Origin of the sequence: Nocardiopsis sp. NPDC101807 (assembly GCF_044766605.1) — a bacterium.
Taxonomy (GTDB): Bacteria; Actinomycetota; Actinomycetes; order Streptosporangiales; family Streptosporangiaceae; genus Nocardiopsis; species Nocardiopsis tropica.
This window is the reverse complement of the sequence record NZ_JBIWMK010000001.1, coordinates 815434-872723: the sequence shown is the minus strand read 5'-3', so window position 1 is coordinate 872723 and position 57290 is coordinate 815434. Positions and strand designations below refer to the sequence as shown.

Below are 57290 nucleotides of genomic sequence, written 5' to 3'. Positions count from 1 at the left end.
CCTCGTCGCCCGCCCCGGTGAGGGGGACGACGGTGTGCTCGGCGTACACGGTCGGCCCCGGGTAGAGCACCACCACGCCGTCCGCCGGGGCGGGGCCCTCCACCATGGCGTGGACGTACTGGGACTCGTAGACCCACACCAGCGGCGTGTGGCCCGCGCCCAGGTCCCGGAACTGCTCGAAGGGCTGCTGCGAGGACTCGGGCGGCTGGCCCTGGGCGAGGAAGAGCCGGGAGAGCGTGTCGACGATCTCCCGGTCCGCCGGACCCGGGGACACGGTCTCCTCACCGTTGAGCAGGTAGGAGAGGACGGCCACGTACATGGCGGCCGAGTTGGAGGTGCGCGGGTCGGTGGTCCGGATCAGGACCTCGTTGCGGTTGCTGGAGCTCACCGAGTCGCCGGGCAGGTCGCGCCAGCGGGTCCGCTCCTCCGCCAGCTCCAGGTAGGCCGCCATGTCGAACTCCCACGCGCCGTCCTCGGCCCGCCGGGCGACCCCGGCCCCTTCCAGGGCCCGGACCATCGGCTCGTAGGCGAGGAGGACCATCGGGGTGCTGAACGGCTGGTACTCGGCGGTGACCCCGTTGAGCTCCCTGGCGCGCTCGGCCAGGTGCCGGGAGCCGGGGGAGACGAAGTCCGCGTCGCCGGGCTCCTCCGCCAGCAGGCGCGATCCGCGCGGACGCACCCGCACCTCGTACCCCAGCTCGCCGAACCTCTCCACGACGCGCTCGTCCTCGAAGAACGCGACCTTCTCCGATCCGACGATCCCCTCGACCGGTCGCCGGTCCCCGAGGAAGCGGTCGACCAGGACCACGCCGATGGCCGCGAGCAGCGCCGCGATGACTGTTCCGGCGGCCACGACGAACAACGTCCTGGTGCGGCCGGGCCGGTGGGGGATGCCAGGCACCGCGTCGTCCCTCCTCGGTTGGACCGGTGGTGGTCGCACCCTCCCAGGCCCGGCCGGCGGGGAGCCGACCCGCCGGTGTCAGGGGCGTGGACGGCGGGAGAACCCGCGGCGTCCCGGACGGCGGTCGGAACGTCCCGGGGGAGAACTACCCTGGGGACCGTGGCAGGCCGGATCAGAGACGAAGACATCGCGCTCGTACGCGAACGCGCGCCCATCGCGGACGTGATCGGCGAGTACCTCCAGCTCCGCAACGCGGGAGGCGGCTCGCTGAAGGGACTGTGCCCCTTCCACGACGAGAAGTCCCCCTCCTTCAACGTCACCCCCTCCAAGAACCTCTGGTACTGCTTCGGCTGCGGGGAGGGCGGGGACACCATCTCCTTCCTGCAGAAGATCGACAGCCTCAGCTTCGCCGAGGCCGTCGAGTCGCTCGCCCGCCAGGTCGGCGTCACACTGCGCTACGAGGAGGGCGGCCGCAGCACGGCGCGGCACGACTCGGGCAAACGGCAGCGCCTCCTCGACGCGCACCGCGCCGCCGCGGAGTACTTCGCCGAGCAGCTCCTCACCGCCGGGGCCGTGACCGCCCGCCGCTTCCTCGACGAGCGCGGCTTCAACCGCGTCCACGCCGAGCACTTCGGCCTGGGCTACGCGCCCGCCGGATGGGAGAACCTCACCGCGCACCTGCGCCGCAAGGGCTTCACCGACCAGGAGCTGATCGAGGGCGGGCTGGCCAGCCAGGGGCGGCGGGGGGCCTACGACCGCTTCCGCAACCGGCTCCTGTGGCCCATCCGCGAGGTCACCGGGGAGGTCGTCGGCTTCGGCGCGCGCAAGCTCGACCCGGCCGAGGACGGGCCCAAGTACCTCAACTCGCCGGAGAGCCCCATCTTCCACAAGGGGCGGCTGCTGTACGGCCTCGACCTGGCCAAGCGCGACATCTCCCAGAAGAGCCAGGCGGTCATCGTCGAGGGCTACACCGACGTCATGGCCTGCCACCTGGCGGGGGTGACCACCGCGGTCGCCACGTGCGGCACCTCCTTCGGCGAGGACCACCTCAAGATCCTGCGCCGCATGCTCCTGGGCCGCTCCAACCAGGGCGGCCGGGTCGTGTTCACGTTCGACGGCGACGCGGCCGGCCAGAAGGCCGCCGTGCGCGCCTTCGCCGAGGAGCACGGCTTCGCCTCCGAGACCTTCGTCGCCGTCCAGCCCGACGGGCTCGACCCCTGCGACCTGCGGCTCCGCCACGGGGACCAGGCGGTGGCCGACCTCGTCGACAACCCCGCGCCCCTGTACGAGTTCATGATCCGCAAGGTCATCGAGGACTACGACCTCTCCGCGCCCGAGGGCCGCATCGCCGCGCTGGACGCCGCCGCGCCGGTGGTCGCCAGCATCCGCAACGCGGGGGTGCGCAGGCTCTACGGCACCAACCTGGACCGCTGGCTCGGCATCCTGGACGAGTCCTTCGTGCTGCGCCGCGTCAACCAGCACATCCGCAGGGGAGGCGCGCAGGAGGGGCGGACGGCCGCGCCCGCGGCGCGCCCCGTCCCCACCCCCGACGCGCAGGACGCCCCGTACAACCTGAACGACCAGTCCCTGCTCCGCGAGCGCCAGGCGCTCAAGATCGCCCTCCAGTACCCGTCCCTGGCCGTCGGCTTCGACAAGTTCACCGACGAGGACTTCACCGTCCCCCAGCACAAGGCGGTGCTCCAGCTCATCATCGCCGCGGGGGGAGTGGCCGCCGCGCACGACCCCGCCGCGTGGGTGAGCGCCCTGCGGGAGGCCGCCCCCAACGAGACCCAGCGGGACTTCCTCACCCGGCTGGCGGTCGAGCAGGTGGAGTTCTACGGAGAACTCGACGAGCATTACGCGCGGCAAATGCTGAGCACAATCAGAACTCATTCCATCAACCGGCGCGAGTCAAACCTGAGATCAGAGCTGTCCCGCCTGGGATCGGGTTCCCAGGTCGAGGAACAACAGCGGGTATTGACCGAACTCATGGCGCTCCAGCAGGAAAAACGTGCCTTCCAGGACGAGTTGGCGGACGGTATGTAGCACCGGGGTGACAATAGTAGTTCTCCCTTTTCCTGTGCCCGAAAGGGCACAATGGGATGGTGTCTCCCACGGTTGCGACCAACGAAATGCCGCCCATTCGCCAGGTGGCCGGACTGCTCCCCGACACCGGTGGCGGGGCGGTCAGCCGGAGCGAGGTCGCCTCGGCCCTGGAGCGGTTGGACGCGCCGCCGGAGTCGCTGGACCGGACGGTCGCCCACCTCACCCGGATCGGCATCGAGGTCTCCGACCCCGACGAGGCCGCCCAGCCCCCCGACGGCGCGCGCCGCTCCGGATCGGACCTGGTGCGCCTGTACCTGCGCGAGATCGGCCGGGTGCCGCTGCTCACCGCCGAACAGGAGGTCGAGCTCGCCAGGGCCGTCGAGGTCGGCCTGTACGCGCAGCGCCGGTCGTGCGCCGACGGCGCGTGCTCGCCGGAGGAGCTCGCCGTCCTCGTGGAGGAGGGAGGGCGGGCCAAGAGACGCCTGATCGAGTCCAACCTCCGACTGGTCGTGTCGATCGCCAAGCGGTACATGGGGAGGGGCCTGCTCTTCCTCGACCTCGTCCAGGAGGGCAACCTCGGACTGATCCGCGCCGTCGAGAAGTTCGACTACGCCAAGGGGTTCAAGTTCTCCACCTACGCGACGTGGTGGATCAGGCAGGCCATCACCCGGGCGATAGCGGACCAGGCGCGCACGATCCGCATCCCCGTCCACATGGTCGAGACGATCAACAAACTCGTCCGGGTGCAGCACCAGCTCCACCAGCAGCTCGGGCGCGAACCGAGCACCGCGGAGGTCTCCTCTGCCGCCGGATGCGTCGGGGCCCGGGTCGTGGAGATCCAGCGGATCGCCCGGGAGCCCGTGTCGCTCCAGGCGCCGATCGGCGACGAGGACTCCGACTTCGGCGACTTCATCGAGGACTCCGACGCGGTCGTCCCGGTCGAGGCGGTGGCCTTCACCCTGCTCCAGGAGCAGCTGCACGCCATCCTCGGCGACCTGTCCGACCGTGAGCGGCGCATCATCCGACTGCGCTTCGGGATGGCCGACGGGCACCCGCACACCCTGGAGGAGGTCGGCCGCGAGTTCGGGGTGACCCGCGAACGCATCCGCCAGATCGAGGCCAAGACCCTGGCCAAGCTCCGGCACCCCTCCCGGGCCGGCGCCCTGCGCGACTACATCACGGGCGACTGACCGCCGCGCGCCTCCTGCCCGTCCACGCCCGGGACCCGGAGATCAACGCACGGGCCGCCCCCAGGGTTCCCCGCCGCGGCGGGAACGGCCTCATGTGGCCGACATGGGCCGAACCTCCGGTGCCCGCCGCCCCCGGCCCCTAACGTCGAGGGGTGACCGCCACCCCGAACCAGCCGCACACCCCGGACCTCTCCGGGCGGCGCTCCCCGCTCCTCGCCCTGGGGGCCGTCGTCACCGCCGGAGCACTGGTCACGGGGCTCTTCGCGGTCGCGACCGCGAAGAACCCCGAGCGCATCGGGTACTTCGCCGACTGGAACGTGGCCAACCGCGGATACACCCTCAAGGAGTTCGAGGACAGCGGCTCCGCCGACCGCCTGACCCGGCTCATGTGGGCGTTCGGGGCGGTCAGCCCGGAGGGGCTCTGCCACGTCCCCGACACCCACGACCAGCCGTGGGAGCTGTACCAGCGCAGGTACGAGGGGGACGAGAGCGTCGGCGGCGAGCCCGACGAGTACGAGCAGGAGCTCGCGGGCGGGCTCAACCAGCTGCGCCGGCTGCGCGAGCGCCACCCGGACCTGGGGGCCAGCCTCTCCCTGGGCGGCTGGAACTGGTCGACCCACTTCTCGGTCGCGGCGCGCACCGAGGAGTCCCGCGAGGCCTTCGCGGCCTCCTGCGTGGACCTGTGGCTGCGGGGCGACCTCCCGGTCCGCGGCGGCGAGCCCCAAGGCGGCGACGGAGTGGCCGCCGGGGTCTTCGACGGCATCGACCTGGACTGGGAGTGGCCCGGGGGAGCCGGGCACCCGGACAACGTCGAGCATCCCGACGACGCCGCCAACTTCACCCTGCTGGTCGCCGAGTTCCGCCGCCAACTCGACGAGCTGTCCGCGGAGACGGGGGAGGAGTACGTCCTGTCGGTGTCCCTGTCCGGCGCGGCGGGGACCAGCGGGACCTACGACCCCGCGATCTTCGGGGAGGTGGACTTCGCCACCGTGCAGGGCTACGACTTCGCCGGGCCGTGGAGCGACGGGACCGCCCACCACTCGAACCTGTTCGCGCCCGCCTCCCAGCCGGACGCCAACAGCGTCGACGCCGCGATCCGGCGCTACCTCGACATGGGGGCGCCCCCGGAGAAGCTGGTGATGGGCGTCCCCGCCTTCGGCCGGGGCTGGCAGGGCGTGCGCTCCGACCGGGACGGAGGGCGCGGCCAGACGGCCTCGGGGCCCGCCGACGACCACTACGACGGCCCCACCATGGCCTTCGGCGACCTGGAGGAACTGGAGGGGCGCCGCCACCTGGACGAGGAGGCCGGCGCCTACTGGGTCCACGACGGCGACGAGTGGTGGACCTACGACAACCCCGACGTGATCGCCCTCAAGGGCGAGTACGTGCTCGACCGGGGCCTGGGCGGGCTCATGGTGTGGAACCTCGACATGGACCCCGACGGAGCCCTGGTGCGCGCCATGGACGCCTCGCTCGGGGGCTGACCGCCGGCCCGGACGAAGGCCCCGCCCGCCCGGGCCCGCGCCCTGTCCTCCGCCCGTGTACCCTTCCCGCTCTCCTGGGCCCGCGCCCTGTCCTCCGCCCCCGGCCCCCGCGGCCCCCGCCCGCCCCGCCGGCACGGATCCGCGCGGCACGGTTGCGGGGCCGCCGCCGGCCGCGCCACCCTGGGCACCATGGCCGACCCGCACAGCAGTACCAGCGCCCGAACCGACGTCGCCGGACTCCGCCTCGACCTGGAGAGCAGCATCCGGGGCACGGTCTCCTTCGACGCGGGCGCCCGCGCCCTCTACACGTCCGACGCCTCCAACTACCGGCGCGTCCCCCTCGCGGTGGTCGTGCCCGAGACCGTCGACGACTGCGTGGCCGCCGTCCGGGCCTGCGCGGCGCACGGAGTACCCGTCATCCCCAGGGGCGGCGGCACGTCCATCGCGGGCAACGCCATCGGCACCGGCGTCGTCATCGACACCTCCCGCCACCTACGCGCCATCGAGCGCATCGACCCGGGGGCCCGCACCGCCACCGTGCAGCCCGGCGTCATCCTCGACGACCTGCGCGCCGCCGCCGCCGAACACGGGCTGACCTTCGCGCCCGACCCCTCCACCCACAGCCGCTGCACCATCGGCGGCATGGTCGGCAACAACGCCTGCGGCTCCCACTCCGTGGCCTGGGGGACCACCGCCGACAACATCGTCTCCCTCGACCTGCTGCTCAGCGACGGCACCCGCCTCACCGTCGGCTCCTCCGACACCGCGGAGGAGTTCGAGGCCCTCACCCGGCGCCCCGGGCGCGAGGGAGAGATCCACGCCGCCCTGGCCCGCCTCGTCGACGCGCACCGGGCCGAGCTGCGCACCGCCATGCCCGAGTTCCGGCGCCGCGTCTCCGGCTACGCCCTGGACCGGCTGCTCCCGGAGAAGGGCCGCAACGTCGCCGCCGCGCTCGTCGGCACCGAGGGCACCTGCGCGTTCGTCCTCGGCGCCACGGTCCGCCTCGTCGAGTCGCCGCCGGCCCGGGCCCTGGCGGTCCTCGGCTACCCGGACGCCGCCTCGGCCGCGGACGCGGTCCCCGACCTCCTCGGCCACGCCCCCCTCACCGTCGAGGGCATCAACGACCGCATGGTCGCGGCCCTGGACCTGCACGGGACCCGCGCCAGGGTCCCCCTCCCCGAGGGCGGCGCCTGGCTCCTGGTGGAGATCGCCGGGCAGGACCCCGCCGGAGCCGCCGAGGCCGCCGAACGCATGCTCGCCGGCCTTCCCCCCGCCTCCCGACCCCAGGACGCCGGCGTCGTCTCCGACCCGGCCCACCAGAGGGCGCTCTGGCGCATCCGCGAGGAGGGCGCCGGGCTCACCCAGCGCACCCCCGCCGGGGCGGACGCCTGGTCGGGCTGGGAGGACGCGGCGGTCCCGCCGGAGAACCTCGGCGCCTACCTGCGCGACTTCGACGCCCTCATGGAGCGCCACGGCCGCTTCGGGGTGGTCTACGGGCACTTCGGCGACGGCTGCCTCCACGTGCGCATCGACTTCGAGCTCACCCACGAGCGCGGCCGGCGGGAGTACCGGGCGTTCATGGAGGAGGCCGCCGACACGGTGGTCCGGCACGGCGGCTCCCTGTCCGGCGAGCACGGCGACGGCCAGGCCCGGTCCGAGCTCCTGGCCCGCATGTACCCCGAGGGGCTGATCCGCGCCTTCGGGGAGTTCAAGCGCGTCTGGGACCCCGCCGGCCTCATGAACCCCGGCATCATCGTCGACCCCCTCCCGCTCGACGCCGACATCAGGGTGGCCGCCGACACCGCCCCGCCCCGGCAGGCACCCCCGGAACGGGGCGCGACACCGCTGCCGCTCCTGTCGCGGGCGACCCTGGCCTACGGCGACGACGGCGGCGATCCCGCCGGTGCGCTGCGCCGCTGCTCCGGGATCGGCAAGTGCCGCCGCCAGTCCGGGCCGGGCGTCATGTGCCCCAGCTACCAGGTCACCCAGGAGGAGAAGCACTCCACGCGGGGCCGCGCCCACCTGCTGTTCGAGATGGCCAGGGGTGAGGTCGTCACGGACGGGTGGCGCTCGGAGGAGGTGCGCGAGAGCCTCGACCTGTGCCTGTCCTGCAAGGGGTGCCTGAGCGACTGCCCCGTCAACGTGGACATGGCGAGCTACAAGGCCGAGTTCCTCCACCAGCACTACCGCAACCGGGTGCGCCCGGCGGCCCACTACTCGATGGGCTGGCTGCCGCTCTGGGCGCGGATGGCGGCCCTGGCCCCGGCCGAGGCCGACCGCGCCGCCCGGCTGCCGGGGGTCTCCCGCCTGGCGAAGAGGGTCGCCGGCGTGGCGGCCGAGCGCGACCTGCCGTCGTTCGCCCGCACCACCTTCACCCGCGCCTTCCGCCGCCGGGCCGCCCGGGGGGAGGCGCGCCGCGGGGGGCCGAGGGTGGTGCTGTGGCCGGACACCTTCGGCAACCACATGAACCCGGGCGTGCCCGCCGCCGCCGTGCGGGTCCTGGAGGACGCCGGGTTCACCGTCGTCCTGCCCCGGGGACAGGTGTGCTGCGGACTGACATGGGTGTCCACGGGGCAGCTCGACGTGGCGCGCGCCGTCATGCGCCGCGCGGTGCGCGCCCTGGCCCCGCTGGTCGAGGAGGGGCTGCCGGTGGTGGGCCTGGAGCCCAGCTGCACCGCGGCGCTCCGCCACGACCTGCTGGAGCTGCTGCCGGGCCCGGAGAGCGAGCGCGTGGCCGCGTCCGTGCACACCCTGGCGGGCTTCCTGGAGGAGTACGCGCCCGACTGGCGGCCGCCCCGGATACCGGCCTCCGCGCTGGCCCAGGTGCACTGCCACCAGCACGCGGTCATCGGGTTCGACGCCGACCGCGCGCTCATCGCCAGGGCCGGGATCGACGGGGAGGTCCTGGACTCGGGCTGCTGCGGGCTCGCGGGGGACTTCGGGTTCACGGAGGGCCGCTACGAGGTCTCCAGGGCCATCGGGGAGCGCGAGCTGCTGCCCCGGGTGCGGGAGGCCTCCCCGGAGACCCTGGTGCTCGCCGACGGCTACAGCTGCCGCACCCAGATCGCGCAGGGGACGGGGCGCAGGGCGCTGCACCTGGCGGAGGTCCTCGCCCGAGGGCTCGACCGGCGCCCGTCCCGCCCCGGCGGCACGTCTTAGGGCGTGTTCCGTGGATGCTGTCCGTCGCGAGCGGCGCATCCGGTGCGTTCATCGCAAGGCCGACGAGGGAGTCAGGGTGGGGTCCTGTCGACGGAGGAGAACGCCGCGAGGGGCGTGCCGGGGCGACGCGCAGCAGGGCGAGTGTCCGCGGAACACGTCCTAGACGCCCATCTGGTCGTGCAGGGCCGACAGCGCCCGGGAGACGGCGTCGGACAGGCGCGGGTCGTCCGGGTCGACGCCCTCGCCCAGGTGGACGCGCCAGTCCACGTCGGCGCCGCCGGGCGGACGGCGCGCCACCAGCCGGAAACCGGTGGTGGAGCCGGCGCCGGGGAACGGCACGAAGCGGTTGACCAGGATGGTCGCGGTGACGCGCTCGGCGACGGTCTCCGCCAGGCGGCGGTAGTCGACGCCGTCGGCGGCCGGGTCGGAGCGCAGGCGGACCGTGTGCTCGCCCGCCCCCTCCTCCGTGAACCTGAAGGTGTCGGGGGTCCAGCTCGCCCGGTCGATGTCCTCCCAGGGCACGGCCCGCCCGCCGGGCAGGTACAGGGCGCGCGTGGTGGTGACGAGCACCTGCTCGCCGGCGTCCCGCCCGGCCGGAACGGCGACGGGCGCGTGCGCCAGCACGCGCTCGCCCCGCTCCAGCCCGGCGCGGACCCCCGCGGGGACGCCGCGGCGGAACAGCGTCACGGGCGGTCCGCCCCGTCGTCGGAGCGCCCGTTCTCGGGCTGGGCGCCGTTGGACGCCCGGGTCTCCCACTCGACGAGTTCGATCTCCTCGTCGGTGGGCCGGGCGAGGAAGTCGCGCAAAGACGTGATCGGCATCTTGTCCACCGTCTTGTCGTAGACGGTGCGACCCGCGTTGCCGACCTGGGCGCCGACGAGTCCGGCGACCTCCTGGACGACGGGGCTGTCCGCGACCCTGCGGGCCGTCCGGGCGAGCTGCTCGTAGCGGGCCCTGCCCGCCTTGGCGCCCAGGACGTATCCGATGGCGAGTCCGGCGACGAACGTGATCCGGTAGCGCATGGGTCCCTCTTCAGACCTTGGAGACGATCGGCGTGTTCCGTGCCTGGCACGTTACCCTGTCGTCGCTCCGCCACACGTGCCGACACCGGTCACGAGCACTCTCCGGGGGCGCTACGCTAGTGGTGTCGCCACGGCCCGGGTCGCGGGGGCGCACGATCCCGCGTAGCTCAATTGGCAGAGCAGCCGGCTGTTAACCGGCAGGTTATTGGTTCGAGTCCAATCGCGGGAGCGTACCGGGAAGGGCCCGTCGGAGAGATCCGGCGGGCCCTTCCCGCGTGTCCGGGCCCCGCGGACCGCTCCCCACGGTGCGGGCCCCGGAAAACACGTCGCGAGCACCCCGGGGGAGGCGCTAGGCTTGTCCTGTCGCCACGGCCCCCGGGTCGCGGGGGCGCACGATCCCGCGTAGCTCAATTGGCAGAGCAGCCGGCTGTTAACCGGCAGGTCATTGGTTCGAGTCCAATCGCGGGAGCCCACACGAAGAGGGCCTCTCCCACGGAGAGGCCCTCTTCGTCTCGTTCCACGGACCGTTGCGGGGGACCGCCGCGACGCGGTCCCCGCGGACACCCGCCGCGCGGTGTCGGGGTCGACCAAACACACGGGTCCGTCCTGGCGCTCCGGCGCCTCCCGCCCTGTGGGGCGGCCCCCTCCCGCTGCCGGGCCGACGGCTCCAGCGCGGGCCAGGGGGAGCGGAGGCGGTCAGATCCTGCCGATGCCGCCGATGATGAGCCGCCGGTTGCGCTGCGGCATCTGGTAGCAGCCCGGGACCGGCGGGGCCACGGGGAGCGTGCGCCAGCGCTGGACCTCGATCAGACCGGGTTCGGGGATCCGCCAGCCCTCGAAGAAGACCTCGATCTCCTTGCGCGTGCGCCAGCGGCCCGAGCCGAGCCGGTCCAGGAACACCCTCTCCAGCTGTTCGGCCCGCGCGTGGTCCTTGGGGAAGAAGGACTGGTCGGGGCGGCAGTAGTGGCTGAGGACCATGTGGCTGCCGGGCGCGAGGGAGTCCCGCAGGGCCGCGATGTGCTCGGCCGGGGAGTCGGCGTCGGACGTGTGCGAGACCACCCCGGTGAGCAGCAGCCCCACGGGTCGCTCCAGGTCGAGGAACGCCCGGGTCTCGGGGTCGTCCAGGAGCCTGCGCGGGGTGGTCAGGCCGGCCCGCACGGCGGTGGTGGTGTGTCCGTCGCGGAGCAGGGCCAGGTGGTGGGTCAGCACCACGGGGTCGTCGGTGGCGTAGAGGACGCGTGCGCCCGGCGCGTGCTCCTGAGCGATCTGGTGGGGGTCGCCGGGGGCGGGCAGGCCCGCGCCGACCTGGATGAACTGCCGGATGCCCTCGCTCTCGGCCAGGTGGCGGACGGCCCGTTGGAGGAAGGCGCGTTCGCCCAGGACCAGGTCCTGGAAACCGGGTGCGGTGCGTTCGGCCATGCTCGCCAGGTCGCGATCGACCTCGAAGTGGTCCTTGCCCTTGAGGTGGAAGGAGCGGAGCCGCGCCAGGCTCGGACGAGCCAGGTCGACGGCGGGCGGAGGGTTGGCCCGGACGTTTTTGCCCCCCGCCTGCCTCAGGAAATCGGGGGAAGTGAATCGAGACATCGCCGTCCTCTTGTCTGAGGTGGGGAAGTTTGGTCGACCCCTGGATTCTATTCGCGGTTGACGTGGTTGTTAACCGAGTCACGGACTCGGGTGGTAAAAAACGGCGTCCGCGCGGTCCCGGGCAGACCCGGCGTGTACGTTACGGCACACTTGGGTTGGCTAGGACGTATATGCGTAATGTCCTTTATGTGAGGAATCAAGGCGGATGCTCGGTCCCTGCAACGCCTGCCACGGTGGGCTGCGGGGAGGCTTCCGAGCCCTGATGGTGCTCCGGTGGCGTGCGGGAAGGGTTCACGGGAAGCGCCCGTCGCAGGTGGCCCGGGCCCCGTCCGGGATAAGGGATGAGTACTACGAATCGAACGCCAATTTATCGTGCGTGCCCACTGCCTGCGGAAATCAACGGAGGCGGAGAGGAATGCGGCACACTTCGCAAACGGATTGCGCCGTCGAAAGGCACGGTGGCCGGGGGGCGTCTTCCTCCGGCGCGGGTCCCGCACCCCGATCCGCCGCCGGACGGCCTCCTCCGGCCCCGTCGAAGGCGCCGCCGCCACCGCCGCGGCGGTGCGCCCCGGGCTCCGGAGCCTCGCTAGCCTGGGGGCATGGACCGTCCCCACACCATCCTGAGCTGCGCCATGTCGGTCGACGGGCGCATCGACGACACCACCCCGGACCGGCTCCGCCTCTCCAACGAGGCCGACTTCGCCGAGGTGGACGAGTTGCGCGCGGGATGCGACGCGATCCTCGTGGGGGCCGGCACCCTGCGTGCGGACAACCCGCGGCTCCTCGTGCGCTCCCCGGCCCTGCGCGCGCGCAGGCGCGGGGAGGGCCGCACCGAGGCCCCGCTCAAGGTCCTGGTCACCCGCAGCGGAAGGTTCGACCCCCGGGCCCGGTTCTTCTCCACCGGCGACGCCGGCGCGGTCGTCTACACCGGCGGGCCCGGGGTGGACGCCGCCAGGGCCGTCCTGTCCGGCAGACCCTCCTCGGACCCGCCGGCCGAGGTCGTCGACGCCGGGAGCCCCCCCACCGCCGAGTCCGTCCTGGCGGACCTGGCGAACCGCGGGGTGGGCCGGCTGCTGGTGGAGGGCGGCGGCCACATCCACACCATGTTCCTCACGTCGGGCCTGGTGGACGAGATCCGACTGGCGGTCGCGCCGTTCTTCGTGGGGGAGGAGGACGCGCCGCGCTTCGTCCTGCCCGGCGCCTACCCGTACTCCTCCGCCGCGCCGATGCGCCTCGTGGAGGCCAGGGCCCTGGGGGACGTCGCGGTCCTGCGCTACCGCCCCGACAACCGCGGCCCGCAGGAGCGGGAGGCCGGGGGCGGGAGCGCCGTGACGGGCGCGCCCCGGACCCGCGGGGAGGACCGGTGACCCCCGGGCCGCCGCCCGCCGAGGGCGGCGCGGACGCGCACTGGCTCCGCCGGACCGTGGAGCTGTCCCGGTCGTGCCCGCCCTCCGACACGGCCTTCTCGGTCGGCTGTGTCGTGGTCGCCGCGGACGGCACGGTCCTGGGCGAGGGCTACTCACGCAGGGACGACCCGCGCGACCACGCGGAGGAGGTCGCGCTGCGCGGGACCGATCCCGGCGACCCCCGCCTGCGCGGGGCCACCCTCTACTCGTCGCTGGAGCCGTGCAGCTCCCGGGCCTCCCGGCCGGCGGCGTGCAGCGCGCTCGTCCTCGCCACGCCGATCCCGCGCGTGGTGTTCGCCTGGCGGGAGCCCGCCGTGTTCGTCGACTGCGACGGAGCCGAGCGGCTCCGGGCGGCGGGCAGGACCGTCGTCGAGCGCCCCGACCTCGCCCGGGGGGTCCAGGAGGTCAACGCCCACCTGCTCGGCTGACCGGGGCCGTCCCCGGGCGGGGAGAGGGGCCGGTGCGGCGGTGCGTCTCCCCTGGCCCGGGAGGGCCCGGCGCCGGCCGGCCCGGGCGTGCCCGACGGCCCCGTGCCGACCCCGCCCGGGCCCCGGCGGTCACAGCCGGTTGACGTCCACCACGTGCACGACCGCGTAACCCTCCGCGTCGGACGCGGCCAGGTCCACCTCCGCGCTGATGCCCCAGTCGTGGTCCCCGGCCGGGTCGGCGAAGATCTGGCGCACGCGCCACAGCCCGGTCTCCTCCTCGATGAGCAGCATCTTCGGTCCGCGCGCGTCGGGTCCGGTCCCGATCTCGTCGTGCTCGGCGAAGTACTCCTCCACGGCCTCGGCCCACTCCTCGCCGCTCCACTCGCCGTCCTGGGACAGCTTGCCCAGGTCCCCGTAGCGGCGGCGGGAGGCCAGCTCGACGCGGCGGAACATCTCGTTGCGCACCAGCACCCGGAAGGCCCGCGCGTTGGCCGTGACCGGCCGCACCTTCTCCTCGGCGGGCTCCTGCCCCTCCGGGGCCTCCTCCTCGGGGTTGGTCAGCTGCTCCCACTCGTCCAGCAGGCTGGAGTCGACCTGGCGGACCAGCTCGCCCAGCCACTCGATGAGGTCGCGCAGCTCCTCGGTCTTGGCGTCGTCGGGCACCGTCTGGTTGAGCGCCTTGTACGCGCTGGCCAGGTAGCGCAGGACCAGGCCCTCCGAGCGCGCCAGCTCGTAGTAGCCGACGTACTCGACGAAGTTCATCGCCCGCTCGTACATGTCGCGGGCCACGGTCTTGGGCCGGAGCGGGTGGTCGCCCACCCAGGGGTGGCCGCGCCGGTACACCTCGTAGGCGTGGTGGAGGAGTTCCTCCAGCGGCTTGGGGTAGTCGACCTCCTCCAGCAGCTCCATGCGCTCGTCGTACTCGACGCCGTCCATCTTCATCTGCTGGACGGCCTCGCCGCGGGCCTTGTTGAGCTGGGCGCCGAGGATCTGCCGGGGGTCGTCCAGGGTCGACTCCACGACGGTGAGCACGTCGAGCGGGTAGGTCGGCGACTCCTTGTCCAGCAGCTCCAGCGAGGCCAGCGCGAACGTCGAGAGCGGCTGGTTGAGCGCGAAGTCCGCCTGGAGGTCCACCGTGAGCCGGGCGGTGCGGCCCTGGTCGTCGGGTTCGGGCAGGGTCTCCACGATGCCGCCGTCGAGCAGCGACCGGTAGATGGCGATCGCCTCGTGGATGTGGCGGCGCTGCGAGGGCCGGTCGTCGTGGTTCTCGGTGAGCAGGTGGCGCATCGCGGTGAAGCAGTTGCCCGGCCGGGCGATCACGCTGAGCAGCATGGCGTTGCTCACCCGGAAGCGCGAGGCCAGCGGCTCGGGGTCGGCGTCGATGAGCTTGGTGAAGGTCGCCTCGTCCCAGGAGACGAACCCCTCGGGCGCCTTCTTGCGCACCACCTTGCGGCGCTTCTTGGTGTCGTCGCCCGCCTTGGCCAGGGCCTTCTCGTTCTCGACGACGTGCTCGGGGGCCTGCGCCACCACGTGGCCGACCGTGTCGAACCCGGCGCGCCCCGCCCGGCCGGCGATCTGGTGGAACTCGCGGGCGCGCAGGCGGCGCACGCGCACCCCGTCGTACTTGCTGAGGGCGGTGAACAGCACGGTGCGGATGGGGACGTTCACCCCGACCCCCAGGGTGTCGGTGCCGCAGATGACCTTGAGCAGGCCCGCCTGGGCCAGCCGCTCGACCAGGCGCCGGTACTTGGGCAGCATGCCGGCGTGGTGCACGCCGATACCGTGCCGCACGTACCGGGAGAGGTTGCGGCCGAACTTGGTCGTGAAGCGGAAGTTGCCGATCTCCGCCGCGATCGCCGCCTTCTCCTCCTTGGTGGACATGTTGATGCTGGTCAGCGACTGGGCGCGCTCGACGGCCTGCGCCTGCGTGAAGTGCACGATGTACACGGGCGCGTTGCCGTCGCGGAGCAGCTCCTCCAGCGTCTCGTGCAGCGGGGTCACCCGGTAGTCGTAGTAGAGGGGGACGGGGCGCTCGGCGGAGGCGACCACGGCCGTGGTGCGCCCGGTGCGCTTCTCCAGGTCCTCCTCGAACCGGCTGACGTCGCCCAGGGTGGCGGACATCAGCAGGAACTGCGCCTGCGGCATCTCCAGCAGGGGCACCTGCCACGCCCAACCCCGGTCGGGCTCGGCGTAGAAGTGGAACTCGTCCATGACGACGGTGTTGATGTCGGCGTTCGCGCCCTCGGCGAGCGCGATCTGGGCGAGGACCTCGGCGGTGCAGCACACGATGGGGGCGTCGGCGTTGACGCTGGCGTCGCCGGTCATCATGCCGACGTTCTCGGTGCCGAAGATCTTGCACAGGTCGAAGAACTTCTCCGACACCAGCGCCTTGATGGGCGCGGTGTAGAACGCGCACTCGTCGCGGGCCAGGGCGGCGAAGAGCGCCCCCGTGGCGACCATGCTCTTGCCGGAGCCGGTGGGGGTGTTGAGGATGACGTTCGACCCGGAGACGACCTCGATGAGGGCCTCCTCCTGGTGCGGGTAGAGGGTGAGGCCCCGCTCCTCGGCCCACAAAGCGAACGCCTCGAAGAGGGAGTCGGGTTCTGGTTCGGCCGGAAGCACATCGATGAGACTCACAGTCTCTATACTGCCCGCTCCCGAGCCCCCTTCGGGACGCGGCGGGCGACCACCGACCCGCCGAGGCGCTCCGGGCGCCCGGTCCCGCCCGCGCACGGCGACGGGCACGCCCCCGTGGGAAGCGTGCCCGTCAGCGGCCCTGCGGCCCCTCGCCGGTCCTACACGAGGCCGAGCTTGCGGACGGTGTCGCGCTCCTCGACGAGCTCGGCGACCGAGGCGTCGATGCGGGAGCGGGAGAACTCGTCGATCTCCAGGCCCTGGACGATCTCCCACTTGCCGTCGCGGGACACGACCGGGAAGGAGGAGATGAGGCCCTCGGGCACGCCGTAGGAGCCGTCGGACGGGATGGCGGCGGAGGTCCAGTCGCCCTCCGGGGTGCCGTTCACCCAGTCGAAGACGTGGTCGACGGCGGCGTTGGCGGCGGAGGCGGCCGAGGACGCGCCACGGGCCTCGATGATCGCGGCGCCGCGCTTGGCGACGGTGGGGATGAAGTCGTTCTCCAGCCAGGCCTGGTCGCCGACGGCCTTGGCGGCGTTGCCGCCGTTGACCTCGGCGTTGAACAGGTCCGGGTACTGGGTGGCGGAGTGGTTGCCCCAGATGGTGAGCTTCTTGATGTCGTTGATCGACACGCCGAGCTTCTTGGCGAGCTGGGTGAGCGCGCGGTTGTGGTCGAGGCGGGTCATCGCGGTGAAGCGCTCGGCCGGGACGTCCGGGGCGTGGCTCTGGGCGATGAGGGCGTTGGTGTTGGCCGGGTTGCCGACCACGAGTACACGGATGTCGTCGGCGGCGCCGGCGTTGATCGCCTCGCCCTGGGGCTTGAAGATGCCGCCGTTGGCCTGGAGCAGGTCGCCGCGCTCCATGCCCTTGCCGCGCGGTCGGGCGCCGACCAGCAGGCCGACGTTGGCGCCCTCGAAGGCCTTGGTGGCGTCGTCGAAGATGTCGATGCCCTGGAGCAGGGGGAAGGCGCAGTCGTCGAGCTCCATCGCGGTGCCCTCGGCGGCCTTGACGGCCTGCGGGATCTCCAGCAGACGCAGCTTCACCGGGGTGTCGGCGCCGAGCAGCTGGCCGGACGCGATCCGGAACAGGAGGGCGTAGCCGATCTGGCCGGCGGCGCCGGTGACGGTGACGTTGACGGGTGCTTTGGACATGACGTGAACTCTCCTGACGACGATGTGCGACCCGCGATGTTACCAACGGGTCATACGCGGCGTCGGTGCCGGGCGCTGGGGTCCGTCCAGTCGCGCGCCGCACTCCACCACCCTAGACCGAGCCCCCTCGGGGCCCGGGACCCAGGTGCGGTGTTCGCGACGCGCCTGCGCACCCGGTTCCGGCAACGCCTGTCCTGTAACGGATTTACGGCGCGGAAACGCCGGACACACCCTGTTAGGATGACGTTTGCCGACGACGGCGGGCCGGTAGCTCAGTTGGTTAGAGCAGGGGACTCATAATCCCTGGGTCGCGGGTTCGAGTCCTGCCCGGCCTACCCCCTCCAGGCACACCAAAAGCGCCGCCGACCTGCGTACACAGGCCAGCGGCGCTTTCTCGTGCCCTGCGGTCGGCCACGGGCTTCCACGGTTCCGTCCGGGGGTCTGCGGGGAATACACGTTGAAGTTTCAGAAGCCCTCGAACCCGGCCCCGGCCCGGCGCCGGGATTCCGCTTCGCCCCGGTCCGAGCACCTCGCGCCAATCCGAAGTGGGACATCGAGGTCTCGTAAGACCCATTCTGTAACTTTTGGGGGATTAGTCCTTGAATCGGATGGTCGCTCCACCGTGCCCCTCGGAGGGGGAGTGCGGCGGGCGGGCCGGGGCCTCCTGTCGGGGAGGGGGCCGGTGGGAGGGGGCCCGGCCCCTTCCGTCCCCGTGTGCGCCGGAACCCGTCCCGGGCTCTCGCGGGCCCCGCGGCCGGGAGGCGTCCGGTGGCGGCGGGTTCCGTGGGATAAGCGCCGAAGATCCCGGTATCCTCGGTGGCGGTAACGCCGAGGTGCGGTCTGCGGGGCGCTCGTCGGGGTCGGCCGGTCCGTGACCCGCCGGTCCCCGGTCACGGGTTCGGGCCCCTCCGTCCTCGGCCGGTGGAGAACCCCTTCGTCCGCAGGGGGTGGGGGCGGACCCGTGTCCGCCCTGGTGAACTTCGTGGACTTCCGGCGCTCATGTCTTTTTTCGCGCTGATTCCTCCACGTGCCGTTCGGGGAGGGACCGCTCGGTCCCGCCGTCCGTCCGGCCGCCGGGCAGGTGTCGTGTGAGACGGGGAACCCCTGTGTCCTCCGGACTCCGGACCGCCCGGAAGTGCCCACAGGCGCGGTCCGGAACATGCTCCGAACGGCCGTGTCAGCGGGGGCGGCTCGTCTAAACTGGCGGCCGTCCGGGGCGCAGTGGTGTCCCACGTCTCACAACCACCGTGCTCCCGGCGTCGTCCGACACGTCGGTGGAACTTCATCGGGAAGGGCGAGCGTTGGGCGCTGATGGGACCGGGGGGCGCGGCGCGCACCGCCGCAGACGTGACGACCTCGCCCCGCACCTGCTCCGCGGTGCGGCGGCCGCCCTCGTGGCGACGGTCCTCGTGGCCGCCTTCTACGTCGTGACCTCGCGCGACGGGGACGCGGGCGTCCAGGACCGGCAGGAGCAGGCGGCGCCGCGGGCCGTCGGCACCCCCTTCGCCAGCCTCGTGGACGAGATCGGCATCTCCCGGGACAACTCCGCCGCCAACGTCGACCTCGACGGGGCGGGCAACAGCCTCTCCTCGCAGGCCCTGGCGGCCGCCGGGTGGACGCCCGGCCGCGAGGTGGTCCTCCTGGGCACCGAGCTCGAACTCCCCGACTACGCCCCCGGGCGCCCCGACCACGTGGTCTCCGACGGCCAGCTGCTCCGGTTGGACGAGGACCGCTACGGATCGCTCACCTTCCTGGCCACCGCCACGCGGACCGGCGGAGCCGGGGGCGGCCCCGCGGTCCACGGAACGGGCCGCGTGGTCTACACGGACGGCGCGGAGCAGGAGTTCGTCCTCTCCGTCCCCGACTGGGTCGAGGGGCCCGCGGGGGACGCGGCGCTCTCGCTGCCCTACGCCAACTCCGCCGGCGTCGGCGGACCGAGTCCCGTCCTCGGCTCCGTGCGCCTGTACGCGCGCAGCGTGCCCGTCGACCCGGCCCGGGAGGTCTCCCACGTGGTCCTGCCGCGGGTGGACGGGAACGAGGGCCGCCTGCACCTGTTCTCCGTGGACGGCCGCCCCTCCTCCGGCTGGACCGGCTCCTGGGCGCGGGCCACCTCCGGATACCTGGAGGTCGGCCCCTGGCAGGACCAGACCCTGCGCCTGTCGGTCCGCACCACCGCCGGAGGGCACGTCGCCAGGATCCGGCTCGACAACACCTTCGCCGCGGAGCCCGTCACGGTGGGCGCCGCCTCGCTGGCGCTCCAGGGGGACGCCGCCGGCACGCGCGGGTCCGCGATCCCCCTCACCTTCGACGGACGCGCCGACACCGTCATCCCGGCGGGCGGACAGGTGTTCAGCGACCCGGTGGAGATCCTCCTGCCGCCGCACACCGACGTCCTGGTGAGCTTCCACCTCCCCGAACTGGTGACCGCGGCCCCCGTGCACTACGCCGCGGTGGACACCAACTACAGCAGCGCACCGGGCAGCGGCGACCAGACGCTCGACACCACCGGGGCGCCGTTCACCGGGCGCGTGGCGCAGTGGCCGTTCCTGACCGGTATCGAGGTCGCCGACGGCCCCGGCGCGATCGTGGCCTTCGGCGACTCCCTCACCGACGGGACGCGGTCCACCCGCGACGCCCACAGCCGCTGGCCGGACGTGCTGAGCACACGCCTCGCGGCCCAGCCCGGCGTGCTCAACCCCGGTGTGCTCAACGTCGGCGTGGCCGGGAACCACGTGGTCAGCGACGGGTACCCCGGGGAGGGGGTCTCCACCAACCCCAGCGGTGTCGCCATGGTCCACCGGGTCCAGAGGGACGTGTTCGCGCAGAGCGGCGTGGAGACCGCGGTCGTCTTCGCGGGGATCAACGACCTGCGCTGGGGCACCTCACCGGACGCGGTGATCAGCGGGCTCGGCCAGATCGCCCGGCTGGCCGAGGCGCACGGCGTCCGGGTGTTCGTGGCCACGCTCGGTCCCTGCGGGGGGGAGCGGCGCTGCACCCCGGAGGTCGAGCAGGCACGGCAGCAGGTCAACGCCTACCTGCGCACGCAGATCGGTGATCCGGCGTCGCCGTTCGACGGGGTGTGGGACTTCGACGCGGTCCTGCGCGACCCGGCCGACCCCGCCCGCCTCCTGCCCGCCTACGACTCCGGTGACCACATCCATCCCGGGGACGCGGGGCTGCGGGCGCTGGCCGAGTCCGTGGACCTCCAGCAGCTCGTCGGCGGGTGACCTCCGACCCCCGCCGGGGGAGCCCGCGCGGGGGCGGACGACCGGGCCCGCGCGGACGGCGCCGAGGCCGTCCGGGCCAGGACCCGCCTACGGGCCGTACCGGTACGGGAGCGGGTCGAGGGGCTCCGGCGCCTCGACGGCGGACCGGCGGGGCCGCGGGCGCCGAACCCCGCGGGCGCGGCGGCCCCGCGCCGGAACGGCCCCCGTCGGGCCCCGGGAACGCGCCCTCCCGCCCGTGACCGGGGCCCGGGGCTCAGACGGCCCCGACCGCCGTCGCCCCTCCCCGGCCCCGGCCGCTCGTCAGCGACACGAGGTCGGTGATCCGCTCCGTGGCGAGCGCGTCGACGCCCATGCCGATCAGGCGCGCCATCTCCGGGAACTCGTTCACGGTCCAGGCCGTGACGCGATACCCGAGGCGGTGCATCTCGTCGACCGCTTCCCGGGTCACGAGCGTGTGGTGCGCGCCCAGGAACTCCGGCCCCAGGGCGCGGACGGCCTCGTCCGGAGGCATGTCCGGCTGCTCCCAGGCCGCCAGGAGCCGTGCGCGCGGGCTCTTGGCCCGGAGCGCGCCGAGGGTCTCGGTCGAACCGGTGAAGAGCACCTGGTCGCCGAACCCGCGTTCGCGCAGGAGCGTGTCCGCGGCCAGCGCGGCCCTCGGCGTGTCCGCGCCGACGAGCAGGGGCGGGGGCCCGTGGACGCCGAACTCGGCCAGGACCTCCATCAGGGTGGGTATGCGCCGTTCCACGTCCTCGCGCGCGCCGGCGAGGTCGGCCAGGGTGAGTCCGTCCACGGGACGGGGCGGGAAACCGGGGAGGGCCACGAGCCGTTCGTCGACCAGGACGGAGTAGCCGTCCGAGGTCAGGTGGACGTCGACCTTGACCAGATCGGCCCCGGCGCGCCAGGCTGAGCGCAGGGCCGGGAGCGTGTTGCCCGGGAAGCGGGCGGTGTCTCCGCGCAGTGCGATGGACAGCGTCATACGGTCAAGGGTGGCAAATTCCGCCGCCCCACGTGGCGCAAACAGGAAAAACATCCACCCAGAAGGTCCACGGCGGTGGCGGTCCGGGTCGGCGCCGGCCGGAGCGGCCGGGCCCCTTCGCCGCGATTGCGAGAGGACTCACGTCCGGAGAGCACCGTTCCGGGCGCGATGAGCTGGGAAACTTTGTTACATGGCGTCGTGATCGCACGGTGTCCCCATGGCCGGCCCCCGAGTGTGAGGCGAACGATGATCCCGGACCAGCGACGAGAGCACATCCTGAAGCTCCTCCAGGAGCGTCACGTGCTGAGTATCAACGAGCTCACGTCGATGCTGTCCGTGTCCCACATGACGGTCCGGCGCGACATCCAGGCGCTGGAGAACGACGGCAAGGTCCTGTCCGTCACCGGTGGGGTACGGCTCGCGGCGCGGCTCAAGAGCGAACCCTCCTACCTGGCCAAGGCCCAGCTGGAGGTCCCGGCCAAGCGCGCCATCGCGCGCGCCGCCGCGGAGCTGGTCAGGGAGAACTTCACCATCTACCTGGACGCGGGGACGACCACGCTCCAGATGGTGCCGCTGCTCACCGACAAGGTCGGCCTGACGGTCATCACCAGCGACTTCAACGTCGTCGGGCACCTGATGGAGTACCCGGGGATCGAGCTGATCCACACCGGCGGCGTCGTCTCGCACTCCGACCACTCCTCGGTCGGCCGGTTCACCGCCGACTTCCTGCGGCAGGTGAACGTGGACCTGGCCTTCATCGCCAGCAGTTCGTGGGACGTCGACCGCGGCTCGACCACGCCCTCCGAGGCCAAGGTGGTCGCCAAGCAGGCGCTGCTGCGGATCGCCTCCAAGAGCGTGCTCACCGTCGACAGCACCAAGTACGGCAAGTTCGGCACCTTCAGGGTGGCCAGCCTGGAGGAGTTCGACCTGATCATCACGGACGACCGGCTCCCGCGCTCGGCCGTGGACGAGCTGGGCGACCGCGACGTGCGCCTCAAACTGGTCGAGACCGACTGACAGGGGCCCTCCCGGCCACCGGGGGAGCGGAGCCGGCGGGGGCCGGGTCAGCCCTCGTCGGCGTCCGGCTCCGCGGGGCAGAACAGCCCGAGCTCGGTGCCGTCCGGGTCGTAGAACAGCAGCGTCGACCCCTCCTCGCGGTGCATGACCGGGGAGTGCTCCACGTCCATGTCCGCGAAACGCTCCTCCCACGCCTCCAGCTCGCCGAGGTTGTCGACGCCCAGGGTGAGCCGGTCCAGGCCGCAGTGCCTGCGGTCGAACCGGTTCTTGAAGTTGTCGCGGTGTTGGATGAGGGCGACCATCAGGCCCGACGCGGGGTGTCGGCACTCGCTGCGCAGCGTGCCGTCGTGGTCGCGTCGTCCGAGCACCTTGAAACCCAGGACGGAGCGGTAGAAGCGCACGCTCTCGTCGCGGTCCCGTACGGAGAGGGTGACGCGGGCGAGCCCGTTGAGCTGTGGCACGGGCACCTCTTTGCGCCGGGGATTGATGCTGGTCAGTAGTTCGAGCACGGTCCACAAGCCTAGGTGGGTGTGTAGGGGGACGGGTCCCTCTTTAACGCGGGCTTAACGCCCGATGTTCCCAGGATCACCCGGCTCCGCGAGCGGCGCCGCCCGGGTCCCCGCCGAGGGGGCGACGGGGGGTTCCACGCCCTCCTGCGGCTCGTCCCGTGCCCCGCCGGTCCGCGTGTACCAGCGGGCCCGCATCACCAGGACGGCGACGGCGAACGAGACCAGCCCGCCGAGCGTGGCCAGGGCGAACGCCCCCTGGTGGCCGTACGCGTCGGCGACGGCGCCCGAGACCACGGACCCCAGGGCCTGGCCGAGGATCAGGCTGCTCAGGACGACGGCCATCGACTGGGAGAGGCGGCTGGGCGGGGCGGCCCGCTCGATGAGCCCGAAGAGGCTCACGATGTGCGGGCCGATCGCCGCTCCCAGCACGAAGACGGCCGCCGCGAGCGTGGCCGGCCCGTGGTCCAGGTACAGGGGCAGGCTGAGCACGAACAGGCCCCCGGCCGCGACCCGTGTCCGGGCGGTCAGGGAGAACCCGGCGGGCAGGGAGGCCATGAGCAGCCCGGCCGCCGCGCTGCTGGCGCCCATCACCGCGTACATCAGGCCGGACAGGTCCCCGTACCCCGAGGCCGCGGCGAACGCGGTCACGCCGGTGGACATGCCGCCGAAGAACAGCCCCTGGCAGAACATGGGGGCGGTGAGCACGAGCAGGGCGGGCGTGGCGATCCGCCCCTCCGAGCCGCGCGCCGGCGGGGTCCCGGCCGGGGCGGTCCGGTGGAGGGCGAACACGGCCCCGAACACGCCGATGAGCGCGGCGGCGCCCAGCACGCCGGCCGACGGGGAGAGGGCCACGGTGAGCACGCCCACGAGGGCGGGGCCGAGGACGAACGCGGCCTCGTCGAGCACGCCCTCGACCGACATGGCGGCCGACACCGAGCGCTCCCGTTCCGCGCCCCGGTCGGGGCCCCGGCGGATCAGCACCACCCACCGGGTCCTGGCCATGGGCCCCATCTGGGGCAGGCACATGCCGGTGACCGCGGCCAGCGCCGCGAGGGCGGGGGCCGGGGCCCCGGACCGGACCGCGAGGACCAGCAGGACGATCAGGACGGCGTCGACCAGGGCCATGACGAGCACGGGGGTCCGCTGCCCGTACCGGTCGGCGAAGCGGGCGATGACCGGGCCGCCGACGGCCTCGCCGAGGGCGAAGGCACCGGCCACCGCACCGGCGACCGCCACGCTGCCGGTCGTGGCGGTGACGAGGGTGAGCATGCCGATCAGGGCCATGGAGATGGGCAGGCGGGCCAGGAAACTGGCGAGGAGCAGCGGCCATCCGGCGATCCGGTGCATCCGCCGCAGTGTCTCGATGGGTGACATCCCGACCCCGTCCCGCTCGTGGTTCCCGCTCCCCGGATTCCAGCACGGCGGTCCTGCGCGGGCCATCAGTGGAGACGACAAAATTCATCCCATGATATGGCTGGGAATCGTCGCGATGTCCGGTTGCGCACCGGACGTCCGCGGGGCGCGGCCTCCGCCCCCCTTCCACGGGGCGGGAACGGCGGGCACCTCCGACACGTGATCCGGCCGGGTGGCGAAGCGCCCGGGTGGGAAGGACTGTGGACGTCCGAGGTACCCACGCGAACGGTGACGAGACCTTGCCACTGAACGAGGACGAGGCGGTCCTGCTGGCCGCCGCCTGGCGGAGGCTGGCCGGGGACGGGCCCGAGGCCGCAGCGGTCGGGGTGGAGCTCCTGGACCGCTGGAACGAGCCGCACCGGCGCTACCACACGCTCCTGCACCTGTGGGAGACGCTCCGCGCCGTCGACGTCCTCCAGGGGGAGGCGCGCGACGCCGACTGCGTCCGCTACGCGGTCTGGTTCCACGACGCGGTGTACGAGGGGCGCCCCGGACGGGACGAGGAGGAGAGCGCCGAGCTCGCCGGGCGCCTGCTGTCACTGGTCGGCGTGGATCCCGAGCGGGTCGGCGAGGTGGTGCGCCTGGTGGGTGTGACCGCGGCGCACCGCCCCGAGGAGGGGGACGCGGACGGCGCGGTCGTCTGCGACGCCGACCTGTCGGTCCTGGGCGCGCCGGCCGACGAGTACCTCGCCTACACGGCGGCGGTCAGGGCCGAGTACCGCCACGTCCCCGACCGGGCGTTCCGGGAGGGCCGCACCGCGGTTCTCCGGTCCCTGCTGGAGGGTCCCCACCTGTTCCACACCGCGTTCGGCCGCGAGCACTGGGAGGCCGGGGCCCGGGCCAACATGCTCGCCGAACTCGACCGGCTGGCGTCGCCGGCGCCCCTGGACGACCCGCCGCCCTGACCCTCCGCCGGGGGAAAGCCGTGCGCCTCCCCGGGCGGGCCCTCACGGCGGCCCGGCGACCCGGGGGGCCTTGCGCCGCCGCAGGCCCGCCGCGCGCAGACGGGTGACCAGCTCGCGCCCGGTCACGTGCTCGGCGCCCAGTGCCAGGGCGTGGGCGTGCAGGTGGCCGGGGATGTCGTAGTGGTCGCGGTCGAACGCCCGCGGGTCCACCCCCATGGCGCGGGCGAAGGCGTGCAGCTCCTCGAAGGAGCGGTCGCTCACCAGGTGCGCGAAGAGCAGGCCGCGCGGCCCGGGCCAGACCGCGGAGTCGATGAGGACGCTCATGGCGTGCGGGGCGCGCTGACGGCCCGCCACGGGACCGGGCTGGACATGACCATGGTGCTGGAGGGGCGACCGTGCTCGGCGAGCTTGTCGATGACCTCCTCGAAGTGCTCCATCGAGCGGACCGCGATGAGCAGGACGCAGCAGTCGTCACCGGTCACCCGGTGCACCTGGAGGATCTCGGGCAGCTCCAGCGAGGAGCGCTCCCGCAGCAGGCAGTGCGCACCGAAGCACTCCATCCGGACCAGGGCGGTCACCGGGAGCCCGGCGGCGGCCGGGTCGACGTGCGCGTGGTAGCCGGTGATCACCCCGCGGTCGGTCAGGCGGCGGACGCGGTCGGCGACGGCGGGCGCCGACAGGTTGACCCTGCGGGACAGCTCGTTGAAGGACAGCCGCCCGTCCTGCTGCAGTTCGGAGAGGATGCGCTGGTCGACGCCGTCCAGCGGGGTTGCCAGTCGTGAGGCCATGCTTTGCGTTCCCAAAGTCGAAGCTCGTTACCCATGACGAATGCTAGGCCAATGCCCGACTTGCGTGTTCGTCGGCCCTTCCTTCCGTGGTTGCCTCTGTCCGATGATGTGACCTCACGTACGCGGGGCCGTGTGCCGGGGCGGTCCCCCGCGCCGCGCGGCGCCCGCGCAGCCGCTCACGCAGTACCGACAAGGGGTCGTCATGCTCTCCACCACCGCCCAGCAGTGTCCGTTCGCCCCCGGCGAGGACGCGGACGGGGCCGAGGCGGCCCGGGCGCGCCGGGCCGCGGCCGACGGTGGGCGGCCGACGCTCTCCTTCGAGAAGAACACCCCCTACGTCGACTACGTCGGGGTCGACACCCTGCTCGGCCTCAGCAGACCGCGCACCGCCGAGCCGGCCGAGTCCGCGTTCATCATCGCCACCCAGGTGATGGAGCTGCTCTTCGCACTGGTCCAGGAGCGCTGGGAGGCGGCCCGCGACGCGCTGGAGGAGGACGACGTGCCCGGTGCGCTGGCGTGGCTGCGCAGGGCGTGCAACGCTCAGGACGTGCTCAACGACTCCTGGGGCCTGCTCGGGGACATGACCCCCACCGAGTTCAACCGGTTCCGCGACTCCTTCGGCGAGGCCTCCGGCTTCCAGTCCTACGGCTACCGCAAGCTGGAGTTCCTGCTCGGCAACAAGTCGGCCGCCATGATCCGCCCGCACAAGGCCATGGCCGGGGTGGCGGACCAGCTCAGGGCCGTGCTGGAGAGCCCCGGCCTCTACGACGCCGCGCTGCGCCTGCTCCACCGCCGCGGCCTCCCGGTCCCCGCCGACCGCGTCGAGCGGGACTGGACACAGGACTACGAGCCCAGCGACGGGGTCGAGGCGGCGTGGAGGGCCGTCTACGCCGACGACGTGCCCGGGAACGACCTGTTCCTGCTGGCCGAGGCGCTTCTCGACGTCGCCGAGAGGGTGACGCGGTGGCGCCACCGCCACCTCGTGGCCGTCAAGCGGACGATGGGCGGCAAGCCCGGCAGCGGAGGCTCCAGCGGTCTCACCTGGCTGGCACGCAACGCCGAGCAGGACGTCTTCCCCGAGCTGTGGTCCCTCCGCAGCACCGTCTGACCAGTACGCCGCACCCCGCGCACGACCAGGAAGCAGGAACCGATGACGCCCACCACCCGTGAGGACTGCGTCGCGCTCGACGCCGCCGACCCCCTCGCCGCGTTCCGTGAGGAGTTCGTCCTCCCCGAGGGCGTGATCTACCTGGACGGCAACTCCCTGGGCGCGCTGCCGCGCTCCACCCCGGGCCGGGTGGCCGACATGATCGAGCGCGAGTGGGGCCAGGACCTCATCCGCAGCTGGAACGACGCGGGCTGGTGGGACAAGCCGCGCACCCTGGGCGCCAAGGTCGCGCCGCTGGTCGGCGCCGCCGCGGACGAGGTCGTCGTCGGCGACGGCACCTCCGCCAACCTCTTCAAGGTCCTGGTCGCGGCGCTGCGGATGTCCGACCGCTCCGTCGTGCTGGGCGAGGCCGGCAACTTCCCCACCGACCTGTACGTGGCCGAGGGCGCGGTCGCGCTGGCCGGGGCCGTCCAGCGCAGGGTGGACCCCGACGGTCCCGGGCTGGAGGCCGCCCTGGCCGGGGGCGACGTCGCCGTCCTGCTGCTCAGCCACGTGGACTACCGCAGCGGAACCCTGCGCGACATGCCCGGCATCACCCGTCTGGCCCACGAGCACGGGGCCTTGGTGGTGTGGGACCTGTGCCACAGCGTCGGCGCGGTCCCGGTGGACCTGTCGGGCAGCGGGGCCGACTTCGCGGTCGGGTGCACCTACAAGTACCTCAACGCCGGTCCGGGCGCCCCCGCGTTCCTGTACGCGGCCCGGCGCCACCACGCGGCGGCCGAGCAGCCCGTCAGCGGATGGCACGGGCACGCCCGCCCGTTCGACTTCTCGGGCGACTACGAGCCCGCGCCGGGGGTCTCGCGCTTCCTCAGCGGGTCGCAGCCGCTGGTCGCGGACGCGGCGCTGGAGGCCTCCCTGGACGTGTGGGCCGGGGCCGACCTGGCCCAGGTGCGCGCCAAGAGCCTGGCCATGACCGACCTGTTCCTCTCCCGGGCGGCGCAGGCGGGGATCTCCTCCATCACCCCGTCCGAGCACGCCCGGCGCGGGAGCCAGGTGGCGCTGGTGGAGCCCGAGGAGGGCGCGGGGTACGCGATCGTGCAGGCGCTCATCGCGCGCGGGGTGATCGGTGACTTCCGCGCCCCCGACGTCATGAGGTTCGGGTTCACGCCCCTGTACCTGCGCCACGTCGACGTGTGGGACGCCGCGACGGCCCTGGTCGAGGTCGTCGGGACGGGCGAGTGGCGCCAGGAGCGCTTCGCCAGGCGCGGCCAGGTCACGTGACCCCTTCTTGACGCTCCGGACGGGCAACCGTCCGGAGTTCTCTTTGCCCGGGACGGGGGGACCCCCGCCGCCGCTGACCCCCGCCCGGGGAGGGCATTGCGCGGCCTTGACCGAGCCGCCCCCTGCCGCGCGGCGGGGCCGAGGTGCGTGGACCGTGACCTCTTCGGCCCGTACACGGCCCCCCGTCCCACCTCTCGCGCCCCGTGTCAACTCGGGCGAGTGTATGACGCGGGCCACGGAACGGCCCCTCCGCCTTCTCCGTATGCGTTCGGGATTCCCTGCCCGGCAGGGGTTCCCGCCTTTCGGGAACCCTTTTTCGGGGCGATGCGATCGGTGCACGGGTCGACACGTGCGGTCATTTTACCTGGAAGGCTTGCACACTTTGCTTAAACCTGGGTTAGTGTCCTCGTGATCGCTTCGTTATGAGTCTTTAGCGAGTCGATGCCGAGCCCTTGACCGGCCGAGTGCCGCAAGGGAGTCGAGACCCTCACCGGGAATCGGGCGGCGCGTATCCACGCGCTCACGCCGGAGGACCACCGAATTCCATCGGTGCTCCCGTTCCCGCCCGCCACTCGCCGCCAGCGACGCGGGAGATCCCTGACATGACGCCCTCGCGGGGCGCACCGAGCGTTCCCGCGTGTTCTGGAGCGTCGTGCCCACGGTCTTCTCGGCCCTGTCGTCAACCTGGCCTTTACTTTATGAGCAACGAAACTCCCATTCAGCACGGCGAAGTCACCGCGACCTACTTCTGGGACGACGGTTCCGGCATCAACGGGGACACCGGTGCGCCCGCGGGCGGAGAGCCCATGCAGAAGGGGCTGTTCTCCAGCCCCAGCTGGCCGCTCGGAACCGAGGGCTACATCGTCTACGAGGGCGAGGAGTACGAGTTCTTCATCGGTGACCGCGGTCCCGGGGAGCCCTCTCAGGACTGCGACGTGCTGCTCGACATCGACGGCAAGACCTTCGCCGACATGATGGGCACGAGCTTCGACGAGACCACCCTGACCGTCGGCGGCGGCAACGGCCACGCCGATGTCGAGTACTACATCACCGAGTGGGGCGACGGGAACGGCACCGAGGGCGCCCCGCACCCCTTCCAGGAGCCCGGCAACAAGTGTGAGGACGCCGTCTCCCCCCTCCCCGAGGAGAAGACCGAGGAGGAGCCGGAGGAGGAGACCGCCAAGGAGACCTCCGAGGACGGCGCGGACCAGGCCGCCAAGGAGGAGGAGCAGGCGCAGGAGCAGCCCGAGGACGCGGCCGCGGCCGAGGGCCAGGACGGGAACGGCGACGGCGGCGTGACCGCCGAGACCGCCGCGAACGACCTCTCCGGAACCGAGCTCACCGGTGCGGACGGCGTGATGAGCGGCACGGGTCTGCTGACCCTGGCCATCATCCCGGCGATCCTGATCGCGCTGTTCTTCGCCTGGACCCGTCGTCCGGCCGGCCAGCACGCCGGTGCGGCGGACGGCGAGGGCAAGGGTCTGATGGCCGAGAGCGACGGGCGCCACAGCCTGGGCTCCACGCTCAGCACCCTGTTCGACAAGCTGCGCGGCAACAAGTAGCGCGCGGGGCGTCCTCCGGGACCTCCCGGTCCCCCGACCGGCGCCGGCCCGAGGCCGGACGCCCCCGCAGGAGCGGTCCCCGAAGGGCCGCGGCCGACAGGCCGCGGCCCTTCGGCGTGTCCGCACCGGGACGCCCCTGGGGCGCGGGACGCGGGCGCGCCGCCGGTCGCCGTCGACCGCCGCGGCCCGCCCGCCCCTCGGGCGCGCCGACACGGGGTCCGCGCGCCCTGTTCCGCGCCTCGGAGGGCGGGGCGGCTCCCGGACCCGCGCCGGTGGCGACGACGTCGTCGCCGACGGGTCCGGACCCTCCCCGCGCGCCCGGCGCGGAGGTTCGTGCGGAGGCGGTCGGGGGCCCCGACCGGGGCGTGCCGTTCAGGGAGTCCGGGCTCCGTCGGCAGGCTCCCTGCGCCGTCCCGCCAGGGGCGGGACTGCGGGTCGGACGTCCCCGGACGGCGGACACGGGTCGCGGGCGCCCGGCGGCGCCATGCGCTCGCGCACGGAGGCGGCGAACTCCTCCGCCTCGGAGCCGAGGGCGGCCAGGGCCCGGTCGGTCTCCCCGGGGTCCCCCAGCAGGCCCTCCGCCCGCAGAAGGGCCTCCAGGCGGGTGATCGGGTCGCCCTCGCACCCGTGCTCGGCCTCCGGAACCTCCCGGCGGGGCGGCGCGCAGCCGGACCGCGGGTCCTCCCGGTACGCGACCGCCTCGACGACGGCCGGACCTCCGCCGTCCCGGGCCTCGGCCAGGGCCCGGGAGACGACCGCGTACACGGCGGCGGCGTCGCCGCCGTCGACGCGGTAGCCCTTCCTGGAGTGCCCGGGGGCCCCGTGCACGGGTGCGGGGCCACGCGGGTACGGGGTCGCGCCGGCGGCCCGGTGGTCGACGCGCACGAGGAAGACGACGGGGGCGTTCCACACGGCGGCGAAGCCGTAGGCCTCGTCGGTGTCGCCCCCGTCGCCCAACAGGGCCAGGGCCGCCACGTCCCGCCCCTCGCGCCGGGCCGCGTAGGTGAGGCCGACCGCGTGGGAGGCGTTCGCGGCCACGGGGGTGCACTGCGGAGCGCACCGGTGGCGGCGGGGGTCGTATCCCGGACGCCAGTCGCCGCGGAAGAGCGTGAGGGCCTCCACCGGGTCCACCCCGTGCGCGACCAGGGCGACGCTGTCGCGGTACCCGGGGAAGAGCCAGTCCTGGTCCGACAGGGCGAGCACGCCGCCGACCTGGGACGCCTCCTGTCCCGCCGAGGACGGGTACACGGCGAGGCGGCCCTGGCCGGCGAGCGCGCGGGCCTGCCGGTCGAAGCTGCGCCCGATGACCATGGCGCGGTGGAGCCCGGCCAGCCGGGCGCCGTCGGGAGCGGTGAACCCCGGGTGCTCCACGCGCAGCCCGTCCCGGTCGACGAGTCGCACGGGCCCCGCCGGCGGGGGAGCGGGGCGAGGTCGCTCATCGGTGCGCTTCATGTCTTGAATATGCGGTGAATCACCCCATATTGTCGATGTCCCCAGGCTGATGCTGGACAAAATGGCCGGTCGTTCGCCAGAGCGCCACGGATGGTCTCACGCGGGTAGCGTGTGAGCGGTATGAGGTGAGACACATGGCCGTGCGGCTGGACGACACCGACCGTCGCATCATCGCCCTCCTGCGGGAGGACGGGCGCATGTCCATCCGCGCGGTCGCGGAGCAGGCCCACATCTCCAGGGCCAACGCCTACTCCCGGCTCGAACGGCTGCGGGACGAGGGCGTCATCCGCGGGTTCACCGCCGTCATCGACCCCGAGAAGTACGGCACCGCCCTCTCCGCGTACGTGTCCGTACGCATCGAGCAGCACTCCTGGGAGAGGTTCCGGGGCTACCTGCGCGACATCCCCGAGGTGGACCACGCGGCGCTGGTCTCCGGTGACGTCGACCTGCTCCTCCTCGTCCGCGTCACCGACGCGGCCGCGCTGCGCACCTTCGTCCTCGAACGGCTCCAGCGCATCCCCGAGGTCAAGAGCACCCAGACCATGTTCATCCTCGACGAGCCGCCCCTGTGAGGGCCCGGCCGTCGCAGGGGGGTGCGCCGCGACCGGACCTCGGGACGGCCCCGGCCGGCCCCTAGCCTGGACCCATGCCCGAGTACCGCGTCGTCGACGCCTTCACCGACCGGCCCCTGGCCGGGAACCCCGCCGCCGTCCTGGTCATGGACGACGCCTACCCCGACGCCTGGGCGCAGGGGGTCGCGGCCGAGTTCAACCTGTCCGAGACGGCGTTCGCGCGTCCCGTGGACGACCCCGGCGCCGACTACGAACTGCGGTGGTTCACGCCCACCGTCGAGATCGACCTCTGCGGACACGCCACCCTGGCCACCGCGCACGCGCTCACCGAGCGCGGCGAGCCCGGACCGTTCCGCTTCACCACCCGCAGCGGCGTCCTCACCGTCACGGGGGAGGACGGGCTGCTGTGGATGGACTTCCCGGCCAAACCGCCGAAACCGGTCGAGGCCCCGGAGGGGCTGGCCGAGGCCCTGGGGGCCCGGCCCCTGCGGGTGGGCCTGGGCGGCGCGGACGACCTCCTCGTCGAACTCGCCGACGAGGGGGCCGTCCGGGACCTGGCCCCCGACATGGCGGCGGTCGCGGCCCTGCCCTTCCAGCTGGTCATCGTCACGGCCCGGGCCCGGCAGGGGCACGACTTCGTCTCCCGGGTCTTCGCCCCGGCGGTGGGGGTGCCCGAGGACCCGGTGACCGGCAGGGCGCACACGGTCCTCACGCCGTTCTGGGCCGACAGGCTGGGACGGACGGAGCTGACCGCCCACCAGGCCTCCGCGCGCGGAGGCGACCTCCTGCTGGAGGACCGGGGCGACCGTGTGCTGATCGGCGGCCGGGCGGTGACGGTCGCCACCGGGACCCTGCACCTCTGACCGTGTCCGGGGGCGGGCCCGGCCCACGTCGTCCGGCGCGGGAGCCGGGCCCGCCGGGGCGTCCGCCGCACACGTCCCGGGTCCGTGCCCCTAGGGTTCGACGGGGGCCGGACCGGCCCCGGGAACAGGCAGCCGAGAGGAGCACCCCGTGGAGAAGTGGGCCACCAGGGAAGAGATCATCGCGGTCCGGGAGCGGCTGGAGGCCGCCGACCCGCGCTGGCGGCGCCCGGCCGCCTACGCCGTCGGCGTCATCCGCGACGACCGGACCTCGTTCACCCTGACCAACCGGGGCGGCAACCACCTTCCGGCGGTGATCCTGGCCAGGGCGGTCGGCCACTCCTCCGGCAGCGGTTCCTACCCCCTGTCGGTCGAGCAGCTGGAGACGGCGGAGGCCGAGCTGGCCCCGGCGGAGGCGTGCCCGGACTTCGAGCACCCGAACCTCCACCACTGGCGGGACCTCATCGCCGAGGTCACCGGGGAGGGGGGCCAGCTGGTCGCCGTGTTCGTGGGAGACCTGGCCGACGAGCCCGTCGACGAGCACGACCGGGCCCTGCGCGCCGCCCTGGAGGGGTAGGGCCCGCCCCGGGCGCGGGCCGGCCGGACCGGACCCGGAACAACGAGCGCCTTCCGGGTCCGGAAGGCCGTCGATGGGGAACTGGGGGCCGACGGAATCACGGTTTCCCCCTCGCGGAACCCGGACTTCCGGTAGAACTGAACGCGAGGCACCTCCCCACCCCTCCCGGGGAGGTGCCCGCCACACTCCGGCCCGGGACACCCCCTTGGTACCGGGAGGACGTGTGGCCCCCCGAGAGATCGGCCCCGGCGCCCCCCGGGGCCGATCTCCACCTCCGGGCGGAGCGGCCGGGCCCGGCGCCCGCCGGCGCCGCGGAGGCCCGGCGCACCCGTCACCCCCTCCCCGGATCCTCCCGCCTACCGGCGAGGCTCACCAGACCGCAGCCGTACCCGCGCCCACGGCCGATCCCGCGGGTGAGCGTCCGCCGGAACAGATCCGCGTCGGTGACCCGCAACCGTCCCTCCAGGGTGACGGTTCGCAGCACGACCTGGCCCGACCCGCCCCCCTTGCGGAACCGCAGCCCCTGCGACGCCCGGGTCTCCACGGCCCACGCGGTTCCGCCCTTCGGGGGCTGCACCCCGCTGAGAGGCACCTCGAACCCCCACCTGGGAGCCCGGTCCACGAACCACTCGACCCGGGCCGCCGCGCCGGCGAGCGGCACGATCTTCCCCCTGCCCCGCTTCCCCTCCTCGTCGGGGGTTCCGGCTTGGGCCTTGACGGGGTTCACGGTGGTGCGGAACACGTACTCCTGTCCCGGGGCCAGGCGCTCCAGGAGTGCGTCCATGGAGCGCGTCTCGAAGGGCAGGTCCGAGGAGGGCCAGCCGTAGTCGTCCGTGATGTGCTCGAACGACGGCTTGCCGGGGGAGGTCACCCAGAGGACGGGGCGGCGCCAGTCGTCGGTGTCCAACCGCCACAGCACCCTGGGCCCCTCCGTGGCCCCCGTGGGCGGATCGTGCGGGAACGAGGCCAGGACGGCCGCGTGGAGCCTCTGCGGGCTGCCGATGAAGAGGGTGGTGCCCTGGCGCCGTGGGTTGAGGAAGACACGGCTGAGGTACATCAGAGGTCCCCTTCTTCGAGCAGGGCCATCGAGGAGTCTCCGGAGAAGAGGGAGCCGCTGCCGAGGGGCGCGGTGTCCGCAACCGGTCCGGATGGCGGGGCCAGCCCCGGAGTGGGCACGTCCGTGTGCCGGACAGGCCGGTCCGCGAACGACCGCTGAAAGGCCGGGCTGGATACCGGCAGGTCCGGGAGGAGCTCACCGCCAGACGGGTCGTCCACGACGACCGGCAGCACGCGGGGTGCGTGCCGCTTCGAGCGGCCCTGCCATGGGAGGACGGCCAGAGTCTCGATGATGGTGGTGTCCCGGTACAGGCCCAAGAGCACTTTCCGGTCGGGAGGACAGGATCTCCGACCGAGGAAGAGAGGGTAGCGGGGGCGCTCGAGGGCCGCCTCCACCTGTTCCAGCAAGTTGCTCTGTGCTACCTGGTCTGCTTCGAGAACGGCGACGAAGACGGCGTCCTGGAGGTAGGACCTCCGGGAGACCTTCCCCTCACCTGCTTTCAGCCGGCCTCCTCCGGACGTCGGCAGCCTCTGTTCCCGGGGGTCGAGTGGAGCGTGGGAAGCGGCGGAGACGGTGTGGAAGTCGATCAGCAGGGTGCCCGGCCGGTCGATCCGCACGCCGAACCCCAGGGAGGACAGGTCGCCGAGGTCCGATCCGCGTGGCCTGCCGAGAGCGGACGCGCACAGACCCACCACCCCGGACTTGGTGGGGTGGGTGAGGGTTCCGCGTGTGGTGTGCCGGGAGTGCCCGCCCCAGGACTGGAGCGGAGCACCGAGCCGGAGCGCCAGTACGTCAGGCATCGTCGCCGCCGATCACCGCGCGGACCTTCTTCCGGGTCTCGGTCAGGACCGTGTCGAGGGGGGTGGATGAGGGAAGCTCGAGACCCTCGCCTTCTTCGACGGTCTCGGCGACCCAGGCGGGGTACACAGCCCTGTTCAGCAGGGGTTCGGTGCCGTAGCAGGTGTCCTGCTCCCGCTGGTGCGTCACCAGGCGCTTCACCGACTTGCCCAGGTAGCCGTCATCGCTGGACACGGGGCGCTCGAACGCGGCCGCCAGGCTCACCGGCTGGTCCTCGCGCAATGCCACCAGGGAGAAGTCCGGTCGGGTGTTGTTGGCGAAGGTGTTCCGCTTGCCGGTGGGCATGCTCAGCAGGAAGGCTCGGACGAATGCCACCGCGACGTCGGCCGCCGTGTCGATGTCGCCGCCCAAGTTCTCCACCAGTGAGCGCAGGTCCACGGTGGCGTAGCGGTACATGGTGGCGGCGTTGAACTCGACGGTGCCGATCATTCCGGCTCCGGTCTCGTCCGCCTCGTTGTCCACGTCGTCGACGGCGGTGTAGTAGTCGAACTCCGAGTCCACACGGTGTGTGGACAGCGCGTGCGCGACCTGGGTGGCCGCGTCCACGTTGAGGGTGGGGTCGGTGGCCACCATCCGGCCGAACAACGCCACCGCCGGCGGGTGGGCGGTGGCGACGGTGTCCCGGAGCCTCAGCTCTTTGAGGGCCGCGGCGAGCTTCTTCGCGGAGTCCTTCGGGCTGTTGACGGCCTCGGCCAGGGACGCCTCGTTCTTGACGAGGGCGTCGATCAGCCGGTTCCGCTGGTCGTGGCCGAGAAAGAGCAGGTATTCGGTGGTGAGGCGCTCCTTGCCCGACTCCTTCTCCTTCTTGGACTTGGTCTTGACCTTGAACACGTCCGAGACCGCGGCTTGGGCGACCTCGGAAGCCTTGTCCGCCAGATCCGGGGCGCGATCCGCGAGGGAGGCGGCGATCTGCTCGGGCAACCGCTTGGTGCGCTCCGACGGTGCGATCGAGGCCGAATCGGCCTCCAGGGCCTTGCGGGCTGCCCGTTTCCAGGCCTGGGAGGAGACCCGGAGGCGACGTGTGCCGCCGTAGACGGCCGTCTTGGGACTGCCGCTCTCGTCGCGGTTCATGTTGGCGGGGGGAACCGCCTGAATCGCGTGGATGTCCAGGAAAGCCATCACTGCTCCTCGTGGGGGTTGTCGGGATCGTCGGCGCCGTCGCCGGCGAAGACAGGGGTGTAGAAATCCATCGCCCACCGGTTCGCGGCTCGTCCGCGCCACGGTGTGGACCAGCTGTGGATGTCACGCGCCAGGCGTACGTAGTCGAGGGGAATCGTCTCCTTGCGCAGCAGGGAGACGACGTGCCGCAGGTGGCCGACCAGCTCGGGTACGGAGTGGGCGGTGACCGCGGCCTCCATGAGCCGGACGGCGCCCTTGTTGTCCTTGTGCTTCCACGGATCGGGCACCCCGGGCGCGTTGTGCGAGCACAGGTCGCGCATCGCGCGTCCGACCGAGGTATCCCAGTTGTCCCGCTGCTTGCCGGTGTGCATGGGGGTGGAGGTCGACTGCTGGTGCGCGGAGTAGAGAGTCAGTGCGTGGAACACGGCCGCTTGAACCTCGCGGCGGACGTCGGCACGGTCCTGAAGGATCTCGGCGACCTCCATGCTCAGGAACGGGCTCTCCTCGTGGCTACGACCCAGCCCCTTGCGCCAGCGGGCGAGCGTGGCAGGAGCCTCACGTGTCAGCTCCCGGCCGTCCCAGAGCCCCATGATGAGCCGGGTCAGACGGCTGTTCTCGGGGGATCCCACGCCGAAGGGGGCCGTGGCTGCGGTTGCGGTGCGGCCAGCCATCACACCTCCCCGGCGCCCAGGTGCTGACGCAGCCTGCGGTTGAAGGACTGCTGTGCGATGACCAGGTTCACGGTGATCGGCTCTCCCTTTTTGGTCGTCACTGTGCGAGTGCGGGTTCGTAATGCTCCCGGGCCGGTCCTGGAGACCAGCTCGGCCGCGAGGATCCGGGCCTCCCTGCGGGCGAAACCGTGCCACTCCGCGCGGTACTCCTCTTCGAGGTCCGGGTCGGTGGCCTTGCTGATCCAGGCGCGGAAGCGATGGTCGAGATTGGCGAAGTACTGCCTGGTGACACGGTCTCGGGCGTTCTGCTCTGTATCCGGGGCGCCGCCCTCGGCGAAGGCCAGGTCGGCGGCGAGGTGCCCCAGGGCCCGGGCAGCCTCCTCCGTGTCGGCAACCCACTGGACCACGCGTTTCCCCAGGTCCCGGGTCCCTCCTTCGAGGAGGAGAACCACCGGAAGGGGAAGGGTGTCGAAGTAGGTGTCGCTGATGACCGCGTTCTGGAGCCCGTAGCTGATGCCGTATGCGCGGAGTTGGATGACCGGGAGGTTCCTGCCCCTGGCGAAGTGCTTCGACAGCCGGTGGAGCACCTGAGGCTTGAGCGAGTCATCGTGATCCAGGTAGCGGTCCCACCCGAGGAGGCCGCCGAGCCCGCGCCACAGTTCCTGTCCGGGGGTGTGGCGGTTGGGCCGATACAGCGAGGTCGGCTTGCCGGGGGTTTCCTCCTCCGGCTTCGGCCGGTTCTTCAACCAAGCGGTGTGCGGTTCCCTGGTCTGCGGTTTCGCGAGGGGTTCGAACCGGTCACCGGCACAGACGACCGCCTTGCGCACGACCACCCCGCCGTCGTTCTCGGGTATCAACCGGATTCGGCGGCCGACCCAGGTGTAGCGGTCCAGCAGCCCGACCGGGACACGTGTGACCCATGCGGCGGAGAGGGGTCCCCGCTCCCATGCCGGCAGGTCTCGGGCGGAGGTGAGTTCCCCGTCCAGAACGAGGAGGTTGAACAGCAGGGTCTCCTTCAGCGTGTTCCCAGCGGGCATCAGTACCCCCAGGTCACCGAGGGGGCCGGTATGGTTGCCGGTCGTCTTGCCCGCCTTGGCGCGCGGGTCCTCCTTGGCGCCGGTCTTGATCCCCGCCGTGTCCCAGGCGTGGACGTGGAGCAGCCAGCGTGCGGCCTGGGCCGGTGTCAGCGGGCTGGGGGAGTCGTCCCGGCCGGCCGAGAAGAGGGGGACGTTGTTGCCGGAGGACGCATCGGAGACCAGCAGCGCCACCGTCTTGTCCTCAACGGTCGTGAGTTTTCCCTCCGGAACCTGAAGGAACGGCTCTTCCCTGTCGAAGAGGCCGAAGACGTTCCGCCAGGTGTCCGCGTAGAGGGCGATTTTGTCTTCGGGGAGCCTTTCCTGCTGGTGCAGGGTCTTCCACTGACCGGTGCTCCAGGGGAAGGTCCCGGGAGAAGCGCTTTTGTCGGCCAGCGCGCGGTGGAGCACCGCCACCAGCATGCGCAGGACCGGCGGGTACTGGGTGGGCACGTCCACCGTGAGGTCGCGGATCTCGTGGGCATGCGTCAGGACATACCTGATCGAGCCTGTCCCGCTGCTTCCTCCGGTGGTGATGAAGGGCAACCAGGGGTCGTCCATGAGGTTGAAGTCGACCGGAGTACTCAATTCTGAGGAGTCCAACCTGTGTCGGGGGAGTAGAGGTACGTCCGGCCGCGCTGGCGGCTGGAGGACGTGGGATCCAGCAGCAGGACGCGGAGGTGTTTGGCCCAGGGAGCCTTCTCCCAGCCCTTTGGGCATGAGGGCAGGGTCTTGTCCAGCAGCCACAGGGGGAGCCGAACCGCCTGGTTGCCGATGTGGGGGACCAGTTTCTTCGGGGGCGTGCGGTCGAGGGGGACGGTGAGAGGGCTTGTTCCGGTACGGGAGACTGTGACCGCCTGGTCGCCGCCGGTTCGTCGTAGCAGGATCACCTCGACGCTGTCCGCCCCGTGGCGGACGGGCAGCATGTGCGCCGCCTCCTCCTCGTCCTCGGGGACCTGGTGGTCGTTGCCGAAGGGGTGGATGCCCGCGAGCGCGAGTTCCTCCGGGTCGCCCTCCGCGAGTAGCACGGAGTGGGCGTGGCTTTCCAGCTGGGCCCGGTGTTCCTCGCAGTCCTTGCGGGCGTCAGCCATCACGGGCAGCCAGCTCTGCGGGCCGATCTCCGAGTCGCCGTAGACCGACTCGATCAACGAGGGGACGTCGCCAGGGACTTCTACGACCGTCCGCCGTTCCGGGTGGGTCAGCACCGCGAGAGTGCGGTAGAGCAGGTGGTGGTCGTAGGGGCGGCGGGTGCGCCCCAGCAGCCGGGGCGGCTCGTCGCCGTTCTGGTGGTAGCCGGTGATGACCAGCGTCGGTGTGGTGAGGGTCCCGCGCTCCGCCAACGACCGCTTCTGGTGACGGTGGCAGCGCCCCGCGCGCTGCAACAACAGGTCGATGGGGGCCAGGTCGGAGACGACCAGGTCGAAATCCACGTCGAGGGACTGTTCGGCGACCTGGGTGGCCACGACGATGCTGCGGCCGGGACGCTGCCGGCCCTCCCCGGGCGGGCCGTACAGGTCCATGAGTTCGCGGTCGACGCGTTCCCGGTCCTCGGCGGTGAACCGCGCGTGGGCGAGGCGGACCTCGAAGTCGGGGAACGCCTCGCGCAGCCGCCCGTAGGTGTCCTGGGCCCGCTGCACGGTGTTGCGCAGAACGAGGACGTTGGCCTTCGGGCTCTCCTTGAGGCGCTGTTCGAGGATACCTCCGAGGTCGCCGTCTCCAGCTTCCGGGGCGAACTCCAGACGTACTGGGGAACCGCGCCCCGTGGTACCGGGCCTGGAGGACAGGACGGGTTCGGTGCCGTCCCCCTCCTTCCATGCCAGGCGCTGCTCCGTGGTCGGTGCCTCGACCCAGGTGACCCGGGGGTACCCGCGGCCTTCGGCGGGGAGCGCCGGTGCGCCGGAGTAGGCGTGCAGGAGTTTCCGCCGCTGCTCGGGTGGCAGCGTCGCTGAGAGCAGGACGACCGGGACGCCGTGCCAGCCCAGCCAGTGCAGCACGCGGTGGAGGATCTCGGACATATAGGTGTCATAGGCGTGGACCTCGTCGATGACCACGACCTTGTTGGCCAGACCCAGGTGGCGGAGTTGCACGTAGCGTGCCGCCACACCGGAGAACAGCAGTTGGTCGATGGTGCCGACCGCGACGGGATTGAGCAGGGCCTTCTTGGAACCGCGCATCCAGGAGGAAGCGGTCAGCGAGTCGCAGCCGCCGTCGGCGACCGCGCCGGAGGGCAGCTCGGCGAACTCCTTCTTCAACCGGGCCTTGCCGTGGACCAGCGAGACGGTCGGCTTACGCTGTTGGGACTCCGCCCACGTCTTCAGCAGCCGGTCGAAGATGCTGTTGCTCGTGGCCTGGGTCGGCAGCGCGAAGAACAGGCCGTTGAACCCGAACCGCCCGGCGAGAACCTCGGCTGCGGCCAGCGCGGCCTCGGTCTTGCCCTCACCGGTGGGGGCCTCGATCACCATCAGGCCCGGACCGGCGGCAGCCCTGGCGGTCTCGTCGACCACGACCTGGGTGTCGCGCGGATCGTCGATTCCGAAACGGTCCAGGTACAGCTTCCGGACGTCGTCGCCGGGTTCGGGGCACCAGACCTCTTTCAGCCCGGTGATCTCCTGGAACCGGTCTTTCGCGAGCCGTTCCGACGCCTTCGCGTACTTTTCGGCGGTGGTTTTCTCCTCGGTGTCGTCGTAACCGAAATACCTGCTGTTGCTGGCGAGCCAGTCGGCCATGACCACGGCCCCGGAGAAGGACAGCTGTGCACCGATGCCGGGGATGCGGTCCCGCAGGTCGTCGAGGTCCACGCCGCAGTACCCGGTGACCGTGTCGAACAGGAATCGCTGGGCCTGCCGGTAGGCCTCGCCGCCCACTGTCCTCCGTGCTGGAGCGTAGGTGTCGGAGCCGCTGGGAAAGGTGCCGTGGTGTCCCCCGAGGACGTCGGCGACCCACCGTGCGGCCTCGAACGACCAGCCCTCCTCCTCTTCGAGGATCCTCATGACCATGTGCGCGCTCAACCGCGCGTGCCCGAAGCCCTTCTCGCACTCGGCCGTGTGCGGTACCACCGCGTGGACGCGCTGGTAGTGGTGGGTGCTGAGCTGTTGGTGGACCGGCGAGGCCTTGCCGAGGTCGTGGAGCGCGGCCAGCCACGTGTACAGCGCTCCACCGGACTCGGAGGAGGGGCCGAACGCCTTCCGCATCGCCGCAGAGAGGTAGCGATTCCATATCTGGCCGGCCACGTTGGCCGAGTCGATCATGTGGAAGAGCAGCGGGTGCCAGGCGTCGTCGGGCATGTCCCGATCGACCTCACCGGTCTTGCCCCACAGGACGGGCACGAGCGGAGGAACGACCGTGGTGGAGGGAGTGTCAGCCATGGGCACAGGTCTATCTCCAGCCAGTGACATTCCGTGTTCGGATGACCGGCTTCGGTCACTGGTCGCGTTTCATGTCCCGGGATCCTTCGATGTGCTAGGGAGAAGGGAGCGAGTCCGACCTCGCCGTCTACTCCTCGGGCCGGCGAGCGTTCTTCAGTAGTAGGAGTGATACCTGACGTGCGGCGCTCTCGGCGGCGGCTCGTTGCATCCTGGGTAGTCGTGTGGTTGCCAGCGAGAGTGTGTTGGTCGACAAGGCCGCGGCTGGCACACTCCTCCGAACCCTCCTCTCCACTCGTGGGAAAGGTGGACCGGTGTAGGAGAAGACACGCCGCCTCCGGGACTTGTCTTCGCGAAGAGGTTTTTCGGGGGCGGCGACATGGAGGGTGCTTGGGAGCGCCGACTTCATCCGGCGAAGACCAGGAGAGCGATCACCACGGGAAGGTTGATCACGGAAGTGACCACTGCGACTGCAAGCACGAGAGCCACAGGGTTCCGTGTTGCCTTCTGTGCTTCTTCCGGAGCCTCGGTACTGCGGACGTGGTTGCGGATCCGGTGGCACGCCGCAGATGTCTGACGGGTCTTCGATCCTCGGAGCCTGTTCCAGCCGAGCGGACACGGACGACCTTGCCGCGCCTTCGACGACGTGGATGAGGTCGAGGAGGTATGTGCGGAGGGTTTCGTGTATTCCGAGCGGAGCGGACGAGTTCGCCGCCCTCCTCGCCGACGTGCTCCCGGAACCGGCGGGGGCGGATCCGGCCCCGGGACCGCGAGACCTCCCCTGAGCGGCGCGGACGCCGTCGTCCACAGGCCCTCTGCGGCGCTGTCCCGAAACGCCTAACCTGGCCCGGAGGATCATCCGAACCCAGGGAGGACACCGATGGCGGGACGGCACGGGGGCGGCGGCCAGGGGCGCCGGTACGGCGGCGGGGGAGGCGGCCGGGGCGGCGGGCGCCGACCCGAGCCCGAGCCCCTCCGGGGGGTGCGGGACGACGCACGCCTCTCGGCGGAGCTGCTCCGCATGGACGGCGACTCCTACGGCCGCTACAAGTCCCTGCGGGGCGACTGGGACTTCGGCGACTTCACCCTGACGGTGCAGCGCGTGCAGGCCGACCCGTTCGCCCCGCCCTCGCGCGTGCGCGTGCTCGTGCCGGACGCCGGCATCCCCAGAAGCGCGTGGGGCGATCCGGTGCGCCGCCGTGCCACCGCCGACTACCTGGGCCGTCGCGCCCGCGGGCTGCTCCGGGGCTCCCTGCTCGAGATCGACACCGGGGGGCAGGAGGTCATCGAGCGCTCCTCCTGCCGCCTCACCGACGGCGGCCTCGAACTGCGCATCGGTATCGACCTCCCCGGCCACGGGCGCCGCATCGACGGCCGCACCGCCGAGCGCGAGCTGTGCACGACCCTGCCCGCGCTGGTCGACGGCCTCGACTGGGAGGAGGTCGACGCGGCCGAGGCCGCGGCCTTCGCCGACAGCGTCGCCGACACGGTCGCGCTGCGCGCCGGCCTGGAGGACATGGGGCTGGTCGCCTTCGTCGCCGACGGGGCGGTCCTCCCGCGCCTGAGCGGCGTCAGCGACGAGCCCATGGCCGACGGGGCGGTGCCCTTCGAGGCGCCGGAGAGCCTGCGGGTGGGCGTGGACCTGCCGCACCGGGGCGCCGTGACCGGCATGGGCGTGCCGGAGGGCATCACGCTCATCGTCGGCGGCGGCTTCCACGGCAAGTCCACCCTGCTGCACGCGCTGGAGAGGGGGGTCTACGACCACGTTCCGGGGGACGGCCGGGAGCTGGTGGTGACCAGGGACGACGCCGTCAAGATCCGGGCGGAGGAGGGGCGGCGGGTCGAGCGCGTGGACGTGAGCCCGTTCGTGCGCAACCTCCCCACCGGCGCGGACACGAGCGACTTCCGCACGGAGAACGCCTCCGGATCCACCTCCCAGGCCGCCAACATCTGCGAGGCCGTCGAGGCCGGTTCGCGCACCCTGCTGGTGGACGAGGACTCCACCGCCACCAACCTGATGATCCGCGACGAGCGGATGCAGGCGCTCGTCCACGGCGACCGCGAGCCCCTCGTGCCCTTCATCGACCTGGTCCGCCCCCTGCGCCGCGACCACGGGGTGTCCACGGTCCTGGTCATGGGCGGCAGCGGTGACTACTTCGACGTCGCGGACCAGGTGGTCATGCTGGACGCCTACCACCCCCACGACGTCACCGAACGGGCGGCGGAGCTGGCCCGCGAGCGCACCGACGCCCGCTTCGGCGCGCCGCGGGCGCGGGTGGTCGCCCCCGACTCGGTGGACGACACCGCGCGGGGCCGGGGGAGGATCAAGCGCCGCGACATGGACGTCCTCGTGTTCGGGGAGAGCGACGTCGACGTGCGGTCCGTGGAGCAGTTCGTGGACCCGGGGCAGATCATCGGCGCCGGGCTCGCCCTGCGCGAGCTCGTCGCGGGCCGCCACCTGGACGGGGCGCGTACCCTGGCCGAGGCGCTCGACTCCCTGGAGGGGGCGCTGGAGGCCGAGGGCGTCACCCTGCTCGGCGACGACTTCGGGGGCGACTACGTCCTGCCGCGCCGGTTCGAGGTCGCCGCGGTCCTCAACAGGCTGCGCACGCTCCGCGTCGCCGCCCAGCGCCCGGGCGGGTGAGCGCGGCCGGTTCGGCCCGGTGCCGCGTTCCGGCCCCGGCCGGGGCCGGAACGCGGCACCGGGGCGGGAGCCGCGGGGGACGCGCCCCCTCGCGGGCCGCTCCGGGGGGCGCACCCGAGGGGCCGCTCCGGCGGCCGGGTGTGACAGCCGTCCCATCGCAGGCCTGAGGGGGATCCGGTCGGTATTGTGGGAAAGCAGGGCACAGCCTCCCAGGAGGTGCGATGCCGGGCCCTCCCCGGTCGTGCCCCGGCGGTCGGACCGCCGTGAGGACGCCGCCCTGCGAATCCGACCAGTCTTGGAGAAGAGAACCCGGTGCGTGACCCCGCAGATCTGTACGAACTCCATCCCGGCTTCGACGACATCGCCGGGCTGGCGATGCTGGTCTGTCTGGACGGCTTCGTGGACGCCGGACACGCCGGACGCCAGGTCGCCGCGGCCCTTTTCGAGCGCTTCGAGGCCGAGGAGGTCGCGACGTTCGACACCGACCGGCTCGTGGACTACCGGTCCCGCCGCCCGTCGATGACCTTCGTGGAGAACACCTGGACGGACTACGAGCCGCCCAAGCTCGCCCTGTACCGGATGCACGACGAGGAGAACGCCCCGTTCCTGGTCCTGCACGGCCTGGAGCCGGACCGGGAGTGGGAGGCCTTCGCCGCCGCCGTCGTCCAGCTGGTCGAGCGGTTCTCGGTGTCGCTGTCCATCAGCACGCACGGCGTGCCGATGGCGGTGCCGCACACCCGTCCGGTCACGGTCACACCGCACTCCACCCGCCCCGAGCTGGTGGAGGGCCACACCCCGTGGATCGGCCGGATCGAGGTGCCCGCCAGCGCCGCGGCGATGCTGGAGTACCGCCTGGGGGAGCGCGGCCACGACTTCGTCGGCTACGCCGTCCACGTGCCCAGCTACCTGGCCCAGTCCCAGTACCCGCGGGCGGCCATCGCCGCCGCCGGGTACGTGGCCGGGGCGACCGGGCTCGCGCTGCCCACCAGCGGGTTGGAGGAGATCGCGGGGGCGACCGACGTCGACATCGCCGAGCAGGTGGCGGCCTCCGAGGAGGTCCAGCGTGTCGTGGCCAACCTGGAGCGGCAGTACGACGACATCATGTCCTCGCGGACCGATCCCGAGGAACGCCCCACACTTCCGCTGGCCGACGACGAGGCCGGCCTGCCCACCGCCGACGAACTCGGCGCGGAACTCGAACGCTACCTCGCCGAGCGCGAGGGCGACGGAAACGGATGACCGTGTTCTACCAGATTGTCTTCCGCTCGGTCCTGCGCCACATGGACGCCGAGAAGGTCCACAGGATCAGCTTCGCCGCGCTGCGCGGCGTGACCGCGATCCCCGGTGTGGCCCCGGCCATGGAAAGGGTCCTCGGTCCGCGCGAGCCCGAGCTCACCGTGCGCGCCCTGGGGCAGGAGTTCCCGGGGCCGCTGGGCATGGCGGCGGGTTTCGACAAGAACGCGGAGAGCCCCTCCGGTCTGGCCGCGCTCGGCTTCGGTTTCGTCGAGATCGGCACCGTCACCGCCCAGCCGCAGCCGGGCAACCCCGCACCGCGCCTGTTCCGGCTGGTCGAGGACCGCGCGATCGTCAACAGGATGGGCTTCAACAACGAGGGCTCCGCCCTGGTCGCCGAGCGCCTGCACCACCGGCGGGGCGGACGCCGCCCCGTACTGGGGGTGAACATCGGCAAGACCAAGGTGACGCCCGAGGCGGACGCGCCCGCGGACTACGCCCTCAGCGCCCGGCGCCTGGCCCGCTACGCCGACTACCTCGTGGTGAACGTCAGCTCGCCCAACACCCCCGGGCTGCGCAACCTCCAGGGCGTGGAGCAGCTGCGGCCCCTGCTCGCCGCCGTTCGCGAGGCGCTCTCCGAGGCCGGACGCCCCACCCTGCCGCTGCTGGTCAAGATCGCACCCGACCTGGCCGACGAGGACGTCGACGCGGTCGCCGACCTGGCCCTGGCCGAGGGGCTGGACGGCATCATCGCCACCAACACCACCATCTCCCGTGAGGGGCTGGCCGCCTCCGCGGAGGAGGTGGAGGCCGCCGGGGCCGGAGGGCTGTCCGGCGCCCCGCTCAGGGAGCGGTCGCTGGAGGTTCTCCGCCGCCTCCGCGCCCGCGTCGGCGACCGCGTCACCCTGGTCGCCGTGGGCGGCATCGAGACGCCCGAGGACGCGTGGGCCCGCATCCGCGCCGGTGCGGCCCTCGTCCAGGGCTACACGGGTCTGATCTACGGCGGCCCCCTCTGGCCGCGCCGCATCCACCGCGGTCTGGCCAGGCTGGTCCGCGAGGCCGGATACCGCTCGATCGGCGAGGCGGTCGGCGCCGACGTCCACGGGGCCGGCCGCCCCCAGGAGTCCACCGCCGTCTGAGCGCCGCCGCGTCCCGCGGGGCCGGGAACCCCTCCCCGGGGCTCCCGGCCCCGCGGTGCTTCCGGGGCGGTCCCGGCGCGCTCCCGATCCGCGCGCTACCAGTACTCGGGGACGGTGACGCCCGCTGCCGGGTAGGACTCGCCGGGCTCGGGGGCGCCGATGACCTGGCTGACGGTCGCGAACTCGTAGCCCTCCTCACGCAGCCGCTCGATGAGCCGCGGTGCGGCGGCCAGGGTCGGCGCGAGCGTGTCGTGCATGAGCACCACCGAGCCGGGCTCGACGTCGTCCATGACGCGGTCCACGATCTCCTCCGGGGACAGGCCGGTCCAGTCCTCGCTGTCCAGGTTCCAGAGGACCTGGGCCATCCCCTGCCTGCCGATCTCCTCGATCACCGGTCCCGAGGTGTCGCCGAACGGCGGCCGGAACAGCTCGACGTCCTGCCCCGTCTGCCGCCGGACCATCGCGCTGACCGCCGCGATCTGCGCGGGGAGCTCCCGGTCGTCGAAGTACTCCGTCATGTGCTCGTGCAGGTCGTTGTGGCTGGCGATCTCGTGCCCCTCCGCGTAGGCGCGCCGGAGCACGCCGGGGCGGGTCAGCGCGGGGTCGCCGTTGAGGAAGAACGTCGCCGTCGCCCCCTCCTCGGCCAGCAGGTCCAGGAGGGCCGCGGTCCCCTCCGCGGGCCCGTCGTCGTAGGTGAGCGCGACGCACTTGGTCCCCGGGGCCCCGCAGTCCAGGTCCGGATCGCCGGCGGCGACCACCCCCGGCGCGGTCGGGAGGGGATCCGGGGCGGCCCCGGGCGGGTCCACCGCCAGCACGGGCTCCTCCGCCATCGACGCCGCCCGGGCGCGTTCTCCCAGGTCGGACAGGAGGGGCGCGGCCTCCTCCGACGGCACCACGGCGACGATCCGGCCCGGCTCCGACGAGGGCGGGTGGCCGACCACCACCGGGGAGAGGTGGCCGTCGTCGAACTCCACGAGCAGGTCGCCGTCGGAGTTGAACCCCATGGAGTCGTAGGTGCGCACGACGGGGTGCAGCCCTCCCGGGTCCACGTCCCGGTTCCCGGCCAGCTCCTCGCGCACGATCCCGTCGAGCCTTCCCAGGGCGTCGTCGTCCGCCAGGAGCTCCGTCGAGTACGCGGTGTGCCCGGTCTCCGCGTCGTACCAGTACGTTCCGTAGCCCTGGCGCCGACCGTGCAGGTCCTCCTCGGTGCGGACCAGGCGCACGCCCAGGACGCCGCTCCCGGCGCCCACGACCTCCCAGTCGACCGCCAGGCGCACGGGGTCGCGGCTGGCCCCGCGGAAGTCCTGGACCTCGCGGTCCACCTGCTCCGCCAGCCAGGAGGCGAACCCGTCGGCCCCCTCGAACAGCGGGTAGGAGACGTCGATCTCCACCCCGTCCGGCCGGTGGGGGTGGTCGCCGAAGTCCGCGGCGCCGCCGGTCCGCTCGGCGACCTCTTCGCCGGGTTCGTCCAGGAGTACGGTCATCAGCTCCGGGTCGTCGCCCTCCGCCGCGCCGCCCGTGCCGCAGGCGGTGGACAGCAGCAGCGCCGCCGCCGCCGAGCCGGCCCGGAGCGCCGCGCCTCGTGCGGCCTCTCCGGGGCGCCGGGGTCCCGAGCCCCGGTCGGGGCCCCGACGGGGACCGGTCTGGCCAGGACGGACTCGGCTCGTCGACAACACCGGTCTCCCTCATCCCTGCGCGCATGCTTGCGCGGTTGATGGGAGCAACATAGGGGACGGCGTCCGTGCGCCTGTGGCGGTGACCACATGTGGTCACCGCCACAACAGGGGGTGCGGTCCGTGCCCGCCCGGAGCGTCGCGGCCGGGGTCCCCGGGGACCCGTCGGCCCCGGGAGCGGGCCGGCCTCAGGCCGCCTCGCTCCCCTCCGTCTCCCCGCCGTCCCCTTCGGTGTCGGCGGGGGACTCGGGGGCCCCGTCGAGGTAGGTCCGGCCCGGCTCGGTGGCGCCGAGCAGCTGGGAGACGGTGACCATGGTGTAGCCGCGCTCGTCCAGTTCCCGGACGATCGCGCGGGAGGCGTCGACCGTCGTGTCGTGGATGTCGTGCATGAGGATGATCGCCCCGGGGGAGGCGCCGTCGACGGCGCGGTCCGCGACCACCGACGCCTTGCGGTCCTTCCAGTCGTTGGTGTCGATGCTCCACAGGATCTGGGCCAGGCCCATGTCCGCGGTCACCGAGGCGACCCCCTCGTCGGTGGAACCGTAGGGGGGCCTCATGAGGTCCATGGTGTACCCGGTCTCGCGGTACACCAGGGCCTGCACGGTTTCGAGGTCCGAGCGGATCCCGCCCGCGCCGAGCCCGGCCAGGTCGGGGTGGGAGAGGGTGTGGTTGGCCAGTTCGTGGCCCTCCGCGTAGGTGCGCCTCACGGTGCGCGGATCCTCCATGACCGGGTAGCCGGTGACGAAGAACGTCGCGCGGGCGTCGTACTCGGCCAGGATGTCCAGCAGTTCGGGCGTGCGCCCGCCCGGGCCGTCGTCGTAGGTCAGGGCCACGCACTTGGACCCGGGGGCGGAGCAGTCGACGTCCTCGTCCGCGGGGGGCAGGATCCCGGGGGCGGCCGTCTCCCGGCCGCCCTCCTCCTCCCGGGGCGGGGCCGCGACGGCGAAGTCACGGACGCCCCGGGTCGCCGAGCGCAGCGCGCGCTCTCCCAGGTCCGACAGCAGGGGGGCGGCCTCCGAGGCGGCGACCACGGCGTGGGTCCTGCCCTCTCCCACGGGGGCGACCTGTCCCGCGTCGAACTCCACGACGAGGTCGCCGGCGGGGTTGAACCCCACGGAGTCGTACAGCGAGGCGACCGGGTGCACCGCGTCCGGGGCCGCGCTCCCGGGGAGGGCGTCCCGCACGAGGCCGTTCAGCTCCTCCAGTTCGTGCTGGCCGGCGATCAGGGCGGTGGAGGGGTGGGTCGAGCCGGCGAGGGCGTCGTACCAGTAGGTGGTGTATCCCTCACGGGTCCCCTCGGAGTCGGTCTCCTCGCGGGTCACGCGGACCCCGACGATGTCGTCGTTGGCCGCCGTCAGGTTCCACGCGGACTCGAAGGAGACCGCACCGGGGTTGGCCGCCTCGAAGGCGTCCACCTCTGCGGCCAGCGCGCGGTCCAGGAAGTCGCTCAGGGGGGCGGCGTTGGGGACGACCGGGTAGGAGACCTCCACGGCCACCCCGCCCTCGCGGGCGAGCTCGGCCTCGCCCAGGTCCACCACGTCGTCGGGGTCGACCACCGTCAGCCCGTCGGGCTCGCCGGCGGCGGGCGGGTCCGCCTCGGGCCCGCCGTCCGCCGAGTCGGGGCCCGTGTCGCCCACGGGCGCGGAGGCGAGCACGCCGGGCGGGGCGGCGGTCAGCCAGACCAGCCCCGCGACGACCGCCAGCGCGACCGCGATCGTGGACAGGGGGTGATCGGGGGCCATGGTCGGATGGGACTGCTTGTTCACCAGGGGTTCTCCACGTACATCTTCAGACGAACGATCGCGGGGAGCGCGGGGGAGGGCTCGGCCGCGCGACGTTTCATGTCGGTTGTGACGCCGACCGCGCAACAGGGGTTCGCGCCGTTTCCGGCCGGTGGCACAGGGCAGCACGCCGGGTACAGGGGCGGAGGGGTGCTCCCTATACTTGCAGGCGTGGAAGGTACATGCTCCACCCCAGAGCCCGGGCCGCGCCCGGAAGGGGAGGGGTGTGTCGCAAGAGGGAACCCGGTGGGACTCCGGGACTGCCCCGCAGCGGTATGAGGGAACGAACGTCGCCATAAGCACTGGTAATCCGGTCGGAAAGGTCGGAAACCGGGAAGCGGCGGCCAGTAGGAGGACGGCGTCCGCGCCGTCCGCGCCCCCGAGTCCGAAGACCTGCCTCCACCCGGCGGCGCACCCGTGCCGCCGGTGGTCCCGTGCCCCGAGGGAGGGCCGAGGAGCGGCGGCAGGCGACACGCCCACGGCGTGGTCCCCGCGCATGCCCGCGTCCTCGCTCACCCCCGCGGCCGGTACCCGGCTTTCGACGAGGGAGAGAAGCTCATGCCCGTCACCCCCGAGGCCTCCCGGCCGTCCGTGCGCTCCACCGTGCACGGCTACCCCAGGATCGGCCCGAACCGAGAACTCAAGCGCGCCTGCGAGTCGTACTGGAAGGGCGAGACCACCGCGGAGGAGCTGGACGGCATCGCCGCCGACCTGCGCCTGGGCGTCTACGCCCAGCTGCGCGAGGCGGGCGTCGACGACATCCCGTCCAACACGTTCTCGTACTACGACCACGTCCTGGACACCGCGGTCCTGTTCGACCTGGTGCCCTCCCGGTTCACCTCGCCGGCCGCCGCCGGCGACCGCGACGAGGAGCTGCGCCGCTACTTCGCCCTCGCCCGCGGCGAGCAGGGGGCCCCGCCGCTGGAGATGACCAAGTGGTTCGACACCAACTACCACTACCTGGTCCCCGAGCTGTCGCCGAGCACCCGCCCGCGCCTGGTCGGCGACAAGCCCGTCGCCGAGTTCCGTGAGGCGGCCGAGGCGGGTTTCCCGACCCGCCCGGTCCTGGTGGGTCCGCTCACCTTCCTCCTGCTGGCCAAGGCCGCGGACGACGCCCCCGAGGGCTGGCGCCCCGTCGAGCTGCTCGACCAGCTCCTGGACGCCTACGCCCAGCTCCTCGCCGGCCTCTCGGCCGCCGGGGCCGCCGAGGTGCAGCTGGACGAGCCGATCCTCGCCACCGACGAGGGGCGCGCCGCCGTCGGGCTCCTGGAGCGCGTCTACCAGCGCCTGGGCTCCCTCGCCGAGCGTCCCTCGCTCCTGGTCTCGACCTACTTCGGCTCCATCGGGGCTCCCGCCCTGCGGATCCTGAAGGACTCCCCGGTGGAGGCCGTCGGCCTGGACCTGGTCACCGACGGCGAGGGCGTCGACGACCTCGTCAAGGTCTCGGGCCTCGGCGGCACCCGCCTGGTCGCAGGGGTGGTGGAGGGCCGCAACGTCTGGCGGACCGATGTCCCGGCGGCCGTGGCCACGCTGGGCACCCTGCTCGCCCTCACGGACGAGCTGACGGTGAGCACGTCCTGCTCGCTCCTGCACGTGCCGATCGACCTCGACGCGGAGACCTCCCTCGCCCCCGAGCTGCGCGGGGCCCTGGCCTTCGCCAAGCAGAAGGCGTACGAGACGGCCCTCCTCGGCCGCGTCCTCTCGGAGGGGGCCGAGGCCGAGTACGCGGCGGGCGGCGCCGGCGGCGGCCCGGCCTTCACGGACGCCCGCGTGCGCGCCCGCCTGGACGCCCTGGGCCCGGACGCCTATGAGCGCCCCCAGGACAGGGGCGCCCCCACGGACACGCCGTTGACCACGACCACCATCGGGTCGTTCCCCCAGACCGCGGAACTGCGCCGCGCCCGCGCCGCGCACCGGCGGGGCGCGCTGGCGGAGGACGCCTACACGCGGATCCTCCGCACGGAGATCGACCGGGTCGTCGCGCTCCAGGAGGAGATCGGGCTGGACGTGCTCGTGCACGGCGAGCCCGAGCGCAACGACATGGTCCAGTACTTCGCCGAGCAGCTGGAGGGCTACGCCACCACCGAGAACGGCTGGGTGCAGTCCTACGGTTCGCGGTGCGTCCGCCCGCCGATCCTGTTCGGCGACGTCTCGCGCCCCGAGCCGATGACCGTCGAGTGGATCACCTACGCCCAGTCGCGCACCGACAAGCCGGTCAAGGGCATGCTGACCGGTCCCGTGACCATGCTCGCCTGGTCGTTCGTGCGCACCGACCAGCCGCTGGGCGACACCGCCCGCCAGGTGGGCCTGGCCCTGAGGGACGAGGTCGCCGACCTGGAGCGCGCGGGCATCCGCCACATCCAGGTGGACGAGGCGGCCCTGCGCGAGCTCCTGCCGCTGCGCGAGGAGCAGCGCGCCGCCTACCTGGACTGGGCGGTGAACTCCTTCCGCCTGGCCACGTCCGGTGTGTCGCCGTCCACGACGATCCACACGCACATGTGCTACTCGGAGTTCGGCCTCATCGTCGGCGGCATCGAGGCGCTGGACGCCGACGTGACCAGCGTCGAGGCCGCCCGCTCCCGGATGGAGCTGGTGGAGGACCTGGGCCGCCGCGGCTACAAGCGGGGGATCGGGCCCGGCGTGTACGACATCCACTCACCCAGGGTGCCGTCCGTGGAGGAGATCGAGGGCTCGCTGCGGCTGGCCGTCGCGCACATCGACGCCGGGAGCCTGTGGGTCAACCCCGACTGCGGTCTCAAGACGCGCGGCTACGCCGAGGCGGAGCAGGCCCTGCGCAACATGGTGGAGGCCGCCCGCCGGGTGCGCGCCGACCTGACCGGCGCCCGCTAGCGGGGCGCCCCGTGCCCGGGCCGGGCAGCTCGGGGCCGAGGCGGCCGACGGTCTCCGCGCGCGGGCGCCCGGGGCCTCCGGCCGGGCACGGGACGACGCGGACGGGGAGGGGACGCGGCGACGCCGCGTCCCCTCCCCGCTCCTGCGGTGGACCGGTCAGGTGCCGACCACGGCCAGCGCGTCGGCGCCGGCGTTGAGCATGATCTCCTCGAGGTTGTCGGGGAGGACCAGGTCCTCGGCGGAGTCGTCGCCCGTGAGGGACGGGTGGAGCTGGTAGGTGATCTGGATGTTCAGGTTCGCGGTCCTGACCAGCAGCACGGCCTCCGGGACGAGGTCGCCGAGGAAGTCGTACTTCGTGACGATGTAGTGGGCCTCATCGCCGAGCTCCACCTCCTTGCTCTCCTCCACGTCGCCGGCGTCGTACAGGGTGCTGTACTCGCTCTCGCCGGTGATCTGGGCGACCGTGTCCTGGAACTGGCTCGTGGCGGCCTCGACGGAGTCGGCGGCGGAGTAGGGGGTCTGGTACACGATCTCGAAGGAGGCGTAGCCGCCGGGGGCGTTGCCCTCCGGCAGGGTGGCGTCCAGGGTGTCGCAGTACGAGTTCTCGTCGCGGACGGACTTGTTGCCGCCGTCGGTGACGAGGAAGTCGGCCACGACCTGCTCGGTGAAGGCGTCGCAGGGCTCGGCGGGGACCGAGTAGGGGGGCTCGCCGGCGGGGGCGGCGTCGGGGTCCGGCTCCGGGGCCGGCTCGTCGCCGCCGGTCGCCTCCTCCGCGCTCGCGGAGGGCTCGCCCTCGGGCGGGGAGGCGACGGTCGTCCCGCCGTTGCCGTTGGTGACCAGCATGACCAGGACCGCGACCACGAGGACGACGATGACCACGCCGCCGCCGACGACGACCCAGAGCCTGGCCTTGCCGCCGCCCTGGGGCGGCTGGGGCTGGGGGTGGGGGTAGCCGGGACCGCCGCCGTAGGGCGGCTGGCCGCCCGCGTACATCTGCTGCTCCGGGCCGGGGAAGCCCTGGCCGGGACCCGTGGGGGCGCCGTAGCCGGGCTGGCCGCCCGTGCCCGGGTCGCCGTAGGGGGCGCCGTAGGGGGGCTGGCCCCCGCTGTTGTCCCCGCCACCGTAGGGGTTCTGCGGTGGTTGGTTGTAAGGTCCGTTTTCGCTCATGGCTCCCCTCGCCCGTGATGTGCTGGCCGTGTTGTCTGGGACGCGTGTGCGTGCCGGTGGGTTCTCACGACTTCCGGGACCGCGGGGCCGCGCCGGAGCGCGGTCGGAGCGGGACGGGAGCCGTGCGAGGGGAGGCGCACCTACCGCCACCGCCTTCCCGCGGGCGAGGGCGGAGGCGTGGGGCCGGGCGTTCCCCGTCTCCGTGAGGAGGATCCCGGGGGACCGGGGCTGCCGATCGTGGCCGGCTCCGGGGGGCTCCCCGGGCCGAGGTCGGGACCTGTGCATAGTAGCCGCGGGGTATGTCCCCGCGGCAGGCCAGACCAGGGGTAACAGGGTGAATCGTCACTGTTTTGTGTCGGTTGCGTGCGAGATCATGGTTCGCGTGACGCAATCGTGACGCCGATGTCGGGATTCCGCGTCCGGGCCCGGGTAGTGGGACCGGGCGCGTCCAGGGGCCTTTCGGCGCCGCGGCCCGTCCGCGGCCACCGCGTCCGGACCGGACCGGCGCGGCGCGCGGCCTCAGAACATCGAGATGTGCACGTGGTCGAAGTGGTTCTCGGTGAGGTTGCCCCGGTCCGACATCGCTCGCCAGTCGGTGTCGCCGCGGCGCACGTCCCAGATCTGCTGGCGGTAGATGACGTACATGATCCCGTAGTCGTCCGCGTGCTCCATCGCCCACTCGGAGATCGCCCAGCCGCGGTCGACCTCCTCCTGCGAGGGCATGCCTCCGTTCGGGTCCAGCATGAAGTCGCAGGCCCGCCCCAGCGGGTGCTCCCCGACGACCCAGCCGCCGACCGCCCGGTAGCAGCCCACGCCGCCCACGTCCCGGCCCTCGCCGAACTCGTCGATGACCCGCTGGCGCATCAGCTCGGTGCGCGGGGTGATGTTGTACTGGCCGCCCATCGGCTGCTCGGGGTGGTCGGCGATCAGCCGGTCCACCTCGGTGCGGCGCTCCTCCAGCTCCTCCAGGTCGGCCTCGACCTCGGCCAGCCGCTCCTCCGCGGCCTCCTGCGCGGTCTCGTCGCGGGAGAGGGCCTGGTCGAGCTGGTCGATCTTGTCCTGGTTGCTGGTGGCGAGGTAGTCGATGACCACGGCCCGGTCGATGACCGTGTCGGCCTCGTCCCCCACGAACAGCGACATCGACGGGTCGATGCCGCCGCTGGTGTAGGTGGCGACCGCCAGGGCGCGCACCTGCTCGCGCGCGGCGTCCACCTCCTCCCGGGTGCCCTCGGCGCGGTTCTCCGCGCGCTCGGCCTCCGCGATGACGCCCTCCATGTCGCGGAGCTCGCCGTTGTAGTCCTCGCTGAGGCTGTCCGCGCGCTCCCGCAGGGAGCTCATGCTCTCGGGGTCCATGGGCGCAGCCGTGACGGCGGCCTGGGGAAGGACGAGGAGGCTCCCGACCAGGCTCGCGGCGAGCGCGGCCACGCGGGCGCGGCCGGGGCGGACGATCGCCGGGAGTACCCGTGCGCAACCCTCGCCCCGGGCGCGGTCGGTGGGATCGGGAGCCCAGAAGTCGGCGAAATCGTCCACTCGGCTCAGGTCGTCGGACTGCACTGTGTGGTCGCTCCTCGAGCCCGCGCGCACTCCCGTCGGGCACGGGAGAGGGGCGGGCGCTGCTTCTCGTCTGTTCCCGTACGGGGCCGGGCCGCCCTCGCGGCCCCGCCCCCGACTCCTCGCGCGTGCCGCGGAGGGGGAGTGGGAGTCACGGGATGGTCATGAGTGTAGGCACTCGCACGGGGATGGGGGAAAGACGGGACGATTCCACCGGTGGACAAAGGTTGTCAATGTGGTCTAAATAACCTGAATTCGGATGATGATTCAGGTGAAGTGGCTGGTCCGCCATGGTTGGCTTGGGACCGTGAAGGCTCCTGAGCGCGACCAAGCGACCACCATTCCCGCCCGGGCGGACGGCGCCGCGGGGTGTCCGGCCTCCCTGCCGGGTCCGTGTCGCGCCCGCACGGGCCCGCGGGCCCGCTCCTAAGGAGCCGCCCGCCCGCCGCGCCGATCCGGGCCGCCCCGCGGCGCGGGGGTGTCGGACCCTCCCGACCACACGGGGGCGCCCGCCCGCCGACCCGCCGTGCGCACCCGTACCGGCGCGTCGCCGCCGCCCGCTCGCGGGGCTCTCCGTACGCTCGGACGTGGGCGTCAACCCCACGCCGAGTCCAGCCCCCCGCGCTCCCGTACAGGGCGCCGTGAGACCACCGCTGAGACGTCGATGGGATAACCGTGATTGACGCAGTGGGCCTGCACAAGGCCTACAGGTTGAAGAAACACCAGGTGACCGCCCTGGACGGGGTCGACCTGCATGTCGAACCCGGGGAGATCTTCGGGGTGGTCGGCCAGAGCGGCGCGGGCAAGAGCACCCTCCTGCGCTCGGTGAACCTCCTGGAGCGCCCCGACGCCGGGACGGTCGAGGTCGCGGGCGAGGAGCTCACCTCGCTGCGCGGGGCCCGGCTGCGCGCGGCGAGGCGCAACATCGGCATGGTGCACCAGCACTTCGCCCTGCTGTCCTCGCGCACCGTCGCCGGGAACGTGGGCTTCCCCCTGGAGGTCTCCGGCGTCGACAGGACCCGCAGGCGGGCCCGGGTCGGCGAGCTCCTCGAACTCGTGGGCCTCGGCGACAAGGCGCGGGCCTACCCCGCGCAGCTCTCCGGCGGCCAGAAGCAGAGGGTCGGCATCGCCCGGGCCCTCGCCTCGGCCCCCCAGGTGCTGCTCAGCGACGAGGCGACGTCCGCGCTCGACCCCGCCACCACCGACTCGATCCTCGCCCTGCTGCGACGCCTGCGCGACGAGCTCGGCCTCACCATCCTCCTCATCACGCACGAGATGGACGTGATCAAGCGGATCTGCGACTCCGCGGCGATCATGGAGAAGGGCGTGTTCCTGGAGTCGGGCCGGGTCCTCGACCTGATCGGAACCCCGGGGTCGCTGCTCGCGCGCTCCCTCTTCCCGCTGCCCGCCAACGGCGGCCCGGAGACGGTGTTCATCACCTACCCGCGCTCCTTCGACGAGCCGTTCATGTCCGAGCTCACCCGCCGCTTCGACGTCGACGTCAACATCCTGGGCGGCGGCGTGGAGCAGGTGGCCGGGCAGTCCGTCGGCCGCCTGAGCGTCGACATGCGCGGTGCCCGCCGCACCGAGGCGCTCGCCTACCTGTCCGAGCACGGCCTGCTGGTCGAGGAGGCCGGAAAGTGATGACCAACCCCACCGACGCCCTCGCCCTCGCGGCGTCCGCGGCCGAGGGCGGCAACGCCTGGGACGCGATCGTCGCGTTCGTCCAAGACTGGCCGAACATGTGGCCCAGCCTGTGGCTGGGCACCCAGGACACCGTCTACATGGTGGTGTGGGCGACGCTCATCAGCGTGCTGGTCGGCCTGCCGCTGGGCGTTCTGCTGGTGTCCACGGACCGGG

The 57290-nt window shown here is 72.7% G+C and carries 43 protein-coding genes, 3 tRNA genes and 1 riboswitch (2 of these 47 only partly in view); of the genes, 24 read left to right on the top strand and 22 right to left on the bottom strand.

Features of this window, described 5'->3' with window-relative positions:
- A protein-coding gene (locus tag ACIRPH_RS03800) for a hypothetical protein (protein WP_402908809.1) crosses the window boundary here: on the bottom strand, positions 1 to 901 show its 5' portion. It extends 284 nt beyond the left edge of the window; only the first 901 of its 1185 coding nucleotides appear in the window; the start codon lies at positions 899 to 901; its stop codon lies beyond the left edge, outside the window.
- Between the two features lie 159 nt (positions 902 to 1060).
- Between ACIRPH_RS03800 and dnaG the strand changes: the two genes are divergently transcribed.
- The 4 genes from dnaG to ACIRPH_RS03780 all read left to right on the top strand — a co-directional run bounded on the left by dnaG (position 1061) and on the right by ACIRPH_RS03780 (position 8780).
- Complete coding sequence (gene dnaG / locus ACIRPH_RS03795; RefSeq protein WP_402908807.1) at positions 1061 to 2947, top strand: DNA primase; 1887 nt, start codon at positions 1061 to 1063, stop codon at positions 2945 to 2947.
- A 56-nt stretch (positions 2948 to 3003) separates the two neighbouring features.
- Complete coding sequence (rpoD, locus tag ACIRPH_RS03790) at positions 3004 to 4137, top strand: RNA polymerase sigma factor RpoD (protein ID WP_402908806.1); 1134 nt, start codon at positions 3004 to 3006, stop codon at positions 4135 to 4137.
- Between the two features lie 152 nt (positions 4138 to 4289).
- A complete protein-coding gene (locus ACIRPH_RS03785) occupies positions 4290 to 5621 on the top strand; it encodes a glycoside hydrolase family 18 protein (protein WP_402908804.1) in 1332 nt (443 codons plus the stop codon).
- A gap of 189 nt (positions 5622 to 5810) precedes the next feature.
- Positions 5811 to 8780, top strand: a complete 2970-nt coding sequence (locus tag ACIRPH_RS03780; RefSeq protein WP_402908802.1) for an FAD-binding and (Fe-S)-binding domain-containing protein — start codon at positions 5811 to 5813, stop codon at positions 8778 to 8780.
- Positions 8781 to 8939: 159 nt separating this feature from the next.
- On the opposite strand, the gene ACIRPH_RS03775 is transcribed toward ACIRPH_RS03780, so the two are convergent.
- On the bottom strand, positions 8940 to 9467 hold the full coding sequence (locus ACIRPH_RS03775; RefSeq protein ID WP_267945930.1) for a hypothetical protein: 528 nt from the start codon (positions 9465 to 9467) through the stop codon (positions 8940 to 8942).
- Positions 9464 to 9802, bottom strand: coding sequence for a hypothetical protein (locus ACIRPH_RS03770; RefSeq protein WP_402908799.1), 339 nt, complete (start codon positions 9800 to 9802; stop codon positions 9464 to 9466). Before ACIRPH_RS03770 ends, ACIRPH_RS03775 begins: the two co-directional genes overlap by 4 nt.
- Before the next feature lie 156 nt (positions 9803 to 9958).
- Here ACIRPH_RS03770 and ACIRPH_RS03765 point away from each other — a divergent pair.
- Positions 9959 to 10031 (top strand) — tRNA-Asn (locus tag ACIRPH_RS03765).
- A gap of 167 nt (positions 10032 to 10198) precedes the next feature.
- A tRNA-Asn gene (locus ACIRPH_RS03760) sits at positions 10199 to 10271 on the top strand.
- A gap of 227 nt (positions 10272 to 10498) precedes the next feature.
- On the opposite strand, the gene ACIRPH_RS03755 is transcribed toward ACIRPH_RS03760, so the two are convergent.
- A complete protein-coding gene (locus tag ACIRPH_RS03755) occupies positions 10499 to 11386 on the bottom strand; it encodes an SAM-dependent methyltransferase (protein ID WP_402908797.1) in 888 nt (295 codons plus the stop codon).
- Between the two features lie 599 nt (positions 11387 to 11985).
- On the opposite strand from ACIRPH_RS03755, the gene ACIRPH_RS03750 reads away from it, so the two are divergent.
- Both ACIRPH_RS03750 and ACIRPH_RS03745 read left to right on the top strand, forming a co-directional pair.
- Positions 11986 to 12753, top strand: a complete 768-nt coding sequence (locus ACIRPH_RS03750; RefSeq protein WP_402908795.1) for a RibD family protein — start codon at positions 11986 to 11988, stop codon at positions 12751 to 12753.
- Positions 12750 to 13220: a deaminase gene (locus tag ACIRPH_RS03745; RefSeq protein WP_402908793.1), complete on the top strand. Its 471-nt coding sequence runs from the start codon at positions 12750 to 12752 to the stop codon at positions 13218 to 13220. The genes ACIRPH_RS03750 and ACIRPH_RS03745 overlap by 4 nt, the downstream gene beginning before the upstream one ends.
- Before the next feature lie 129 nt (positions 13221 to 13349).
- Here the strand turns inward: ACIRPH_RS03745 and ACIRPH_RS03740 are convergent, their stop codons facing one another.
- Both ACIRPH_RS03740 and ACIRPH_RS03735 read right to left on the bottom strand, forming a co-directional pair.
- Positions 13350 to 15842: a DEAD/DEAH box helicase gene (locus ACIRPH_RS03740; RefSeq protein WP_402909521.1), complete on the bottom strand. Its 2493-nt coding sequence runs from the start codon at positions 15840 to 15842 to the stop codon at positions 13350 to 13352.
- Between the two features lie 173 nt (positions 15843 to 16015).
- Positions 16016 to 17005, bottom strand: a complete 990-nt coding sequence (locus ACIRPH_RS03735; RefSeq protein WP_402908791.1) for a malate dehydrogenase — start codon at positions 17003 to 17005, stop codon at positions 16016 to 16018.
- Positions 17006 to 17266: 261 nt separating this feature from the next.
- Between ACIRPH_RS03735 and ACIRPH_RS03730 the strand changes: the two genes are divergently transcribed.
- A tRNA-Ile gene (locus ACIRPH_RS03730) sits at positions 17267 to 17340 on the top strand.
- 966 nt (positions 17341 to 18306) lie between these two features.
- Positions 18307 to 20232: a GDSL-type esterase/lipase family protein gene (locus tag ACIRPH_RS03725; protein ID WP_402908789.1), complete on the top strand. Its 1926-nt coding sequence runs from the start codon at positions 18307 to 18309 to the stop codon at positions 20230 to 20232.
- A gap of 253 nt (positions 20233 to 20485) precedes the next feature.
- Here the strand turns inward: ACIRPH_RS03725 and ACIRPH_RS03720 are convergent, their stop codons facing one another.
- On the bottom strand, positions 20486 to 21208 hold the full coding sequence (locus tag ACIRPH_RS03720) for a glycerophosphodiester phosphodiesterase (RefSeq protein WP_402908787.1): 723 nt from the start codon (positions 21206 to 21208) through the stop codon (positions 20486 to 20488).
- Between the two features lie 246 nt (positions 21209 to 21454).
- Here ACIRPH_RS03720 and ACIRPH_RS03715 point away from each other — a divergent pair, with 246 nt between their 5' ends.
- Complete coding sequence (locus tag ACIRPH_RS03715) at positions 21455 to 22225, top strand: DeoR/GlpR family DNA-binding transcription regulator (protein ID WP_402908785.1); 771 nt, start codon at positions 21455 to 21457, stop codon at positions 22223 to 22225.
- 47 nt (positions 22226 to 22272) lie between these two features.
- Here the strand turns inward: ACIRPH_RS03715 and ACIRPH_RS03710 are convergent, their stop codons facing one another.
- Positions 22273 to 22734: a VOC family protein gene (locus tag ACIRPH_RS03710; RefSeq protein ID WP_402908783.1), complete on the bottom strand. Its 462-nt coding sequence runs from the start codon at positions 22732 to 22734 to the stop codon at positions 22273 to 22275.
- A 54-nt stretch (positions 22735 to 22788) separates the two neighbouring features.
- Positions 22789 to 24108, bottom strand: coding sequence for an MFS transporter (locus tag ACIRPH_RS03705; protein WP_402908781.1), 1320 nt, complete (start codon positions 24106 to 24108; stop codon positions 22789 to 22791).
- 278 nt (positions 24109 to 24386) lie between these two features.
- On the opposite strand from ACIRPH_RS03705, the gene ACIRPH_RS03700 reads away from it, so the two are divergent.
- Positions 24387 to 25052: a metal-dependent phosphohydrolase gene (locus tag ACIRPH_RS03700; protein ID WP_402908779.1), complete on the top strand. Its 666-nt coding sequence runs from the start codon at positions 24387 to 24389 to the stop codon at positions 25050 to 25052.
- Between the two features lie 42 nt (positions 25053 to 25094).
- Here the strand turns inward: ACIRPH_RS03700 and ACIRPH_RS03695 are convergent, their stop codons facing one another.
- Together ACIRPH_RS03695 and ACIRPH_RS03690 are read right to left on the bottom strand one after the other, a co-directional pair.
- The gene (locus ACIRPH_RS03695) at positions 25095 to 25376 is read right to left on the bottom strand and encodes a DUF4031 domain-containing protein (protein ID WP_402908777.1); all 282 of its coding nucleotides are present in this window, start codon (positions 25374 to 25376) and stop codon (positions 25095 to 25097) included.
- Positions 25373 to 25840 carry an Lrp/AsnC family transcriptional regulator gene (locus ACIRPH_RS03690; RefSeq protein ID WP_402908775.1) on the bottom strand — a complete coding sequence of 156 codons (468 nt, stop codon included), beginning with the start codon at positions 25838 to 25840 and terminating at the stop codon, positions 25373 to 25375. Before ACIRPH_RS03690 ends, ACIRPH_RS03695 begins: the two co-directional genes overlap by 4 nt.
- 202 nt (positions 25841 to 26042) lie before the next feature.
- On the opposite strand from ACIRPH_RS03690, the gene ACIRPH_RS03685 reads away from it, so the two are divergent.
- The 3 genes from ACIRPH_RS03685 (at position 26043) to ACIRPH_RS03675 (ending at position 29791) form a co-directional block, all read left to right on the top strand.
- The gene (locus ACIRPH_RS03685; RefSeq protein ID WP_402908773.1) at positions 26043 to 26948 is read left to right on the top strand and encodes a tryptophan 2,3-dioxygenase; all 906 of its coding nucleotides are present in this window, start codon (positions 26043 to 26045) and stop codon (positions 26946 to 26948) included.
- 42 nt (positions 26949 to 26990) lie between these two features.
- On the top strand, positions 26991 to 28229 hold the full coding sequence (kynU, locus tag ACIRPH_RS03680) for a kynureninase (RefSeq protein ID WP_402908771.1): 1239 nt from the start codon (positions 26991 to 26993) through the stop codon (positions 28227 to 28229).
- Between the two features lie 698 nt (positions 28230 to 28927).
- The gene (locus ACIRPH_RS03675) at positions 28928 to 29791 is read left to right on the top strand and encodes a hypothetical protein (RefSeq protein WP_402908769.1); all 864 of its coding nucleotides are present in this window, start codon (positions 28928 to 28930) and stop codon (positions 29789 to 29791) included.
- 372 nt (positions 29792 to 30163) lie between these two features.
- Here the strand turns inward: ACIRPH_RS03675 and ACIRPH_RS03670 are convergent, their stop codons facing one another.
- Complete coding sequence (locus ACIRPH_RS03670; protein ID WP_402908767.1) at positions 30164 to 31243, bottom strand: thiamine pyrophosphate-dependent enzyme; 1080 nt, start codon at positions 31241 to 31243, stop codon at positions 30164 to 30166.
- A 134-nt stretch (positions 31244 to 31377) separates the two neighbouring features.
- Between ACIRPH_RS03670 and ACIRPH_RS03665 the strand changes: the two genes are divergently transcribed.
- The 3 genes from ACIRPH_RS03665 (at position 31378) to ACIRPH_RS03655 (ending at position 33252) form a co-directional block, all read left to right on the top strand.
- Positions 31378 to 31815, top strand: a complete 438-nt coding sequence (locus tag ACIRPH_RS03665; protein ID WP_267945912.1) for an Lrp/AsnC family transcriptional regulator — start codon at positions 31378 to 31380, stop codon at positions 31813 to 31815.
- 74 nt (positions 31816 to 31889) lie between these two features.
- A complete protein-coding gene (locus tag ACIRPH_RS03660; protein WP_402908764.1) occupies positions 31890 to 32678 on the top strand; it encodes a PhzF family phenazine biosynthesis protein in 789 nt (262 codons plus the stop codon).
- A gap of 148 nt (positions 32679 to 32826) precedes the next feature.
- Positions 32827 to 33252 carry a hypothetical protein gene (locus ACIRPH_RS03655; RefSeq protein ID WP_402908762.1) on the top strand — a complete coding sequence of 142 codons (426 nt, stop codon included), beginning with the start codon at positions 32827 to 32829 and terminating at the stop codon, positions 33250 to 33252.
- 331 nt (positions 33253 to 33583) lie between these two features.
- Here ACIRPH_RS03655 and cas6e read toward each other — a convergent pair whose 3' ends face one another.
- From cas6e to cas3, 6 genes are read right to left on the bottom strand one after another with little or no spacing between them, the layout of a single operon-like run.
- Positions 33584 to 34309, bottom strand: a complete 726-nt coding sequence (gene cas6e / locus ACIRPH_RS03650) for a type I-E CRISPR-associated protein Cas6/Cse3/CasE (RefSeq protein ID WP_402908760.1) — start codon at positions 34307 to 34309, stop codon at positions 33584 to 33586.
- The gene (gene cas5e, locus ACIRPH_RS03645) at positions 34309 to 35109 is read right to left on the bottom strand and encodes a type I-E CRISPR-associated protein Cas5/CasD (RefSeq protein ID WP_402908758.1); all 801 of its coding nucleotides are present in this window, start codon (positions 35107 to 35109) and stop codon (positions 34309 to 34311) included. The genes cas6e and cas5e overlap by 1 nt, the downstream gene beginning before the upstream one ends.
- Entirely contained in the window at positions 35102 to 36286 is a 1185-nt protein-coding gene (cas7e, locus tag ACIRPH_RS03640; RefSeq protein ID WP_402908756.1) for a type I-E CRISPR-associated protein Cas7/Cse4/CasC, read from the bottom strand. Before cas7e ends, cas5e begins: the two co-directional genes overlap by 8 nt.
- On the bottom strand, positions 36286 to 36957 hold the full coding sequence (gene casB / locus ACIRPH_RS03635; protein WP_402908754.1) for a type I-E CRISPR-associated protein Cse2/CasB: 672 nt from the start codon (positions 36955 to 36957) through the stop codon (positions 36286 to 36288). The genes cas7e and casB overlap by 1 nt, the downstream gene beginning before the upstream one ends.
- Positions 36957 to 38618 carry a type I-E CRISPR-associated protein Cse1/CasA gene (gene casA, locus ACIRPH_RS03630; protein WP_402908752.1) on the bottom strand — a complete coding sequence of 554 codons (1662 nt, stop codon included), beginning with the start codon at positions 38616 to 38618 and terminating at the stop codon, positions 36957 to 36959. The genes casB and casA overlap by 1 nt, the downstream gene beginning before the upstream one ends.
- Entirely contained in the window at positions 38615 to 41395 is a 2781-nt protein-coding gene (gene cas3 / locus ACIRPH_RS03625; RefSeq protein ID WP_402908750.1) for a CRISPR-associated helicase Cas3', read from the bottom strand. The genes casA and cas3 overlap by 4 nt, the downstream gene beginning before the upstream one ends.
- Positions 41396 to 42272: 877 nt before the next feature.
- Between cas3 and ACIRPH_RS03620 the strand changes: the two genes are divergently transcribed.
- The 3 genes from ACIRPH_RS03620 (at position 42273) to ACIRPH_RS03610 (ending at position 46408) form a co-directional block, all read left to right on the top strand.
- Positions 42273 to 44036, top strand: a complete 1764-nt coding sequence (locus tag ACIRPH_RS03620) for an ABC-ATPase domain-containing protein (protein WP_402908748.1) — start codon at positions 42273 to 42275, stop codon at positions 44034 to 44036.
- 312 nt (positions 44037 to 44348) lie between these two features.
- Positions 44349 to 45275 carry a proteasome assembly chaperone family protein gene (locus ACIRPH_RS03615; RefSeq protein WP_402908746.1) on the top strand — a complete coding sequence of 309 codons (927 nt, stop codon included), beginning with the start codon at positions 44349 to 44351 and terminating at the stop codon, positions 45273 to 45275.
- Positions 45272 to 46408 (top strand): quinone-dependent dihydroorotate dehydrogenase, encoded by a 1137-nt coding sequence (locus tag ACIRPH_RS03610; protein WP_402908744.1) that lies wholly within the window; start codon positions 45272 to 45274, stop codon positions 46406 to 46408. The genes ACIRPH_RS03615 and ACIRPH_RS03610 overlap by 4 nt, the downstream gene beginning before the upstream one ends.
- Before the next feature lie 95 nt (positions 46409 to 46503).
- On the opposite strand, the gene ACIRPH_RS03605 is transcribed toward ACIRPH_RS03610, so the two are convergent.
- Both ACIRPH_RS03605 and ACIRPH_RS03600 read right to left on the bottom strand, forming a co-directional pair.
- Positions 46504 to 48081 carry a polysaccharide deacetylase family protein gene (locus tag ACIRPH_RS03605; RefSeq protein WP_402908742.1) on the bottom strand — a complete coding sequence of 526 codons (1578 nt, stop codon included), beginning with the start codon at positions 48079 to 48081 and terminating at the stop codon, positions 46504 to 46506.
- Between the two features lie 188 nt (positions 48082 to 48269).
- The gene (locus ACIRPH_RS03600) at positions 48270 to 49823 is read right to left on the bottom strand and encodes a polysaccharide deacetylase family protein (RefSeq protein ID WP_402909518.1); all 1554 of its coding nucleotides are present in this window, start codon (positions 49821 to 49823) and stop codon (positions 48270 to 48272) included.
- Between the two features lie 272 nt (positions 49824 to 50095).
- Positions 50096 to 50257: riboswitch (cobalamin riboswitch) on the top strand.
- 163 nt (positions 50258 to 50420) lie between these two features.
- Between ACIRPH_RS03600 and metE the strand changes: the two genes are divergently transcribed.
- On the top strand, positions 50421 to 52712 hold the full coding sequence (metE, locus tag ACIRPH_RS03595) for a 5-methyltetrahydropteroyltriglutamate--homocysteine S-methyltransferase (protein WP_402908740.1): 2292 nt from the start codon (positions 50421 to 50423) through the stop codon (positions 52710 to 52712).
- 156 nt (positions 52713 to 52868) lie between these two features.
- On the opposite strand, the gene ACIRPH_RS03590 is transcribed toward metE, so the two are convergent.
- Positions 52869 to 53879, bottom strand: a complete 1011-nt coding sequence (locus ACIRPH_RS03590) for a DUF3558 domain-containing protein (protein ID WP_402908738.1) — start codon at positions 53877 to 53879, stop codon at positions 52869 to 52871.
- A 519-nt stretch (positions 53880 to 54398) separates the two neighbouring features.
- Entirely contained in the window at positions 54399 to 55433 is a 1035-nt protein-coding gene (locus ACIRPH_RS03585; RefSeq protein ID WP_402908736.1) for a coiled-coil domain-containing protein, read from the bottom strand.
- Positions 55434 to 56117: 684 nt separating this feature from the next.
- On the opposite strand from ACIRPH_RS03585, the gene ACIRPH_RS03580 reads away from it, so the two are divergent.
- On the top strand, positions 56118 to 57074 hold the full coding sequence (locus ACIRPH_RS03580; RefSeq protein WP_402909516.1) for a methionine ABC transporter ATP-binding protein: 957 nt from the start codon (positions 56118 to 56120) through the stop codon (positions 57072 to 57074).
- Positions 57074 to 57290 carry the beginning of a methionine ABC transporter permease gene (locus ACIRPH_RS03575; RefSeq protein ID WP_402908734.1) on the top strand. The gene runs 524 nt beyond the window's last position, so 217 of the gene's 741 nt are visible here — the first part of the coding sequence; the start codon lies at positions 57074 to 57076; its stop codon lies off the right edge, out of view. Before ACIRPH_RS03580 ends, ACIRPH_RS03575 begins: the two co-directional genes overlap by 1 nt.

What these genes read in the sequence shown, in the direction of transcription:
- rpoD (WP_402908806.1), top strand. Translation starts at nt 3,004, where the DNA reads ATGGTGTCTCCCACGGTTGCGACCAACGAAATGCCGCCCATTCGCCAG.
- ACIRPH_RS03780 (WP_402908802.1), top strand. Translation starts at nt 5,811, where the DNA reads ATGGCCGACCCGCACAGCAGTACCAGCGCCCGAACCGACGTCGCCGGA.
- ACIRPH_RS03770 (WP_402908799.1), bottom strand. Translation starts at nt 9,802, where the DNA reads ATGCGCTACCGGATCACGTTCGTCGCCGGACTCGCCATCGGATACGTC.
- ACIRPH_RS03755 (WP_402908797.1), bottom strand. Translation starts at nt 11,386, where the DNA reads ATGTCTCGATTCACTTCCCCCGATTTCCTGAGGCAGGCGGGGGGCAAA.
- ACIRPH_RS03750 (WP_402908795.1), top strand. Translation starts at nt 11,986, where the DNA reads ATGGACCGTCCCCACACCATCCTGAGCTGCGCCATGTCGGTCGACGGG.
- ACIRPH_RS03735 (WP_402908791.1), bottom strand. Translation starts at nt 17,005, where the DNA reads ATGTCCAAAGCACCCGTCAACGTCACCGTCACCGGCGCCGCCGGCCAG.
- ACIRPH_RS03720 (WP_402908787.1), bottom strand. Translation starts at nt 21,208, where the DNA reads ATGACGCTGTCCATCGCACTGCGCGGAGACACCGCCCGCTTCCCGGGC.
- ACIRPH_RS03715 (WP_402908785.1), top strand. Translation starts at nt 21,455, where the DNA reads ATGATCCCGGACCAGCGACGAGAGCACATCCTGAAGCTCCTCCAGGAG.
- ACIRPH_RS03705 (WP_402908781.1), bottom strand. Translation starts at nt 24,108, where the DNA reads ATGTCACCCATCGAGACACTGCGGCGGATGCACCGGATCGCCGGATGG.
- ACIRPH_RS03695 (WP_402908777.1), bottom strand. Translation starts at nt 25,376, where the DNA reads ATGAGCGTCCTCATCGACTCCGCGGTCTGGCCCGGGCCGCGCGGCCTG.
- ACIRPH_RS03690 (WP_402908775.1), bottom strand. Translation starts at nt 25,840, where the DNA reads ATGGCCTCACGACTGGCAACCCCGCTGGACGGCGTCGACCAGCGCATC.
- ACIRPH_RS03685 (WP_402908773.1), top strand. Translation starts at nt 26,043, where the DNA reads ATGCTCTCCACCACCGCCCAGCAGTGTCCGTTCGCCCCCGGCGAGGAC.
- kynU (WP_402908771.1), top strand. Translation starts at nt 26,991, where the DNA reads ATGACGCCCACCACCCGTGAGGACTGCGTCGCGCTCGACGCCGCCGAC.
- ACIRPH_RS03675 (WP_402908769.1), top strand. Translation starts at nt 28,928, where the DNA reads ATGAGCAACGAAACTCCCATTCAGCACGGCGAAGTCACCGCGACCTAC.
- ACIRPH_RS03670 (WP_402908767.1), bottom strand. Translation starts at nt 31,243, where the DNA reads ATGAAGCGCACCGATGAGCGACCTCGCCCCGCTCCCCCGCCGGCGGGG.
- ACIRPH_RS03665 (WP_267945912.1), top strand. Translation starts at nt 31,378, where the DNA reads ATGGCCGTGCGGCTGGACGACACCGACCGTCGCATCATCGCCCTCCTG.
- ACIRPH_RS03660 (WP_402908764.1), top strand. Translation starts at nt 31,890, where the DNA reads ATGCCCGAGTACCGCGTCGTCGACGCCTTCACCGACCGGCCCCTGGCC.
- cas6e (WP_402908760.1), bottom strand. Translation starts at nt 34,309, where the DNA reads ATGTACCTCAGCCGTGTCTTCCTCAACCCACGGCGCCAGGGCACCACC.
- cas5e (WP_402908758.1), bottom strand. Translation starts at nt 35,109, where the DNA reads ATGCCTGACGTACTGGCGCTCCGGCTCGGTGCTCCGCTCCAGTCCTGG.
- cas7e (WP_402908756.1), bottom strand. Translation starts at nt 36,286, where the DNA reads ATGGCTTTCCTGGACATCCACGCGATTCAGGCGGTTCCCCCCGCCAAC.
- casB (WP_402908754.1), bottom strand. Translation starts at nt 36,957, where the DNA reads ATGGCTGGCCGCACCGCAACCGCAGCCACGGCCCCCTTCGGCGTGGGA.
- cas3 (WP_402908750.1), bottom strand. Translation starts at nt 41,395, where the DNA reads ATGGCTGACACTCCCTCCACCACGGTCGTTCCTCCGCTCGTGCCCGTC.
- ACIRPH_RS03620 (WP_402908748.1), top strand. Translation starts at nt 42,273, where the DNA reads ATGGCGGGACGGCACGGGGGCGGCGGCCAGGGGCGCCGGTACGGCGGC.
- ACIRPH_RS03610 (WP_402908744.1), top strand. Translation starts at nt 45,272, where the DNA reads ATGACCGTGTTCTACCAGATTGTCTTCCGCTCGGTCCTGCGCCACATG.
- ACIRPH_RS03600 (WP_402909518.1), bottom strand. Translation starts at nt 49,823, where the DNA reads ATGGCCCCCGATCACCCCCTGTCCACGATCGCGGTCGCGCTGGCGGTC.
- metE (WP_402908740.1), top strand. Translation starts at nt 50,421, where the DNA reads ATGCCCGTCACCCCCGAGGCCTCCCGGCCGTCCGTGCGCTCCACCGTG.
- ACIRPH_RS03590 (WP_402908738.1), bottom strand. Translation starts at nt 53,879, where the DNA reads ATGAGCGAAAACGGACCTTACAACCAACCACCGCAGAACCCCTACGGT.